Origin of the sequence: Blautia glucerasea (assembly GCF_020537505.1) — a bacterium.
Lineage (GTDB): Bacteria > Bacillota > Clostridia > Lachnospirales > Lachnospiraceae > Blautia_A.
This window is the reverse complement of record NZ_JAJBMO010000001.1, coordinates 1-57,671: the sequence shown is the minus strand read 5'-3', so window position 1 is coordinate 57,671 and position 57,671 is coordinate 1. Positions and strand designations below refer to the sequence as shown.

Sequence of the window (57,671 nt, the reverse complement as noted above, 5' to 3'; positions counted from 1 at the left end):
CTTCAGGCTGAAGATGGAGTGCTGTATTATGAAGGTACCACGTTGCAGAGCGGCATGACTGTAGGATGTGGAAGCCAGTACAAAATAGAAGGAGCCGGAGAGGTGGTAACTGTTTTTGGCTCAGATGAGGAAACCAGACATGCTGTGTTCGAAAGCAGAATGGAGGTTCCGGAAAATACTGCCATTACCTGTGAGAAATATATTGTCTATACGTCCAGTCAGGATATGGAGGCTGATAAGCTGGAAGGCTTTGCCAAAAAAGAACTGGAAGAGGCTGCTGAGGATGGCTGGCAGAAGGAATTTCAGGCTCATATGGAGAAAATCCATGAATTCTGGGATGTTTCCGATGTTCAGATTTATGATGATGAGTCACTTCAGCAGGGAATCCGTTTCAACCTGTTTCATATTATGCAGTCTGCCGGAAGAGACGGACGCACAGGAATGGGAGCAAAGGGACTTTCCGGTGAAGGTTATGAGGGGCATTATTTCTGGGATACAGAAATGTATGTGCTTCCAGTGTTTGTATACACGGCACCAGAGCTTGCAAGAAAACTTCTGGAGTACCGTTTTCGTACCTTGGATCAGGCCCGGGACCGCGCAAAGGTTCTTGGACATCCAAAAGGAGCCCTCTATCCATGGCGTACCATCAATGGAGAGGAAGCCTCCACTTATTTTCCGCTTGGTACTGCCCAGTATCACATCAATGCAGATATTGCCTATGCGTTCTGGCTGTATGTAAGTGTTACGGGAGATATGGAGTTTTTTAAGGATATGGCAGCTGAGGTTCTTGTGGAGACTGCGAGAGTCTGGGCTGATGTAGGATATTTTGCAGAGTGCAAGGGCGGAAAGTACTGTATCTGTGCGGTAACGGGACCGGATGAGTACAATGCCATCACAGACAACAACTTTTATACCAACCTTATGGGAAGGGAAAATATCCGCTGCGCGCTGAAATCCCTGGATATGTTAAAAGAGGCTGGAGCGGATGTATATGAGGCCTTTGTTTCCAGAATGGGAATCACAAAAGAGGAGACTGCATATTGGGAAAAAATCGTGGAAAATATGTATTTCCCATATGATGAAAGCCGCCAGGTGTATGCGCTGGATGACCGGTTTATGATGCTTCGCCCCTGGGATGATTCCAGGATCCCGCCGGAAAAGAGACATCTTCTGTATGAGAATTATCATCCTTTATTTGTTTACAGACAGAGAATGTGTAAGCAGGCAGATGCGATTTTCGGACTTTACCTGCACAGCAATTTCTTCAGCAAGGAAGAGCTGAAGCGGAATTATGATTTCTATCAGGAAGTGACGCTGCACCATTCCTCTCTTTCCAACTGTGTGTTTGGAATGCTGGCTTGCCAGATAGGATATTATGATGAGGCCTATGAATATTTTGCACAGTCTGCACGAATGGATCTGGATGATTATCATGATAACTTCTATGCAGGAATCCACGCCGCAAATATGGCAGGAACCTGGCAGGCAATCATCAATGGATTTGCAGGTGTGCGGGTGAACGGCGGTGAGCTGGAGCTGCATCCTTATGTTCCGAAGCTGTGGAAGGGCATGCAGTTTAACCTTCTGTACAGGGGAAGCAGACTGAACATTCAGCTTACACATGAAAAAACGAGAATTGAATTGGTGTCAGGAGAAGCGGTTTCCTTAAGGATTAATGAGAAGGAAATCCGTCTGGATACAGGAAAGGGAAGTGTTTATGGAGAAGAAATATAAGGCGGTCTTTTTCGACTGGGACGGCACAGCTGTCCTCAGCCGAAAGGCACCTGTGGAGGAGATTGTTGGGGCAATGGGACCTCTTTTGGACCAGAAGGTAAATCTGGTGATCGTAAGCGGAACTACTATGGAAAACATAGCCGGTGGAAAGCTGGAGACCTGTTTTACAAAGGAGCAGCTTGCACATCTGTACCTTGGTCTTGGACGGGGAGCCTTTAATTACAGGTATGAAAATGGACAGGAGCTGATTTTCTCGGATATGCTTCCAGATAAAAAGCTGCTGGGGGATATTCACAGGATCTGTTTTGACATTCATATGGAACTTCTGGAAAAGTACGGATTGAATACGGATATTGTATTTTCCAGACCTAATTACTGTAAGATCGATCTGATGGTGGAGAACCAGAGAGGGGATAACCTGTTCATGCAGGAAAATGAGCTGGATATGCTGAAGGACTGCCTGAAAAGGCATGGTGTGGAAGGTGGTCTTCAAGGGCTTCTGGATATTTCTGTGGCAGCTGGAGAACGCTATGGGATTACAGTGAAGCCTACCTGCGATGCCAAGTATCTGGAAGTGGGAATTTCCAGTAAGAGTGATAATGTGGATCGTATTTTGGAGCATTTGCAGAGTGCATATGGAATCTGCCCGGAGGAGTGCAGCTTCTGGGGTGATGAATATGTGGGAATTGAAGAAGGAATTTACGGAAGCGACAGCTTCATGAAGACGGAGAAAACAGAGGGTGGAGATTTCTTTGATGTGTCAGAGGTTCCGGGAAAACGACCGGAAGGAGTGACCAAACTTGGAGGCGGCGTGGAGCAGTTTCTGGGATTTTTGAGGGAGCAGGCAAAGATGGAGTAGGAAAAATAGAAATACCCGGTGGAGAAAATCATTGTTATGAGGTTCTCTTACCGGGTATTTGCGACTTTGAATTTATTTAACAGCGGCCTGTTTGCCAAACAGTGTATTCTTGTACTTGGAAAGTGCGGTGAGAAGCACCATTCCGAAGATTCCGCAGGAAATGACCTCTCCGGCGCCTACAGTAAGCATCATAAGCGGGATTGGAAGGTTGGTGCCATATCCGTAACGAAGTACGAACGGTACCAGAACTGCGTTGGCTACGATTGGTGGAACTGGTGCCAGCCATTTGCTGCTGTTACGAAGCTTGTAGGTAAATACAGCTCCGATGAGGGTTGCAATACTTCCGAATGCAATATCCAGAGGAATGGCGCCGCCAAGCAGGTTGGCCAGGATGCAGCCTACAAAAAGGCCGGGAATGGCAGCTGGTGTGAAGAATGGAAGAATGGTCAGGGCTTCGGAAATTCGAACCTGGATCTCTCCATAGCTAAACGGTGCAAACACCAGTGTCAATACAACATAGACAGCCGCGATCAGCGCTGCCTGCACCAGAAACAGGGTACTCTTGTTTTTCATATTCATTTGTCTCCTTTAGTTTTGTTTTACGAGTGGAAGGTCACGAACACTCGATTCATTTTGCGCCGGGAATCGGCGGAAAAGCCTATAAGACCTTGGTTTTGAGGGCTTTTCAACGGGAACGAGTATAACATATTGGATTCCGATTTTCAAGGGTTTGTCCGAAAAATGTCCGACTTTGGAAAATGGCAAGGTTATTTTGGTAAGGAAGCACTCAAGAACGTTGGGGGATTGGGTGTTTTTATACATATTTATAAAAAGGGAAAAATGAATTTTAGTCAAAAGGAAGCTCTTCTTGGTCATTAAAATAAAAATCTAAATCTTGCCATAGAATATCCTTTTTTTGCAAAATGCCGTTTTTCCATGTATTATAAAGTCCTTTAAAATCTTCATTGTCTTTGTTTTCTTCATAAAGATTTTTGACAGTAGCCCATTCTTTTAATGCTTTTGTTATTGTTGAGTTGTTAAAATGTATAGATACATCTTCTATAGTTACCATATATGGTTCTCTTGTATAGGGATGAGGTTCTAATTCTTCTTGAGTTTTCAGAGATAAACTCATTCCAAGATTTTTTCTTCTAATTCGAATAGATTTCGAAATAAGTCTCCAGTGGTGAATTCTTTTTTGTTGTCTCGTGAATCTGAGATACAGAGTAAATAATCTGTAGAGACACCGAAAATTTCAGACATTTTTATAAGTTCAGGGAGATTTGGAGTTAACGTTCCTTTTTCTAACTTGGAAAGGCGCAGGCACTTTGTCCGGCACATCCTGATAAAGAAGCAAGTTTGACGCTTACTGATGGTAATGATCGGACACTGATTAAATGTCATGCAGGATGTAGTACTGAAGTAGTCGTTATTGCAGCAGGATTAAAGATGGCAGATCTATTTAGTGAAAACAGGCTATCAGAGGAACGCCGGCGAATGTATATAGAGAGCCGAGAAAAAAGAAAAATTGAAGCCGTATACAATTATGTACCAACTAACGGTGAATATGCTTACACAAAAATACGCCTTGAAGGCAAGAAAATGCTTTTCGGAATGCTTAAGGATGAACGGTTTGAATATGGCTTAAAAGGAAGGAGCAAGAAGGAATTCAATGCAATATTTGGAAGTATTCCACGAATAAAAGAAGCCATCGAAAGAAATGAACCGATTTTTATATCTGAGGGTGAAAAGGACGTTAATACACTGATAAAGAAAGGCTATGCTGCCTTTTCATGTGGCGGAGCTAATGATTGGAATAAGAATGTATCAGAACTTTGTAATGGTGCTGAAGTTATTATTCTGTCTGATAATGATGATTCAGGAAAGAAACTGGCAGATACTATTGAAAAAGATTTAAAAGGAATTTCTAAGAGTGTAAAAATAATTGTTCCAATGCCCGATACACCAAAAGCAGATATCTGGCTTATTTGGAAGCGGTATAAAATTGAAGAATAATGAATAAATATGTAATATGCGCGGGAGAAAACCGAAAAGGAGGAATAATATGGAGCCACTAGACGTTGAAAAATATGTAACCGCCACAGCCCAGGTACATGATTTTGCTTACGAAGTAGCGCGTATCCTAGCAGATACCGCAGTCCCGGAATTTTCCAGCGAGCCAATCAATGTTGAGGATGCTGCTAAATTAATTGGACTAAAGCCAGCTCAGATCCGTGCCGGAATCCAATATGGATGGCTGCCTATTGGTATCGCTATAAACAGAGGAAAAATAATTAAAGGAAGAACTAACGTAAGATTAAATTTTGTTATTTTTCCAAGGAAAATCTGGGAAGTAACCGGACATGTCTGGAAAGGAAAAGAAGCATTGAAAAATAAGTAATATGTTAAAAATGACTGCCTATTCCAACAAAGAATAAGGCAGCCAGTAGATAATAAAGAGTTTAATTTCTTCCGCGTTATAAAGAAAAAATATTAAAGTCGATGTATAAATCTTCGTAAATGCCGGCCTTGATGGTATCGGCAAAGGTGTACTGTTCAGAATCGCTGGTATCAAAATTGTAGACCAGGATTAGATTTTTTGCTGGATCTACAATCCAGTATTCACGAACACCTGCAGTTCGGTATTTGAATAGCTTGGTAAAATAGTCCATGCGTCTGCTGCCTGGAGAAACAATTTCAATGATCCAGTCCGGAGCACCGGTACAGCCTTTGTCATTGAGCTTGCTAGTGTCGCAAATAACACTGATATCTGGTTCTACATAATTCCTATCGTCTTCATTCAGAAATACGGCAAATGGGGCAATATAAGGCTCACAGGTACCGCCCTTATTGTCAATGTACTGAGAAATGACTGTAAAGAGCTTACCAGCAATTTTCTGATGGTATCTGCTTGGCGGTGCCATATAGTAGATTTGACCGTCAATCAGCTCCGCACGGGTTCCTTCTGGTAAAGCATAGATATCCTCTATTGTATAGTCTTCACGCTGTGGTAATGACATAGTAACACATCCTTTCTTGGAAAACATTAATAAGTTTCAAGCAAGCATTATGATTGAGATGTTGTTGTTTGTTGGAAGTCAATGACTAAATCATAGCCCATTGCAGAGAGGACTTTTTGGGCGTCTTCAAATCCAAAGTTTTTCTTGTTTAGTAGTTTGGTAAGTCCCTGGGGCTTTATGTTTAACTGTTCGGCAATTTCTCTCTGTGATATTTGTTTTTCAAGCATGAGCTTTTTTATCTCAATAACGATCTGTTCATTATCTTTGTAATGTATGGACATATTGCACCTCCTTTTTACTAAAGTATAATAAAAATAAGGTTATAAGTCAATCTAAAAAGATGAAAAATAATACAAAATATATTACAAAACGGTTAACAAGTAACCCGAAATGGGTTATGATATAATCAGTTCAAGGGAACAGACAACAGCGAAGGGTGAAAACGAAGTAATCGTAAGATGTACCGGAGATGGAGAAAATTGCAAAGGTGTTTTAAAAGAGGGGTGAAATAACCTCTCTTTTTTGTCCGAAAAATGTCCGAGATTGCATAGCGCGTGATGGTACATGATAAAAATAAAAAAGCCTAGAAACGTTGAATTTCCGGGCCTTTTGGACATTGATAAAATATGATAAAACAATCAAAAACAAAGTTTTGTTTTACGAGTGGAAGCTCACGAACACTCGATTCATTTTCGCGTGGCTTTTGGTCAAGCGGCCATGCATGCATGGACATTTGACGAATGCCGCGGAGGCATATACCGGAAGGTATATGGCCTACGCCGGGAATCGGCGGGAAAGCCTATAAGATCTTGGTTTTGAGGGCTTTTCAACGGGCATGAATATAGCACATTTGGGGAAGGAATGCAAGGGGAAATGTAGTTATACTCCATTCTTCGCAATTGTTATATTCAGGGGAAACAAAATGCAAGGGAAAACCATGCACAGAACTGGTTTCCTCTTGCATTTGTATAGGGAGTGTTAAATATTATTGAACAATTACCTGCTTACTTTAGCCTTGGCAGAGAGTCCTTTGCTCTTTAGCAGCCTCTTGTAAGCGGAGAGCTTGCTTTTTGGAACTCTTACTTTCAATTTCTTATAGTTGCTGCGGCCGGCTTTGGTAAAGGCGCTTTTTCCAACTTTATTGGAAGATAATTTCTTGGTCTGGATGGTGACGGAAGTCAGTGCCTTACAATCGTAGAAAGACTTTGCTCCAATGGAGGTAACCTTGGAACCGATCTTTACCGTGCGCAGAGTGCTGCAGCCCTGGAAAGCGCTGGAACCGATGCTTGTAATGTTTCCTGAAATGGTTGCCTGTTTCAGCTTACGGCAGTTTTTAAATGCATTAGAAGCAATTGCAGTTACCTTGTAAGTTTTTCCATTGGCTTTTACCGTGGATGGGATTTTGGCAGCGGTAATATTGCGGGAACGCGGTTTCTTTAAAGTGACGGTGGAACCGGATTTATTAACTGTGTAAACATTATAAGCGTCGTTGAACGTTTTTACGGTTGTCTGCGGCTTATTAGTGCTATTGTTATTACTATTGCTGTTATTGGCAGACACAATCTGGAAGGTTAAGGTAATAGTTCCATAATAACCGTTTTTACCAGTAATCTTCATGGTGGCAGTTCCGGCCTTTATGTTGTTGTCATAAGACACGGAATAGTGGGTGGTTCCGTCAAGTTTCTGGTTTCCAAGCGTGATCGTCAGAGCGGGTGTGATCGGGGAACCTGTATAATTGTAAGATTTCTGTAATCCGGTCACTTTGGCTTCTGTAATATCGCAGGCATAACGGAGACCGTTTTTCTTAGCATAGGTAATCGCATAAGAATTGTATGGGGCGTGGATGGCGGCGTAATTGACATGCTCATTATCTCCCCACCAGTAGCTTCCTGTCCATACAAAGTCATCTCCAATACTGATCACGCTGGCTGGCAATGTGACAGTTCGAAGATTGTCACAGTAAGCAAAGGCTTCTTTTCCGATTCGTTGTACACCCTTTTCAATCTCAACTTCTTCCAAGGCTGGAAGGAAATCAAATGCATTATCTGAGATACTGGTAATACCGGTTTTGATCACAATTTTTTTTACTTTGTTCTGAATGGATTTCCATGAAGTTCCATTTGTAAAGAAATAGCCATACTGAGTGGAAGAAACAGGCTGGCGGTAGTTTTCGTCCTTAGAGATGGAAATGGCACCCTGACCGGAAATGGTAAGAACACCATTCTTAAAACTCCAGGAAGCGTTGTCACCAGCAATCTGATAGCTCTTTTTGGATGCTGTGCCGCTATTGGAATCAATGGAATAAAAGTTTACCGTATTTGCATTGGAAGCATAATAAACAACTTTAGAATCCTTTACAACTGGCTGGCAATCGGAGATTGGAGCTACTGTTGTAAATTCTTTGCTGATGGTGTTGCCTTTTCCGTCTACAAAAAGGTAATGCAGTGTACTGGAAGAAAGGTTGTCATCATCTGCATATTTTTCGTTTTCCGGATCCACATATTCTTCCCAGGAAATCATGAAACGGTTGTCGCTGATCTTGGTGATCTTTACACCCATAAAGCTTTTTCCATTGTTGGTAAAGTCGGTGAGCTGGCGTGTCACCGTAGCCTTCTGGGAAAAATCAGATGTAGGCGTGACAGTGAGGTAAATATTATGTGGGGTATCCTCGGTTACCTGGTCATATTTAGACTGGTCGATGGAGGTTCCAATACACAATACATGATCCGAAGAAACGGCCATACCGTCTACACTTGCATAACAGTTAAGAGCCCACACTGAAGTACGGGAACCGCCATATGGAAATAGTTCAATGGTAGTCTCCTCAAGGGTATCTCTGTCGTATCGGGAAAGCTTGGTGCAGCGTGAGCCTTCACTTTGCTCCAGCACATACATGTAGTTATCTTTGGATTTAATATACTGGGCAAAAGAGTGCCATAGGTCACAGGAAACAATCTTTCCAGTCATAGAAGACTGATCGACCTGGATCATGAGAAATCCCTGATGTCCCTGTCCGACGGATTCATCCACATATCCCTGATGACCGGTAACGATATAGAGCTTTCCGTTATTTTCACTCATTTCCACACAGCCATAATCAAATGGGTAACGGACTTCCCCACCAAAAAGATCGGGATTACTTGTAATAGAAGCTGCGCCATTTCGTTTCCAGTTTTTGTCATAGCGGATGACACGGATCACTTCTGCTGTATCGTCTTCTGTAGTGTTGCTCTGTCCTTCTACCAGATAATAGCCGTCAGAGCCAGCATAAAAACCACCCCATAATGGCAGTTCCAGGGCAATCTCTTTTCGGCTTTTGATCTGAAGGTGATTGTCGTAATACTCGATTCCCACAGCCGTTTTCTTATAGAAGACCCGCATGTATCCATCAGAAACGGGAACCAGATCTGAAGTGCGTCTCAAGCTGACATTCAGATTGTCCTGTGCAGCCGGGGCAAGTGAATCAGCTGCCTTTGCAGGCTGGAAAAACACAGTCAGACAAAGGAACAGAGAACAAAATAGAAACAACAAAGTGGTTAATTTCTTTGTCTTTTTCATAGTTTCCTCCTTATTATATTGTTGAAATTTATAGCTATAATGTTATTATAATAAATGGCAGAATGATTTACAATACGACATGAAAAAAATCAGGAGGAAAGTAATGAAATATCAAAATCCCATTATTTCCGGATATAATCCAGACCCTTCTATTTGCAGAGTGGGAGATGACTTTTATCTTGTAAACTCAACTTTCGAATTTTACCCGGGAGTGCCGGTTTATCACAGTAAGAACCTGGTGAACTGGGAACTGATCAATTATTGTCTGAAAGATAAGGAGCGGCTTTATCTGGATGGGGCGCGGTCATCTGGGGGAATTTATGCGCCAATGCTCTGTTACCACGAGGGTGAGTTTTTTATGACGACCACCAATGTGTCACATAAGGGGCATTTGATCGTACATACCAGTGATATTTATGGGGAGTGGTCTAAGCCGGTATGGATTGACCAGGGAGGAATTGATCCTACCCTGTTGTTTGACGGTGAGGATGTTTACTTTGCTTCTACGTCCAGAGACAAAGAGGGCAGAGATGGTATTTTTATGTGCAAAATTGATCCATACACGGGAGAGAAGCTGTCTGAGAGCGTGTGTATCAGCCATGGCTGCGGTGGAATCTGTCCGGAGGGACCGCATATTTATAAGCTGAATGGAAAATACTATCTGCTGCTTGCAGAGGGTGGTACAGAATATGGGCACATGGTTACCATGCAAAGAGCGGATTCTCCTTTTGGACCTTATGAGCCATGTCCGCATAACCCTATTCTCAGCCACAAGGATAATCCGGATGGTTCTATTGCCTGCACCGGGCATGCGGATCTGGAAGTGGATCAGAATGGAAACTGGTGGCTGGTCTGCCTGGGAATCCGGCCGTCCTGTACTCCGCAGCGCGGGTTGAAACTTCACCATCTGGGTAGAGAGACTTTCCTTAGTCCTGTGGTCTGGAATGAGGAAGGCTGGCCGGTTGTTGGAAATGACGGCAGAATTGCGTTGGAGATGGATGGACCACTTCCTGGTGCGGTACAGCCGGTGTGTAGAGATTTTGCAGATGATTTTTCAGAGGAAAAATTTAGTCTGCATTATAACTGGGTTCGAAATCCGCATATGGAAAATTATGTGCGGGATACAGCTGCAAGACAGTTGATCCTAAAAGGCTCGGATGTGACCTTAAATGATACAGATACACCTACCTGGATCGGAATCCGGCAGAAGGCGTTTGAGATTGAGGCAGATGCTGTGGTGAGTCTGGCAGAACTTGGCGAAAAACAGGAATTTTCGGAGCCCTGCCCTGGTAAAAATAATGACTCTGAGGCGTCAAAAAGAGTCGGTCTTGGTGCCTTTTACAATCAATTTTATCATTATGAAATCTACCTTACTAGAGAACAGGGACAGTACAAAGTCTGCCTTGCAAAGCATATTCACGACATGTTTGCACGAACAGCAGAAGCAGTAGTTGCCTCTGGGAAAAATATTCATCTTCGGATTACCAGTGATCCGCTGAACTATGATTTCTGGTACAGCAAAGACGGAGAACATTATGAGAAGCTGGGAGGCGGATCTACTGCTGGACTGGCTACGGAAGGAACCATGTATATGAGCTTTACCGGAACTTATATTGGAATGTTCGCGGAGAATGCGGAAGGGGATTTTAGGAATTTTGCAGTGAAAGTAAACAAAAGTGAGTAATACCCATTGTCCAGATGCGTCCCTCCTCGACGAACATTCAGCACACAAAATAGTAAAATTTAAAGGGGAAGAAGAGGCGTACGCAGCACAATTAAAGGGTTATTTTTCTGCGTCTGCCAGGTTCTTCTTCAGCTCGATCATTTTATCACGCAGTTCTGCCGCCTGTTCGAAGTTTAGCTCTGCGGCTGCCTGGCGCATCTGTTTCTCCAGCTGGGAAATCAGGTTCTTCAGCTCCTTTTTGCTCATGGATTCCGGATCCTTCTTTAGCTTCACTTCGGTTTCTGCCACCGCTTTGGAAACTGCGATCAGATCGCGGACGGCTTTCTTAATGGTAGTAGGAGTAATTCCATGCTCCTCGTTATAGGCTTCCTGGATTTCCCTACGACGGTTGGTCTCATCAATGGCATTTCTCATGGAATCGGTCATTACATCTGCGTACATGATAACGTGGCCTTCACTGTTGCGGGCGGCACGTCCGATGGTCTGGATCAGGGAAGTCTCAGAACGAAGGAAGCCTTCTTTGTCTGCATCCAGAATAGCCACCAGAGTGATCTCGGGGATATCAAGTCCCTCCCGCAGAAGGTTAATACCAATAAGCACATCAAATACGTCCAGACGCATGTCACGGATGATCTCCGCACGCTCCAGAGTGTCAATATCGGAATGAAGATAACGGACACGGATTCCCACATCTTTCATATACTGGGTAAGATCTTCAGCCATTCGTTTGGTGAGGGTGGTGATCAATATTTTATTTTTCTTTGCAGTCTCCTTATTTACCTCGGAAATTAGATCGTCAATCTGTCCCTCCACAGGGCGGACCTCCACCTTGGGATCCAGAAGTCCGGTAGGACGGATGATCTGTTCTGCACGAAGAAGCTCGTGGTCATATTCGTAATCCCCAGGGGTAGCAGATACGAATAAAACCTGGTCCAGCTTATTCTCAAATTCTTCGAAGCTTAAGGGACGGTTATCCTTGGCAGAGGGCAGACGGAAGCCATAGTCTACCAAGGTCTGCTTACGGTTCTGGTCACCGGCGTACATGGCGCCAACCTGGGGAACGGTCTTATGGGATTCATCAATAATAAGAAGAAAGTCATCCCCGAAGTAATCCAGAAGCGTATAAGGCGGCTGACCTGGTTCGAGCCCGGAAAGATGACGGGAATAGTTCTCAATACCGGAGCAGAAGCCGGTTTCCTTCATCATCTCAATGTCAAAGTTGGTGCGCTCAGAGATCCGCTGGGCCTCCAGAAGTTTATCCTCGCTTTTGAAATAATCTACCCGCTCTTTTAATTCTTCTTCAATGGCAATGGCAGCCTTCTGAATCTGTTCCGCAGGCACAACATAGTGGGAAGCAGGAAAGATGCCGATATGGGCAAGCTGGCACTTGATCTCTCCAGTGAGCACATCAATCTCAGAAATCCGGTCGATTTCGTCTCCAAAAAATTCCACCCTGACGGCTGTATCCGAGCTGTTTGCCGGGAAAATCTCCAGAGTATCACCACGGACACGGAAGGTACTTCGGTGAAAGTCCATTTCATTTCTGGTGTACTGGATGCTGATCAGTTCCCGGATCACTTCATCCCGATCCTTGGTCATGCCAGGACGCAGGGAAATCATCATGTCCTGGAATTCCTGGGGAGAACCAAGACCATAGATACAGGATACGGAAGAAATAATGATAACATCCTTCCGCTCTGACATAGCAGCGGTGGCGGAAAGACGAAGTTTATCAATTTCATCATTGATAGCGGAATCCTTGGCAATATAAGTATCAGAGGATGGAACATATGCCTCAGGCTGATAATAATCATAATAAGAAACAAAGTATTCCACTGCGTTCTCCGGGAAGAATTCCTTAAATTCCCCATAAAGCTGCGCCGCCAGTGTCTTATTATGTGCCAGGATCAGCGTAGGCTTATTTAGTGCCTGGATAACGTTAGCCATAGTAAAGGTCTTACCGGAACCAGTAACGCCAAGCAAAGTCTCAAATTGGTTTCCCTCCTGAAATCCCTTCACCAGCTTTGCAATGGCCTGGGGCTGGTCACCAGTTGGTTTATATTCGGAATGTAATTCAAAATGATCCATAGTATTCTCCTGATTTTTCTATGTCTTTTTCGTGTTTGCTGTTTGGTTATTTGTTTTCGTGTTCCATTTCGTTTAGTATATCATTCCCATCTCTAAAAGTACAGAGAAAGTCGAATGCTTGTTCTGCATAATAATTCGTGTTACTGTTCACAGGTAATGTCCCGCCAGGTGTTTTTTTGTGGGCAAAGCTCACAGAAAACCCGAGAATTGCGGCGCGAAATCATGCGAATGCATGATTTCTGTGCATCGCGAAGCGTGTTGCTGTGAACGGAGTGAACAGTAACTAATTCGTTTTCATAGTATACTTTATTGACAAGAAAACAGACCTAGTGTAACTTAGAATAAAAAATAAGGGGGATAACAGGTTGAATATTTGTGTATACGGTGCGTCAAGTGCCCTGCTGAAAGATATTTATTATGAAAAAACAGAAGAGCTTGGAAGAGCAATGGGGAAAAGAGGACATGGTCTGGTGTTTGGCGGCGGAGCTACTGGAATGATGGGGGCAGCAGCCAGAGGCGTGGCGGCGGAAAAGGGGTATATACTTGGAATCGCTCCCCGTTTTTTTGACCAGCCGGGAGTTTTATATGAGAAATGCACGGAATTTATTTTTACGGAGAATATGAGAGAACGCAAGAAGCTTCTGGAGGAAAAATCAGATGCTACTATTGTAACTCCTGGAGGAATCGGTACTTATGAAGAGTTTTTTGAGATTTTTACCTTAAAAAGCCTGAAGCGTATTGACCGTTCAATTGTACTGTATAACGTTGATGGATATTATAATAAGATGAAAGCCCTGCTGGAATATACAGCGGAAGAAAAATTCATGGATTCTTCTGTGCTGGATCTGGTGGTATTTTTGGATGATCCGGAAGAGGTTTTAGATTATTTGGAAAATTATAGGAAGTAATAAGCAGAAGAAAGATGTCAGAGAGAAATTTTCCATGACATCTTTTTTTTGTGAGTGATAAGGTAAAACTGACAGAGTGTGCGATATCTGTTACGGTTCCCTGGCAATATTCCGCGAAGGGTGTTTTGCGAACAGAGTGAACAATAGCCTTAACTGATTTGTATTTTAGCTGGATAGATTTAAGTTTAAGGTAAAAACTGTCAAAAAAGATGAAAAAAATTTGTAAAAAATATTGACAAACGGAATACTGAGGTGTATCTTAAGAGCATAGATGTTAGCACTCATAAATAATGAGTGCTAACAAAGGAATTCGAAGAAGCCAGACGGAAATCAGAAACATGTTTGTCCGTCAGCTTTTCAGAAGGGAGCAGATATTTCATGGATGAAGTATTAGATGAGCGCAAACGGAAAATACTGAAAGCAATCATCAAGACTTATATGGAAACAGGAGAGCCGGTTGGTTCCAGAACCATTTCCAAGTATCCGGATTTGAATGTCAGCTCCGCTACCATCCGAAATGAGATGTCCGATCTGACGGATATGGGCTACATTGTACAGCCTCACACCTCAGCCGGAAGAATTCCATCTGATAAAGGCTATCGCCTTTATGTTGATGAGCTTACCAGGGAGAAGGAAGCCGAGATCGCAGAGATCCGTGATCTGATGATTGAGAAATCAGACAAGATGGATAAGGTATTGAAGCAGGTAGCAAAGGTTCTTGCCACGAATACCAACTATGCGGCAATGGTTGCTGTTCCTCAATATAAAGGAAGCACCCTGAAGTTCATTCAGCTTTCACGAGTCAACGAACATCAGCTGATCGCTGTAGTTGTATGTGAAGGCAATGTCATCCGGAACCAGATCATTAATATTGAAGAGGAGATGGATGACCAGACGATCCTGAAGCTGAATCTTCTTCTTAATACCAACCTGAACGGTGTTCCGATTCAGGACATCAATCTTGGCATGATCGCCAGATTAAAGGAACAGGCTGGAAGCCACAGTGGTGTGGTTGCAGATGTGCTGGACGCAGTTGCAGCTACCATTCATGTGGATGAAGAAGATATGAAGGTATATACATCGGGAGCAACCAACATATTTAAGTATCCAGAGCTGGCAGATACATCCAGGGCAAGTGAGCTGATCTCCACCTTTGAGGATAAGCAGGAACTTGCGGATATGGTCCGTGAGGAAATGGGAGATTCCCAGAACACAGGAGTTCAGGTATACATCGGAGATGAAGTTCCGGTACGTACCATGAAGGACTGCAGCGTGGTCACAGCTACTTACGAGCTGGGCGATGGAATGCGGGGAACCATTGGAATCATTGGTCCCAAGCGAATGGATTACGAGAATGTAGTGGACAGCTTAAAGAAATTAAAAGTCCAGCTTGATGAAATGGTAAATAAGAAAACCTAGAAAGGCGGTTGAAAGCGTGTCAGAAGAAATGAATAAAGAAGCCGAAGTACAGGAAGAAGCAGTTGATATTCCGGTGACCGACGGAAGTGAAGAAGAGGCAGCAGATACAGCCCAGACAGCAGAAGAGGAAACTTCCGAAGAGGCAGCCCAGGCAGAAGAAACTGAGCAGCCAGCCCAGGAAGAAGAATCCCAGAAGGAACCGGAATCTAAGACAAAAACTTCTTTCTTTGGCAAGAAGAAAAAAGAGAAAGATAAATTTGAACAGCAGATTGAAGAGCTTACAGACAGACTGAAGCGCAGCATGGCTGAGTTCGATAACTACCGTAAAAGAACGGAGAAAGAGAAATCCAGCATGTACATCATCGGCGCCAGGGACATCGTTGAAAAGATGCTTCCTATCGTGGATAATTTCGAAAGAGGCCTTGCACAGGCACCTGAGGAAGATCCATTTGCAGAAGGCATGAAGATGATCTACAAGCAGATGATGACAGCCTTCGATGAGATGGGCGTGAAGCCGATCGAAGCTGTAGGCAAGGAATTTGATCCAAATCTGCACAACGCAGTCATGCATGTGGAAGACGAATCCGTTGGCGAGAACATCGTCGTAGAGGAATTCCAGAAGGGATATACTTACAAGGATTTTGTTGTAAGACACAGCATGGTAAAGGTTGCAAATTGACCGAAAGCAACTTAGTGAAGGCGGGCAGAATGTGAAGCCTGAACTTAGTGCGAGGTCGTTCGAGCTCACTTAATGAGGGCAAGCCGTAGGCGCAGACCGAATTTAGTGAATCGAACTTCACTGACATTTACTAAATTTAGAACATAGATTTTTAAACAGGAGGAAAATTATCATGGGAAAAATCATTGGTATTGACTTAGGTACAACAAACAGCTGTGTAGCTGTTATGGAAGGTGGACAGCCAACCGTTATCGCAAATACAGAAGGATCCAGAACAACACCATCTGTTGTAGCATTTACAAAGACAGGTGAGCGTCTGGTAGGTGAGCCTGCAAAACGTCAGGCTGTAACAAACGCAGAGAAAACAATCTCCTCCATCAAGAGAGAGATGGGTACAGATTACCGTGTAACAATTGATGACAAGAAATATTCCCCACAGGAAATTTCTGCTATGATCCTTCAGAAATTGAAAAAAGACGCTGAGGGATACCTTGGAGAGTCCGTTACAGAAGCAGTTATCACAGTTCCTGCATATTTCAACGATGCTCAGCGTCAGGCAACCAAGGATGCTGGTAAGATCGCAGGCCTTGATGTAAAACGTATCATCAACGAGCCTACAGCAGCAGCTCTTGCATATGGTCTTGACAATGAGAAAGAGCAGAAGATCATGGTTTATGACCTTGGTGGTGGTACATTCGATGTTTCCATTATTGAGATCGGTGATGGAGTTATCGAGGTTCTTGCAACAGCTGGTAACAACCGTCTTGGTGGTGATGACTTTGACCAGAGAATCACAGACTACATGCTTTCTGAGTTCAAGAGAACAGAGGGCGTTGACTTAAGCAACGACAAGATGGCTCTTCAGAGACTGAAAGAAGCTGCTGAGAAAGCTAAGAAAGAGCTTTCTTCTGCAACAACAACCAATATCAACCTGCCATTCATCACAGCAACTGCTGAGGGACCGAAGCATTTTGATATGAACCTTACAAGAGCTAAATTTGATGAACTTACACATGATCTTGTTGAGAAGACAGCAGAGCCGGTTCGCCGTGCACTTTCTGATGCAAGCCTTACAGCTGCTGATCTTGGCCAGGTACTTCTGGTTGGTGGATCTACACGTATTCCGGCTGTACAGGATAAAGTAAGACAGCTGACAGGCAAAGAGCCAAGCAAGGCCCTGAACCCAGATGAGTGTGTTGCACTTGGTGCTTCTATCCAGGGTGGTAAGCTTTCTGGTGAGGCTGGTGCCGGTGACATCCTTCTTCTTGATGTTACACCACTTTCCCTGTCCATTGAGACAATGGGTGGTATCGCAACTCGTCTGATCGAGAGAAATACAACAATCCCGACCAAGAAGAGCCAGATCTTCTCTACAGCAGCAGACAATCAGACAGCTGTAGATATCAACGTATTACAGGGTGAGCGTCAGTTCGCGAAAGACAACAAGTCCCTTGGACAGTTCCGTCTGGATGGAATCCCGCCAGCACGTCGTGGTGTTCCGCAGATCGAGGTTACATTCGATATCGATGCAAACGGTATTGTAAATGTATCTGCTAAGGATCTTGGAACTGGCAAAGAGCAGCACATCACAATCACAGCTGGTTCTAACATGTCTGAGTCTGAAATCGACAAGGCTGTTAAAGAAGCTGCTGAGTTCGAGGCTCAGGATAAGAAACGTAAAGAGGCAATTGATACAAAGAACAATGCAGACTCCATGGTATTCCAGGTTGAAAATGCACTGAAAGAAGCTGGAGATAAAATTGATGCAAATGACAAGGCTTCTGTAGAGGCTGACTTAAATGCATTAAAAGACATCCTTGCAAAATATGCAAACACAGATGAGATCGGCGATGCTCAGGTTGCTGAGATCAAAGCGGCTCAGGAGAAGATGATGGAAAGTGCCCAGAAGCTTTTCGCAAAGATGTATGAGGCACAGAACCCACAGGGCGGCGCTGGCCAGGCTGGCCCAGGACCGGACATGGGAGGAGCTTCCCAGGGCGGTAACGAAGCAGGCTACGGCGATGATGTTGTAGACGCTGACTACAAAGAGGTTTAATTGAATAGATAATTGGGTTCCAATATTTGGAACATGAAACTGCAGCCCGGCCATGATTCATGACCGGGCAGTGGTGGTAGAAGACATATTACTGGGAGAGCATGTTAGAGTGCTTTTCCGTAAGAGAACCAAATACAAAAAGTTAGGAAAAGAAAGAAATCATGGCTGATAAAAGAGATTACTATGAAGTCTTAGGCGTTGACAAAAACGCAGATGAGGCTACATTAAAAAAAGCATATCGTCAGCTTGCCAAGAAGTATCATCCCGACGTAAATCCGGGAGATAAGGAAGCTGAAGCGAAATTTAAAGAGGCAACAGAAGCTTACAGTATCTTAAGTGACCCGGACAAGAGAAGACAGTACGACCAGTTTGGCCATGCCGCTTTTGAAAACGGTGGCGGTGGCGGAGCAGGTGGCTTTGGCGGCTTTGATTTCTCCGGTTCAGATATGGGTGACATCTTCGGAGATATTTTCGGAGACCTGTTCGGAGGCGGCGGAAGCCGCAGACGTGCCAACAATGGTCCTATGAAGGGCGCAAACTTACGGGCACGTGTGAACATCACCTTTGAGAACGCTGTATTTGGCTGTGAAAAAGAGCTTGAGATTACTTTGAAGGATGAGTGTACCACCTGCCACGGCTCTGGAGCCAAAGCTGGTACTTCACCAGTTACCTGTCCAAAATGTAATGGGGAAGGACAGATCGTTTATACCCAGCAGTCCATGTTCGGCATGGTGCGTAATGTTCAGGTCTGCCCGGACTGTCATGGTACCGGTAAGATCATTAAGGACAAATGTCCGGATTGCCGCGGCACTGGTTATGTTTCCAACCGTAAGAAGATCAAAGTATCCATTCCGGCTGGTATTGACAATGGCCAGAGTATCCGTATCCGTGATAAAGGCGAGCCTGGCACAAACGGTGGTCCAAGAGGCGACCTGCTGGTAGAGGTAAATGTAGCACGTCATCCGATCTTCCAGAGACAGGATATGAATATTTATTCTACCGCACCGATCACTTATGCGCAGGCAGCACTTGGCGGCGAGATCAAACTGAATACAGTAGACGGTGAGACTCTCTACGAAGTGAAGCCAGGAACCCAGACAGATACCAGAATCCGCCTGAAGGGCAAAGGGGTTCCGTCTCTTCGCAATAAGAATGTCCGTGGTGACCACTATGTAACACTTGTTGTTCAGGTGCCGACCAACTTAAACGAGGAAGCCAGGGAGGCTCTTCGGAAGTTTGATGAAGCCTGCGGCAACCGGCCGGCAAGTGGTGACAATGATGGGGCTGAGAAGTCTGAAAAGAAGAAAAAGAGCTTCATGGACAAATTAAAAGAGACATTTGAAGAATAAAAATGTAGGTTTTCAATAAAAGAATAAAGAAAAGGGGAGATATCCTCTTTTCTTTTTTTGTTACTTATTGTATATTAAAGAGTAGCCCTAAGGTCACGGGGGTTGCTGCTCACTGGTAAGGTTACGCGAGGCGTTCCGTGGATAAAGAGAGCAGTAATGCTGTGACACCGCAAGAATCCGGAAAGGAGTTTTGCTTTGACAAAGAAGAAAAAAGAACTGTTAAAGGAATACATTCCCGGGTGGTTGATTCCACCTCTAATAGCGATTCTGGCAGTAAACTGTCTGATCTACTGGGGAAGCAGCGCACTTACTGCTGGCAGGTATCACTATGACTTTACAACGGCATTTGACAGGGCAGTACCCTTACTGCCTGTATTTGTGTGGTTCTATATTCTGGCATTTCCCTTTTGGGCGGCAGGCTATATGTTGGCAGCAAGACGGGGCAAGGATCTGTTTTATCGGTTCGTTGCCACGGATCTGACCATACATTTTATTTGTTTTATATGCTTTATCCTGATCCCCACTACCAATATACGGCCAGAGATTGCCGGGAATACTATTTCGGAGAAAATCCTTTTGCTGGTTTATTCCCTGGATGGAGGAAGCAGTCCTTCTAATCTTTTCCCATCCATTCACTGTTATGTAAGCTGGATGTGCTGGCGGGGCGTGGCAGGATCAGAAAAGGTACCCAAATGGTATCAGAAATTTTCCCTGGTGTTTGCAGTGCTGGTCATAATTTCTACCCAGGTGCTGAAGCAGCATTATATTGTGGATGCCATTGCGGCGCTGGTTCTGGTAGAAGGTTTCTGGAGATTTTACCAGAGCGGACAGCGGCACAATTGGGTATACCGGATTTTTGACCGGGGAAAAAAGAATCAGACATTATAGTAACTATAGGTTTCTTATAAAAGATTGGAGAAAGAGTATGAAGTGGAATCGCTTTACTATTAAAACGAAAACAGAAGCAGAAGACGTAATCATTTCTGCCCTTGCAGATGTTGGCGTTGAGGGCGTGGAGATTCAGGACAAACAGCCCCTTACAGAGACTGATAAAGAGCAGATGTTTGTGGATATTATGCCGGAGGGTCCGGCTGATGACGGAATCGCTTATCTGAATTTCTATCTGGAAGAAAATACAGAAGTGGAGCCTGTTCTTGCCCGTGTACGTGCAGTCCTTGAGGAAGTGCGCGGATACATGGACATCGGAGAGGGTACCATTACCGAATCCCAGACAGAGGATAAGGACTGGATCAACAACTGGAAAGAATATTTCCATCAGTTCTATGTAGATGATATTCTTATTGTTCCGTCCTGGGAGAAAGTAAAGGAAGAAGATAAAGATAAAATGATCCTTCACATTGATCCTGGCACTGCTTTTGGAACTGGAATGCACGAGACTACCCAGCTGGTGATCCGTCAGCTGAAGAAATTTGTAACAAAAGATACCCAGATGCTGGATGTGGGAACTGGAAGCGGTATTCTTGGAATCGTAGCACTGAAGCTGGGGGCTGCCCATGTTGTGGGAACGGACCTTGATCCATGCGCGATTCCGGCCGTGGCAGATAATAAAGAAGCAAATGATATCAAGGACGAGACCTTTGATATGCTCATCGGAAACATTATTGATGACAAAGAGGTTCAGGATACCGTTGGATATGAGAAATATGACATTGTAACAGCCAATATCCTGGCAGATGTACTGGTGCCGCTTACACCTGTCATTGTAGATCAGATGAAAAAAGGCGCTTACTACATCACCTCCGGTATCCTGGATGTGAAGGAAGAAGTGGTTGTTCAGGCTGTGAGGGATGCCGGACTTCGGCTGGTTGAGGTAACCCATCAGGGAGAATGGGTATCTGTAACAGCCAGAAAGGAATAATTATGCAGCGCTTTTTTGTGGAGCCTTACCAGGTTCAGGAAGAAGAACACAGAATTACCCTTTCCGGTTCCGATCTGAACCATATGAAAAATGTTCTGCGCATGCGTATTGGCGAGGATGTGTGGATCAGTAACGGCGGTGGGAAAGAGTATCACTGTACCATAAAAGAGTTCCAGGAGGACTGCGCAGTTCTTCACATCCTTTATGCCCAGGAGCCTCAGTATGAGCTCCCAAGCCGGATCTATCTGTTTCAGGGACTTCCAAAGGGAGACAAGATGGAACTGATCATCCAAAAGGCTGTGGAGCTTGGCGCTTACGCTGTTGTCCCGGTTGAAACCAGGCGCTGCGTGGTGAAGCTGGATGCAAAGAAAGCCCAGAAGAAGGTGACCAGATGGCAGCAGATCTCTGAGAGCGCAGCCAAACAGTCCAAGCGTATGCTGATCCCGGAAGTGAAGAATGTGATGAGCTGGAGGGAGGCACTTGCCCTTGCAAAAGAGCTGGATGTGCTTCTCATTCCCTATGAGCTTGCAAAGGGCATGAAGGAGACCAGAGAAATTCTGGGGGCAATCCAGCCAGGCCAGTCTATTGGTATTTTTATCGGCCCGGAAGGGGGCTTTGAAGAGGAAGAAGTGAGAGATGCCATGGAAGCTGGCGCAAAGCCGGTCACCCTGGGCAAAAGAATCCTGCGTACAGAGACAGCCGGCATGACCATGCTGTCTATTCTCATGTTCGCACTGGAAAAAGAGGACGAGTAAGAAATGGAAGCATACTTTGATAATTCTGCTACCACAAGATGCTATCCTGAGGTGGCAGAGATTGTAGTAAAAACAATGATAGAGGATTTTGGAAATCCTTCCGCAATGCATTTAAAAGGTGTGGAAGCAGAGAAGTATGTCCGTGAATCAGCACAGACACTTGCCAGAATCCTGAAAGTAAATGAAAAAGAGATCATTTTCACCTCCGGCGGAACAGAGTCCAATAACCTGGCATTGTTCGGCGGAGCGGATGCAAATAAAAGAAGCGGAAACCACATTATCACCACTTCTGTGGAGCATGCGGCTGTGGGACAGCCTGTGGAACGCCTGGAGCAGATGGGGTACGAGGTGACAATCGTGCCGGTAGATCACAGAGGAGTAATACGTCTGGATGCCCTTGAGAGGGCTTTACGGCCGGATACCATTCTGGTGTCTACCATGTATGTAAATAACGAAGTTGGTGCCGTGATGCCAGTGGAAGAGATTGGAAGACTGGTTCATGAGAAAGGCCCGAAGGCCCTTTACCATGTAGATGCGATCCAGGCGTTTGGCAAATACCGCATTTATCCAAAGAAAGTGGGAATTGATATGCTTTCTGTAAGCAGTCATAAGATCCACGGTCCTAAGGGCGTTGGGTTCTTATACATTAATGAGAAAGCCAAGGTTCAGCCTCAGATTTTAGGCGGCGGGCAGCAGGCAGGCATGCGTTCCGGTACAGACAATGTACCTGGAATTGCCGGACTTGGAGTTGCGGCTAAGATGGTTTATACAGATTTTGAGGAAAAGATCGAGCACATGTACCAGTTGAAAGAACGCCTGGCTACCGGTTTTCTGAAACTGTCGGATGTTCGTCTGAATGGAATGGAGCTGCGGGAAGGAGCTCCTCAGATCTTAAGCGCCAGCTTTATGGGTGTGAGAAGTGAGGTACTGCTCCATACATTGGAGGAGAAAGGGATATACGTTTCGGCCGGAAGTGCCTGCTCCAGCCATAAGAGAAAGGCTGCCGGAACTTTGAGTGCAATGGGAATGGAGGCAGCCCAGAGAGAAAGTACCCTGAGATTCAGTTTTTCGGAGGAAAATACATTTGAGGAAGTGGATTATGCATTGGAAGTGATCGGACAGGTGCTTCCCATGCTCCGGAGATATTCAAGACACTGATACAGTGCTGGATAATGGAATTAGGAAATGAACCATAAAAGTTTAATTTGAGGAGGAAAATAAATGATATTTCACGCATTTTTAATAAAATACGCAGAAATAGCCATCAAGGGCAAGAACCGGTATCTGTTTGAAGATGCCCTGGTGAAGCAGATGAACATTGCCCTTTCCAAGATCGAGGGCGATTACCGTGTTGTAAAGGAGCAGGGACGTGTTTACGTATTCTGCCCGGAGGAATACGATTTTGACGAGGCAGTAGCAGCATTAAAGACTGTATTTGGTATCGTTTACATCTGCCCGGTTGTGATCTATGAGGACAATGGTTTTGAGCAGATGCGTGCTGACGTTGTGGAGTACATGAAGAATGTACATCCGGACTATAATGGAACCTTTAAGGTATATACGAGACGTGCCAGGAAGTCTTATCCGGTAAATTCCATGGAAGTAAGTGCAAGGATCGGAGAGAGTATTCTGGATGCATTTCCGGAGGCAAAGGTGGATGTACATCAGCCAGAGCTTACTGTTTCTGTTGAGATCCGTGAGAAAATTTATGTATATTCCAGGAGCATCAAGGGACCCGGCGGAATGCCGGTTGGAACGAATGGAAAAGCCATGCTGCTTCTTTCCGGCGGAATTGACAGCCCGGTAGCAGGATATATGATAGCCAAGCGTGGCGTTAAGATCGAAGCTGTTTATTTCCATGCTCCGCCATACACCAGTGAGCGTGCGAAACAGAAGGTTGTAGACCTGGCCAGGCTGGTAGCAAAATACAGCGGACCGATCAAGCTTCACGTAGTAAATTTCACCGATATCCAGCTGTACATTTATGATCAGTGCCCACATGATGAGCTTACCATCATTATGCGCCGTTACATGATGCGGATTGCCGAGCATTTTGCAAAGAAGGATAATTGTCTTGGCCTTATCACAGGTGAGAGCATCGGTCAGGTTGCCAGCCAGACCTTACAGAGCCTTGCTGCTACCAATGAGGTGTGCACACTTCCGGTATACCGTCCTGTAATTGGTTTTGATAAGCAGGAAATCGTGGAGCGTTCCTGGGAGATTGGAACCTATGATACTTCCGTACTTCCATATGAAGACTGCTGCACGATCTTTGTTGCAAAGCATCCGGTTACGAAGCCGAATCTGAATGTGATCCGTAAATCAGAGGAAAAACTGGCTGAGAAGATTGACGAGCTGATGGAAGCAGCACTTAATACGACAGAAGTAATCGAAATCCAGTAAAAAGAGAGAATAGCAGAAGCATATTTCCCCGTCCTGTGTCAGCCAAAAGTGTTTGCTGCCTTTATGAAGGATATGAACCGTAAAGCTCCAGAAATTCAGGCTGGCTGGATGGGGAAGCTTTATAAAAAAAGAGGAACTGCGAACAGTTCCTCACACAATCGAATATTTCATTATTCAACTGTATATTTGTCGATGATCTCCATAACGCTGTCAAGAGCAGCTCCATCAGCATGGATGTTGAGGTCGATCGGTTTGGATAAATCTAAGCTGAAGATGCCCATGATAGACTTAGCGTCGATCACATATCTTCCGGAAACCAGGTCGAAGTCGCAGTCAAATTTGCTGATCTCGTTTACGAATGCTTTCACTTTATCGATAGAGTTAAGTGAGATTTTTGCTGTTTTCATTGTGATATAACCTCCCTTGAATAGTTAGTGGTTTGCTTTACAGTACCCATATTACCTGTAGCCCGAATAAAAGTCAAGGTGAAAAAAGAGAAAAATTGGCAATAGAATTAGTGAAATTGTATAAAAAGTTTACAAGTTATGGAGGAAAGAATGAAAAAAAAGGTTGCATTACACAATCTTGGATGTAAAGTGAATTCTTATGAGCTGGAAGCCATGCAGCAGCTTCTGGAGCAGGCTGGATATGAGATCGTGCCTTTTGAGCCAGGGGCTGACGTTTATGTGATAAATACCTGTACGGTCACAAATATTGCAGACCGCAAATCCCGCCAGATGCTTCATAAGGCAAAAAAGATGAATCCTGGCGCCGTAGTGGTAGCCACAGGCTGCTATGTGCAGACGGACGAGGGAAAACTGGAAAAGGATGAAGCCGTGGATCTGGTGCTTGGAAATAACCAGAAGAAGAACATTGTGGAAGTTCTGGCAGAGTATGAAAAAGAGCATCAGCGCCAGGCTCATATTATTAAGATCAACCAGACAAAGGAATATGAAGAGCTGGAGATCAGCCGCACCGCCGAGCATGTGCGCGCCTACATTAAGGTGCAGGATGGCTGCAACCAGTTTTGTACTTACTGCATTATTCCCTATGCAAGAGGCCGTGTGAGAAGCAGGGAAAAAGAGAATATTTTAAAAGAAGTGCAGAAGCTTGCAGAAGCAGGATATAAGGAAGTGGTGCTCACTGGAATCCATCTCAGCTCCTATGGGGTGGACTTTAAAGATGAGAAAAAGGAGACACTGCTTTCCCTGATCCAGGCTGTGAATGAAGTGGATGGAATAAAGCGGATCCGTCTTGGTTCCCTGGAGCCTGGAATTGTAACAGAAGAATTTGCAAAAGAGCTGTCTTCCATGCCGAAGGTCTGCCCACATTTTCATCTTTCCCTGCAGAGCGGCTGCGATACCACTCTGGAGCGGATGAACAGAAGATACAGAAGCGCAGAGTATAAAGAAAGATGTGAGCTTCTTCGTAAATATTTTGGAAATCCGGCACTGACTACAGATGTGATCGTTGGATTCCCAATGGAAACCGAAGAGGATTTTCAGGCTTCCTATGATTTTGTGAAGGATATCCATTTCTATGAGACTCATATTTTCAAGTATTCCCGCCGCCATGGAACCAAGGCTGCTGCCATGTCTGGACAGCTGACAGAGGCTGAGAAAGCTGTGCGAAGTGATAAAATGCTGGAGCTGCATCAGATCCGGGCTACCGAATATGAGGATTCTCTTCTTGGAAAGAGTCTGGAGGTGCTTCTGGAGGAGAAAGTGGACATTGAAGGAAAACCATATTATCTGGGACATTCCAGGGAATATGTAAAGGTAGCAGTACCAAAGAGCGGGGAATACAGTGTCAATGATATTCTGGCAGTGAAGGCCCAAAAGGCTTTGCAGCCACATGTTTTATTGGGAGAAGAAATACAGGTCCTGTAAGGGATAGCCAAAGTGACAGGAAGCAGTTTCCAGTCATGCCATGAACCGGAATCAGTAAGGTTTCAGCAGGCAATACAAAATTAGGATTGTAATTTGCCTGCAATTATATTAAAATAAAAAAGAAATAATCGTAAGGACGTGAGAAAAATGGCAGAAAATAATCTGGGAAGTACACAATATTTCAGAACAAAGCCAGATCAGGAGCTTGAGGTAAAAGAAATCCTGGACCTGGTTTATAACGCAATGGAAGAAAAAGGCTATAATCCGGTGAATCAGATCGTAGGCTATATTATGTCCGGTGATCCTACTTATATCACCAGCCATAAGGGCGCCAGAAGCATGATCATGAAGGTTGAGCGTGACGAACTTGTTGAGGAATTGCTGACCGAGTATATTAAGAACAGATCCTGGGAATATTGATTATGAGGTTAATGGGATTAGATTACGGTTCCAAGACGGTGGGCGTTGCCGTCAGTGATCCACTGGGATTGACCGCACAAGGTGTAGAAACGGTCTGGCGTAAGCAGGAGAATAAGCTTCGTCAGACTATGGCGCGGATCGAAGAACTGATTTCGGAATATCAGGTAGAGCGTATTGTCCTTGGATATCCGAAGAATATGAATAATACCATCGGCGAGCGGGCGGTGAAATCTCTTGAGTTTAAAGAAAAACTGGAGAAGAGAACTGGCCTGCCTGTTGTGATGTGGGATGAACGACTGACTACAGCGGAAGCAGAGCGGACTTTGATGGAGACTGGTGTCAGACGTGAGAATCGGAAGCAGTTTCTCGATCAGATGGCAGCGGTTTTGATCTTACAGGGATATCTGGACAGAATGAATATGAATAAGGATGAAAATAATGGAGAAAATTAAATTTCAATCCGAGAACGGGATTATAGAATTTTTTGTGGAAGAACAGACAACAGTTGCAGGAATTACCTACCTTTTGGTTTCAGATTCCCAGGATGATGAGGCGAATGCCTACATTATGAGGGATGTTTCCCAAGAGGGAAGCGAGGAAGCCAGCTACGAGATGGTAGAGGATGAGGAGGAACTGGTTGCAATTTCCAAGGTGTTTGAACAGATGCTGGATGACGTGGATCTTGAAGTGTAATGATCTGGCAGAAAGCTCCTTACGCAGGCCGAACAATGGCCATAACTAAAAAGACGCTTTATCCTGTACCGTGAAGAACGTTTGGGTTACCAGTAAAATGTAACCCGTCTAGAGGGTAAAGTGCGCAAAAATGGAGGATGGATTGATTGAAGACGGAAAATGAAATGAACAACAATGGGCAAAAAACTCCGGCAGCCGGAAACGGAACAAGAAAACCGAATTTCAGACATAAAAATTATAAATATAAGGCACAGCCGAAGAAAGATGGACAGAAGAGCTCGCAGGAGGGAAGACCGGCGAAGGGGAATTATAAGCCACAGTTTCGCAGTCAGGGGAAACCTGCTTTAAAGAGACCTCGTAAAAATAACAACGGCTCCAGGCTGAAGATCATTCCACTGGGTGGACTGGAACAGATTGGAATGAATATTACAGCTTTTGAGTATGAAGATAGTATAGTAGTAGTGGATTGCGGACTTGCCTTTCCAGAAGATGATATGCCGGGAATCGATCTTGTAATTCCGGATATCACCTATCTGAAAGAGAATATTTCCAAGGTAAAGGGATTTGTGATCACCCATGGACATGAGGATCATATCGGAGCACTTCCGTATGTGCTGAAGGAAGTAAATGCACCGATCTATTCCACCAAGCTGACACTTGCGCTGATCAGCAACAAGCTGAAAGAGCATAATCTGACTAAGAGCACCAGGTTAAAAGAGGTAAAGCACGGTCAGGTGATCAATCTTGGTGACTTTGCCATTGAATTTATTAAGACTAATCACAGTATTCAGGATGCATCAGCTCTGGCTATTTATTCACCAGTTGGAATTGTGGTACACACAGGCGATTTCAAAGTGGATTATACACCGGTATTTGGCGATGCCATTGACCTGCAGAGATTTGCGGAGATCGGACGCAAGGGAGTTCTGGCCCTTATGTGCGATTCCACAAATGCAGAACGTCCAGGCTTTACCATGTCTGAACGTACAGTAGGCCATGTTTTTGACAATCTTTTTAATGAATATAAGACAGCACGAATTATTATTGCAACCTTTGCTTCCAATGTGGACCGTGTGCAGCAGATCATTAACACTGCATACCGTTTTGGACGAAAAGTTGCTGTGGAAGGCCGCAGTATGGTAAATGTTATCACCACTGCTGCAGAGCTTGGATATTTGCGTGTTCCAGATCAGACACTGATCGAGATTGACCAGGTAAAGAATTATCCGGATGAACAGCTGGTGCTGATCACCACTGGAAGCCAGGGCGAATCTATGGCAGCTCTTTCCCGTATGGCAGCCAATATTCATAAGAAGATCACCATTAAGCCAAATGATGCCATTATTTTCAGCTCTCATCCGATCCCAGGCAATGAGAAGGCAGTTTCCAAGGTTATCAACGAGCTTTCCATGAAGGGTGCCAAGGTTATTTTCCAGGATGCACATGTATCCGGACATGCCTGCCAGGAAGAGATCAAGCTGATCTACTCTCTGGTGAAGCCGAAATATGCGATCCCAGTACATGGAGAATACCGTCACCTTACAGCCCAGAAGCTGGTGGCACAGGAACTTGGATATTCCAATGACAATATCTTTATCCTGAAATCCGGAAATGTTCTGGAGATTGATGAAAACAGTGCAGCTGTTACCGGCTCTGTACACACCGGCGCAATCCTGGTAGATGGTCTTGGCGTAGGTGATGTTGGAAACATCGTACTTCGCGACAGACAGCATCTTTCCGAAGATGGTATTATGATCGTTGTCATGACACTGGAGAGACACAGCAATGTGGTACTGGCCGGACCGGATATTGTATCCAGAGGTTTTGTATATGTAAGAGAGTCCGAGGATCTTATGGATCATGCAAGAGAGGTTGTGGAAATGGCTCTTGACGGCTGTCTGGATAAAGGCATTACAGACTGGAGCAAAATCAAGGCAGCTGTAAAGGATGCACTGAGCGACTACGTATGGAAACGCACCAAGAGAAGTCCGATGATCCTTCCGATCATTATGGAGGCATAGGGAAAGGCACAATGAACGAAATGAAAGAGTGTATAGACGCCCTTCTGGCGGCTGTACAAGGCAGTGAAGAATATCAGGAATTTGTGAAATACAGAGATCTTCTGAAAGAGAACCCGGAACTGATGGACCGTGTAAATGCCTTCAGAGGAAATAATTTCCGATTACAGAATGAAGCAAACAGAGATGAGCTGTTCCGGGTAACGGAGCAGCTCAACAGAGAATCCAGGGAGCTTCGCAGCGATCCCCTTGTAAATGCTTTTCTTGACGCAGAGCTTGCACTTTGCAAGCTGATGCAGAAAATCTGCAAAACACTTACAGAGGGGATTGATCTGGATATCCCTGAATTATAAGGAGGAAGCATGGGTAATACAAGAGATCAGGTGGGAAAGGCAGGGCTATTTGTAGCCGGTGGAATTTTCCGTACTGCTTTTTACGTCTGTGTTGCAGTGCTGGTCTTCTGGATCGGCAAGTCGGCGTATCAGTTCGGTTACAATGTTTTTAACCAGCAGGCTGTCAGCCCGGGAGCTGGACAGGAAGTGACAGTTGTGATTCCGGAAGGCTCATCCACCTATGAAGTAGCCAAGATCCTGAAAAGCAAGGGACTGATCGAAGACAGTACGGTGTTCTATGCACAGGAGAAACTTTCTACATACAAGGGGAAAATGAAGGCTGGAACCTATCTGTTAAGTACTGCATACACCCCTGCGCGTATTATGGGAATTCTTGCCGGGGATGAGGAACAGACCGGTGTCACACAGGATACTGGTGCCGCTGCTGATACGGCAGCTGATTCCCAGACTACAGATGCAGGAACAGATGCAGCGGATACCCAGAATGCAGATGGTACAGCTGACACGCAGGCAACTGATGGAACTGCAGTGGAAGGAGAGTCCGGACAGTGATCGTTGAGGAAAGGATGCGTACGTACATCAATTCTCTTGATATGGGGAATACTCCCTTTCTGGAAGAACTGGAGAAGGAAGCACTTGCAGGAGGAGTTCCCATTATCCGCAAGGAAATGCAGAGCTTTCTGAAAATGTTCCTGGCAGCCACCCGTCCGGAGAAAATCCTGGAGGTGGGAACTGCAGTTGGGTTTTCCACTTTACTGATGTGTGAATACGGACCTGAGAATCTGAAGATAACAACAATTGAGAATTATGAGAAAAGGATTCCCATTGCCCTGAAGAATTTCAAAAAGGCGGGGCGGGAATCCCAGATCCGGTTTCTTACCGGGGATGCAGGCGGGATCCTGAAAGAACTGGATGAAACCTATGATCTTATTTTTATGGATGCTGCCAAGGGGCAGTACATTAACTGGCTGCCGGATGTGTTAAGATTAATGCATAAGGGCAGCATTCTTGTCTCTGACAATGTTCTTCAGGAAGGAGACATTATTGAATCCCATTACCTTGTAGAGCGGCGCAACCGTACGATTTACAAGCGAATGCGTCAATATCTCTATGAACTGAAACACAATCCGCTGTTGGAGACTTCCGTACTTCCTTTGGGAGACGGGGCATCCATCAGTGTAAAGAAAGAGGAATGATATGCGTAAACCAGAATTATTAGTTCCGGCAAGCAGCCTTGAAGTTTTGAAGATTGCCACGGTGTTCGGAGCAGACGCTGTTTATATTGGAGGAGAAGCTTTTGGCCTTCGTGCCAAAGCCCATAATTTTTCAAAGGGAGAAATGGCCCAGGGAATTGCATTTGCCCATGAGCATGGTGTAAAAGTCTATGTGACAGTGAATATTCTTGCGCATAACTACGATCTGGCAGGAGTAAGGGAATACCTAAAAGAGCTTAAGGAATTAAAACCGGACGCCCTGATCATAGCAGATCCAGGTATTTTCACCTATGCCAAGGAGATCTGTCCTGAGATTGAGCGCCATATTAGTACCCAGGCCAATAATACCAATTACGAGACTTACCGTTTCTGGTACCAGCTTGGAGCGAAGCGTGTGGTAACCGCCCGTGAGCTTTCCCTGGAGGAAATCCGCCAGATCCGTGCCAATATTCCGGATGACATGGAGATTGAGACCTTCATTCACGGAGCAATGTGTATTTCCTATTCTGGCCGCTGCCTGCTCAGCAATTATCTGGTAGGAAGGGATGCAAACCAGGGCGCCTGTACACATCCATGCCGCTGGAAATATTCCATTGTAGAGGAATCAAGACCTGGAGAATTTATGCCTGTTTATGAGAATGAGCGCGGCACCTATATTTTTAATTCTAAGGATCTGTGCATGATCGAGCATATGGATGACATCCTCACCAGTGGAATCGACAGCCTGAAGATCGAGGGGCGTATGAAAACGGCCCTGTATGTGGCCACAGTTGCACGTACGTACCGCAAGGCAATTGACGATTACCTGGAAGATCCGGCCAAATACCAGGCAAATATGTCCTGGTATCAGGAGCAGATTGCTGGCTGTACGTACCGCAAATTTACAACTGGCTTCTTCTACGGCAAGCCAGGCGAGGAATCACAGATTTATGACAACAATACCTACGAGAAGGGATATACCTATCTGGGATTTGCAGAAGTAGTCGATGAGAGAGGCTATGTGCAGATCACACAGAGAAATAAGTTTACTGTGGGAGAGAGTATTGAGATCATGAAGCCGGACGGAACCAATCTTCTGGTACCGGTGAAGGCAATCTATGATGAGGAGGGCAATTCCGTAGAAAGCGCTCCCCATCCCCAGCAGAAGCTGTTTGTAGATTTGGGCGGTGGAGCAGAGGTTTACGATATTCTCCGCCGCAGTGAGGCATAAGGTTAAGGGAAAAGCGTCCGCAGTTTTTGCAGGGCGTTTTTTTCAATTCTGGAAACGTAGGAACGGCTGATGTGAAGATGCCGGGCTATTTCCCGCTGTGTCTGTTCCCTGCAGCCGAAAAGTCCGAAACGGCAGCAGATTACTTCATATTCTTTGGAAGACAACACCGCTTTCATGGAATCCAGTACATGACAGATATCTTCCCGGGTAGAATATTCCTCCACAACATCTACAGTTGGTCCTTCCATCACATCCAGAAGACGGATCTCATTTCCCTCCTTATCGGTGCCGATAGGCTCATACAGCGATATTTCCCGGGAATGCTTTTTTTGTGAACGGAATAACATAAGCAATTCGTTGTTTATACACTTCCCGGCATAGGTGGACAGCCGTGCTGTCTTGGTGGAATCGAAGGTGGAGATTGCTTTCATAAGTCCGATGGTGCCAATGGAGATCAGATCATCCAGTTCCATATCGGTTCCCTGATATTTTTTTACCACATGGGCAACAAGCCGCAGATTGCGTTCTATGAGAATATTTTTAGCTTCCATATCGCCCCTTTGGTACTGCTGAAGATAATACTGCTCCTCGGCCATTGTCAAAGGTTTCAAAAATGTCTTCAAATCGCTACCTCAAAGGGGATTTCTATATAGTCTATGAAAAATACAGGCTCTAAGTGCCTGGCAATATTCTTTTTCACAATTTACATTGAAATAAATGGGGAAAATCATTATAATAAACACAGAGTCGAAAGAATGTTGCTGTATCCGTACAGCAGAAGAAAACGAAAGACGTAAGGTGAATGATTTTGAAAAAAAAGATCGAACAGCTTTTAAACGGAAAGTTTGAATATGAACAGCCACAGCTTCTTTTTTCCAAGGAGACGATCGCCCTGACCCTGAAGGCAGGGGAGACGAAGAGGGGAGAAGTTTATGTGGGAACAGAGGATAACCAGAAGATCCGCGGTTATGTAACCTCTTCCAGCCGCCGTCTGGTGCCGGGCATGGACCATATTTCCGGGACTACAGTGCGCCTCCCTTTTGGCATAGATACTGTGGGGCTTGCTCCTGGGGACAGTCTGAAGGGATGGCTGTGTTTTACAACAAATGTAGGAGAAGCACGTCTTCCATTTGAAATAGAAATTGAGAAAGAAGAGATCCGCAGCTTTTCCGGTGTTGTGGAAGAACTGGACAGGTTTGTAAGCATCGCGAAGGATGATTTTAAGGAGGCTTTCCGCATTTTTAAGAGAGCAAGCTTCGCAAGAATCCTGGAAAAAGAGGACAAGAAGATCCAGACCCTTTATCAGGGCTTGTCCAGACAGCCAGTGACTTACCAGCATCTGGAAGAGTTTCTCATCGCTGCCGGCAAGAAAGAGAAAGTGACCATCAGTGCCAGAGAGGTAGGCAAGGAATACTATGAACTAAGCGATTCTGTAAAGGAGTCTTTTTATATCCAGAGAAGTGGATGGGGACATCTGCGTCTTGATGTGGAAGCTGTAGGGGACTTCCTTGAAGTTCCCCGAAAGGTTGTTACAGACGAGGACTTTATCGGCAGCCACTATGAAGTGGAATACCTGGTTCACAAAGAAAAGCTTGGAAAGGGGAACCAGTTCGGCAAGATCGTGATCAAAAGCCCTTATCAGGAGCTTGCTTATACCATTGTAGCCTCCACAAGCGGCAAGCTGGATGTGGACATCCATATTGCACAGGAGAAGAGCAAGCTGGAGCTTTTACGGGATTGCCTGGCTTATTTTTGCTATGAGACTGCTGTGGCAAGCTGCCTTCCAGGAAGAGATAACCCGGCGGCAAATGGCTGGATGGATTTTTCCACATGGTGTGCAAGCAGCCACTATACCCTGAACCAGCTGCACCAGACAGGCTGCGATTATCCGGAACATCAGATGTACGAGGCCTTTCTTCTATATATGGAGAATCATCACGAGGATGCCAGGAAGCTTCTGGAGAGCTATCAGGATAAATCCTACACAAGAGACGACCTGGAGTTCGCAGGAATTTACCTGTATCTGTGTACGCTGACCGGTTTATATAAGGATAAGGTTCATGCGTTATCCAGAATCCGCAATTTTTATATGCAAAAAAGTGACAGCTTTGTCCTGCTGTGGATCCTTCTGAAACTGGATCCTGCATACAAGGAGACGCCTTCTAAGGCCTTGTTTGTGCTGGAAGAGCAGTTTGACAAAGGCTGCCGCAGTCCGTTCCTTTATCTGGAAGCGTGGAAGATCATCTGCAAGGATATGACACTTCTTCACAGGCTGAACAGCTTCTGGGGACAGGTGTTCCGTTTCGCTGCAAGAAGAAATCTTCTTACCGGGGAGCTGGTGATGCGCCTTGCATATCTTTCCGGATACGAGAAGGACTATAACGAGAGTATTTATTATGCCATGACAAAGGGGTATGACCAGTATGCTTCTGATGATACCTTAGAGGCGATCTGCAAATATGTGATGAAGGGAAACCCAAGAAAACCGGAATATTTCCCCTGGTTTTCCCTGGCAGTGGAGCATGGACTTCGTCTTACCAGACTTTATGAGTACTATGTGGAGACCATGGATACCTCCAGAAGAATTGAACTTCCCAAGGCGCTTTTGATGTACTTTACGTATAACAGCGATTCCCTGGGAGATTCCAAGCGGGCCTTTATCTACTCCTGTATTATTGCAAATAAGGAGAAGGAGCCGGCGGCATATGAGCGCTATGTTCAGAGCATGCGGGAGTTTGCGAAGAAAAAGCTGGCTGAGGGCAAGATGAACGAGAGCTATGCTGTTTTGTACCAGGAGTTCCTTATGGAACCACGCACAAAGGAAGCGGCTGATTCCATTGCCCAGAAGATGTTTACCCACAGACTTTACTTTGATGACAAAAAGGTCCGTTACGTGATCGTGCGCCATAGCCAGATGGAGCAGGAGGAACTGTATACCTGTGTTCAGGGCGTGGCCTATCCCAGGATTTATACAGAAGATGCTGCCATTCTTTTCCAGGATGAGAAGCAGCGCAGATACAGCGCTACAGTAGATTACAGTCTGAAAAAGACCATGGATGAGGAAAAAGCTGTACGGAAGGTACTGTCCCTTGGTGCGGCAGAGCCGGGGATTCTTCTTCGCTATTGCGAAAGCCACGAATTGGATAAAGACAATCTGGACATTTTCCAGAGGCTGGTAAAATCTGTTGCTTTTTGCCCAGAATACAAGCAGAAGGTGCGCCGCAGGATCCTGGATTATTACGCTGCCCATGTGTATGGGGAAGATCTGGACCAGTACTTAAAACAGATGGATTACCGGGAATATGCCCGGGTGGACAGAGAGAAGCTTCTGGTGGTCCTGATCAGCCGCGGTCTCTTTTCCCAGGCCCAGTCCATTGTGGAAGAGTTCGGATACGAAGGCGTGGATATGCGAAGCCTGTTAAAGCTGGTCAGCCGAATGATCGTGCGCTGCGATATGCTGGAGGATGAGGAGCTTCTGGCCCTGGCTTCCGACGTGTACAGAAATGGATTTTATGATGAAGTGATCCTTACGTATCTGATGAAGTACCGTTTCGGACCTGTGGATGAGATGTTTGCCATCTGGAGGAGTGCAGTGGGCTTTGAACTGGATACCTATGACCTGGAGGAAAAGATCCTTCAGTTACTGATGTTTACTGCGGATTACCGCAAGGAAGGGGAGCATGTGCTGGAATCTTATATCCGCCATTCCGGAAGGGAGTGGATCGTAAGCGGATATCTGACACATGTATCTTATGGTATTTTTGTAAAAGAATATACCATGAGTCCTTTTGTGAAAAACTGTCTGATAAATGCTTATATGCAGAAATGGCCAGTGGATCAGGTGTGCCACCTGGCTTTGTTCAAGGAGCTTTCCAGGGAGAAGAGCAGAAAAGAGGCATTTCTTTCTATAGAGAAGGATCTTCTGAAGCTGTGTATGGAAAAAGGAATGGTATTTTCTTTCTTCCACAGGCTTCCGCCGGAAATCTTAAGCCTGTATCAGATGGATGACAAAACATGTGTGGAATACCATACCAGTCCGGATTCGAAGGTGACGCTTGTATATGCCCTGGATACGGGACTTGGAAGGGCACTGGAGTATAAGACAGAACCACTTAAGAACGTGTATGAGGGGATTTTTACCAGACCATTTACTATGTTTTATGGGGAAACCCTGCATTATTACTTCCTGGAGGAATGTGACGGCCAGAGCAAAAAAACACCAGAGCGTGTACTGAGCATGAGCAAGGCAGAGGGTACACCGTTCAGCAAATACCAGATGCTGAACCAGATCCTGTCTGCAAGAAAGCTGGATAAGCATGGCGAGGTGAAAAAGGGACTGAAGCAGTATCTTCGCCAGGAGCAGTATGTGAAAGAAATGTTTGTCATTACAGAAGAGGACTGAATATATGAACGAAATTCGTGATTTGATCATAGGAATTGATTTTGGAAAGGATTATTCCCAGATCTGCTATTATGACCGGAAGGGGGAGGAACCCTGCTCTGTGTCTATGAAGGTTGGTTCCGAAGAATATGAGGCACCTACCTGCATCTGCAGACGTGGAGAGCACAAAGAATATACCATCGGTCTTGAGGCGGTCTATTTTGCCAGGGAAAAGGGCGGCCAGATGGTGGACGACCTGTACGGGATCTGCAAGAAGGAAGACTGTGTGCAGATCTTAGGGGAGCAGGTGAAGCCATGGGAGCTGCTTCAGGTTTATCTGGAAGGAATGTTGAAATTTCTTGGAGTGGCAGACATTGTAAAAAATACAAAGTGCCTGGTGATCACAAGCCCGGAGTTTGAGGATACCCAGGTAAAAAATATGGAAAAAGCCTGTGAAGCCATTGGTTTCCGCAAGGAGCAGTACATGCTGATGGACCATGGGGAGAGCTTTTATTACTATTCCCTTACCCAGAAAAGAGAGACCTGGAACCGCAGCATTGGCTGGTACTCTTTTGATCAGGATGCGGTAAGCTTTCAGCAGCTTACAATGGACGGAAGCACAAGACCGGTTCTGGTTCGTTTGGAAGAGCCGAAAACTACAGTTCTGCCGTCTCTTACTGCTCCTGAGAAAGAGGGAGAGAAGGCGTTGGAAGCAAGAGATGAGGCTTTTCGTGATTTTGTGAAGGAAACTCTTGGAACCGGACTTTTTTCCAGTATCCAGATCACAGGATATGGATTCAGCCCGGAGTGGGCCAGACTGTCTGCTGGAAGCCTTTGTATGCAGAGAAGAAAGGTTTATTATGGCAATAACCTTTTTGCAAAAGGAGCCTGTGCAGCTGGAAAAGAAAGGCTGGAGGATAAGATCCTGAAAGGTTACCGCTATATGAGTCCTGCACTTGTTCTGAAGGATGTGGGAATGGAGATGCGGGTGATGGGAGCTCCGGCTTATTATCCGCTGATCGAGGCTGGAAAGAACTGGTACGAATGTAAGGCTGGATGCGAGCTGATCCTGGATGATACCACAGAGCTTGTTTTTGTTGTGGGAACCTTTGGAGAGAAGCAGAAAAAGAAGGTGATTATGGGACTGCCAGGATTACCGGAGCGTCCCAATAAGACCACAAGGCTGTCACTGTCTCTTGCCTATGTGTCACAGAAGAAATGCCGGGTTGTAGTAAAAGATCTTGGCTTTGGGGAAATGTTCCCTTCAAGCGGCAAGGTCTGGGACGAACTGGTAGAGTGGTAAAGGAGGCAGAAGATGAGCGGTTATATTTTATGTCAGACAAAGAAGGCAGATAAGCCATTTTTTGTGGAGAGCATCAATACCAATATTTATTCACTGGAGGAGCTTTGCTACTTTTTGTACCACAATCTTTATCTGGTGGATGCCTCTATTATAAATGAAACTCTTTGTACCTGGATCAGCGAAGAGCTGGATCTGCCCAGGCTGGCGGCCAAGCTGCGCCCTCACCTTGGCAAGTTTGCAAGCGCAGAGGATGTGCTGTATCCGGTGTTTAAGGAGATCAATTATCTGACTTATGAGGAATTAAAGAGCTTAAACGTGAAGCTTTCAAAGCTGGACCAGGAGCCAAAGGTTCTTAGGAAAAAGCAAAAGGGAGATGCCCTGGTGAAGAATAAGATGTACGTAAGCGCCATCAAGGTATATCAGCAGCTTCTGAAAAAAGAAGGACTGGATCAGGTGAAGCCAGGGCTGACTATGAGTATCTGGCACAATCTTGGATGTGCGTACAGCTATCTTTTCCAGATGGAGAAGGCTATGGAGTGCTTCTGGGAGGCGTTTCTCACAGAGAGTGATGAGAAAGAGCTGATTTGTTACCTGCTTGCTTACCGCAGTGTGAAGAAGCCGCAGGAGTATGAGGATAGATGGAAGGAACTGAAGGTGTCAGAAGAGGTAAAAAATACGGTGCAAAAGGCACTGGATGAGTTTACACAGAAAAAGGAGGTCAGTATAAAGCCAGGGAAGACCGATGAAATGCTGGAGAAGCTGACTGGAGAGTATCATAGGAGCACAGGTTCATGAAGAACCTGTGCTTTTTTTCAGAAAAATCATGTTGACAGATTCACTTTCATATGCTACCATACAACCATGCTTTAACATGGTAGCGTAAAAACGTACTAAAATGATGAGAATCATAGTTCAGGAGGATATATATTATGAAAAAAAGAATGCTGGCAATTATGATGAGTGTGCTGATGGCAGCAGGTATCTGCTCTGGTGTGACCGTTTATGCAGATGCAGACAGCAAGACACTGACCGTTGGATTTGATGCAGAGTACCCGCCGTTTGGATATATGGACGAAAATGGAGAATATGTTGGTTTTGACCTGGACGTTGCCCAGAAGGTTTGTGATAACCTTGGCTGGGAACTGGTGAAGAAACCGATCAACTGGGATTCCAAGGATATGGAACTGAATTCCGGAAATATTGACTGTATCTGGAATGGATTTACCATCAATGGACGTGAGGATGATTACACCTGGTCAGATCCTTATCTGAACAATGAGCAGGTAATGGTAGTTGCTTCTGATTCCGGAATCGAGACATTGGCGGACCTGGCTGGAAAGAATGTGGTTGTACAGGCTGCTTCCGCAGCACTGGATGCCTTAAACAGCGACGACAATAAAGAGCTGACAGACAGCTTCGGTTCCCTTACTGAGAACCCGGATTACAACACTGCATTTATGAACATTGACTCCGGTGCAGCAGACGCAGTTGCAGTAGATATCGGAGTTGCCAAATACCAGCTGTCTCAGAGAGAAGAGGGCAAATACAAGATCCTGGACGAGCCAATCCAGAGCGAGCAGTATGGCATTGGCTTTGCCAAAGGAAATGAGGAGCTTCGCGATACTGTATGGGCTGAGGTTATGAAGCTGTATGACGAGGGAGAGATTGACAAACTGGCTGAGCAGTACGGTGTGGCTGATATGCTTTGCCTGGGAGATGCAGACAGCGCTGACGCAGCAGAGGAAAATGCAGATGCTGGGGAGACTGCTGATGCAGAAGAAACAGATGCAGCTGAGGACGAGGCTGAATAAATATTAAGAAAATATTTTTGTAAATGGAAGTCAGTTGCTTGGCTTATAAGTGACTGAATTCGATTTAGAACTAACTACTTAGTACATAGAAAAAGCAGAGAAGAGGGTACCTGGCGCACCCTCTTTTCTTAGCGAGAAGGGTGTCTGTTTCCAAAGAAGGAGTTTGTTCCCCGGAATGCAAATTCTGGAATGAAATGCGAAATGTGATCCCTTAGCAATAAGTATCGACAGGAGGAACACAGTAACTATGAGTTTTAGTGTAATGTTAAGCCAGCTTGCAAAGGGAATGACGGTTACCACCGAAATTTTCTTTGTTACCCTTATCTTTTCCCTGCCTCTTGGACTTCTGGTCTGTTGGGGGAAAATGTCCAGGATACCAGTAATCCGGTGGATCGTATCCGCCTATATTTCCGTTATGCGCGGAACTCCTCTGATGCTCCAGCTGATGGTAGTATACTTCGGTCCCTACTTTATCTTCGGAATCCGGATTTCCATGGGTTACAGCCTGATTGCTGTATTTATTGCCTTTACCATCAACTATGCAGCCTATTTTGCAGAAATCTACCGTGGCGGAATCGAGTCTATGCCTGTAGGCCAGTACGAAGCAGCCAGAATCCTCGGCTATTCCAAAGCACAGACCTTCTTCCGCATTATCCTTCCACAGGTATTTAAGAGGATTCTGCCGTCTATTACAAACGAGGTGATCACCCTGGTGAAGGATACGTCATTGGCCTTCGTTGTAGCAGTAGCCGAGATGTTCACCCTGGCCAAACAGATCGCCAGTTCCCAGACTACTATGGTGCCATTCGTAGTAGCGGCTGTATTCTACTATGTATTTAACCTGCTGGTAGCCGTGATCATGGATAAAGTTGAGAAAAAACTGAATTATTATCGTTAAAAGAATGGAGTCATAGACCATGAAATTATTCGAAATGAAACACATAAAGAAAAGCTTCGGAGCCTTAGATGTGCTCCGCGATATTTCTCTGGAAGTAGACCAGGGCGAAGTCCTCAGCATCATCGGCCCCTCCGGTTCCGGTAAGTCTACCCTGCTTCGCTGTGCCACCGGCCTGGAAACTCCAGATAATGGTGAAATCATCAAAAACGGAAAAATCGGTCTGGTTTTTCAGAACTTTAATCTTTTTCCACATTTTTCCGTAATCAAGAATATTGTTGACGCTCCCATCAAAGTCCAGAAACGGGACAAAAAAGAAGTCTATGCCCAGGCAAGAGAACTCCTGAAAAAAATGGGACTCTCCGACAAGGAGAGCTACTATCCCTACCAGCTCTCCGGCGGACAGCAGCAGCGAGTCTCCATCGCCAGAGCCCTGTGCATGAACCCGGATATCCTTTTTTTCGACGAGCCTACTTCGGCTCTGGACCCGGAGCTCACCGGTGAAATTCTGAAAGTCATCAAAGACCTGGCAGCCGAGCACATCACCATGGTGATCGTCACTCACGAAATGAGTTTTGCCCGTGATATCTCTGACCGGATCATCTTCATGGATGACGGCCTGATCGCTGTAGAAGGTACTCCGGAAGAAGTATTTTCCTCTGATCACATAAGAATGAAGGAATTCCTGGGGAAATTCCATCAGGGGCTTGCTTAAAATCCTTGGATGTTATATAATCCCCTTGTATGTGGAAAAAAGGCTGAGGCATCATTCTGTCCTTGGATAGGAATATAAATCCGATTTCAAGGCAGCATTGAACAGATCTCTTCTCCACATTATATTTGTAATCGTTAATTCTGCGGTTACATATAAGTTGCAAAGTGAATTATAAATATTTACTTAGAAACAGGAGAGAAAGAATGAGTACAGACAGATACACAAGCCCTTTGTCTGAGCGCTATGCCAGCAAGGAAATGCAGTACATTTTTTCACAGGATATGAAATTCCGCACCTGGAGAAGACTCTGGATCGCTCTGGCAGAGACTGAGAAGGAGCTCGGACTGAATATCACCCAGGAACAGATCGATGAACTGAAGGCTCACGCAGATGACATTAACTATGATGTTGCCAAGGCCCGTGAGAAGGAAGTACGTCACGATGTTATGTCCCATGTATATGCTTACGGCGTACAGTGTCCGAAAGCAAAGGGAATCATCCACCTGGGGGCGACATCCTGTTATGTAGGAGATAATACAGACATCATTGTTATGACAGAAGCCCTGAAGCTGGTTCAGAAGAAGCTGGTAAATGTAATTGCAGAGCTTTCCAGGTTCGCTGACAAATACAAAAATCAGCCTACCCTTGCATTTACCCATTTCCAGCCTGCACAGCCTACTACAGTTGGCAAGCGTGCTACACTGTGGACACAGGAATTCATGATGGATCTTGAGGATCTGGAATATGTCCTTAGTACCATCAGGCTTCTTGGCTCCAAAGGAACCACAGGTACCCAGGCAAGCTTCCTGGAACTGTTTGAAGGAGACCAGGAGACCATCGATAAGATTGATCCGATGATCGCTGCCAAAATGGGCTTTAAGGAATGCTATCCGGTATCCGGACAGACCTATTCCCGTAAGGTTGATACCCGTGTTGTAAATGTGCTTGCAGGAATCGCAGCAAGTGCACATAAGATGTCAAACGATATCCGCCTTCTTCAGCACCTGAAGGAAGTGGAAGAGCCATTTGAAAAATCCCAGATCGGATCCTCCGCTATGGCGTATAAGAGAAATCCAATGAGAAGTGAGCGTATCGCTTCCCTTTCCAGATATGTAATGGTAGATGCCCTGAATCCGGCAATCACCTCCGCAACCCAGTGGTTTGAGAGAACTCTTGATGATTCCGCCAACAAGCGTCTTTCCGTACCGGAAGGTTTCCTTGCAATCGACGGAATCCTGGATCTGTGCCTGAATGTTGTAGATGGCCTTGTGGTTTATCCGAAGGTTATCGAGAAACACATGATGGCTGAACTTCCATTTATGGCAACTGAGAACATTATGATGGACGCAGTAAAAGCTGGCGGAGACCGTCAGGAGCTTCATGAGCGAATCCGTGAGCTTTCCATGGAAGCAGGCAGGAATGTAAAGGTAGAAGGTAAGGATAACAACCTTCTTGAGCTGATCGCAGCAGATCCTGCATTTAACCTGACCCTGGAAGAGCTTCAGAAGACCATGGATCCGAAGAAATATGTGGGACGTGCCAAAGAGCAGACCGAAGCCTTTATTGCCAAAGTTGTAAATCCGGTTCTGGATTCCCACAAAGAAATGCTTGGAATGACAGCTGAAATTAATGTATGATAAAAGGTTGTTGTTTTCTTTTTTAATGAAATTCAGATCAGACACAGGAGGAATTTGAGTTATGATCAAAGCAGTAGTTGGAGCAAACTGGGGAGATGAAGGTAAGGGTAAAATTACCGACATGCTTGCTGAGAAAGCTGATATTATCGTTAGATTCCAGGGTGGTGCAAATGCAGGACATACCATTGTAAACGACTATGGTAAATTCGCACTTCACACTCTGCCGTCAGGTGTATTTTACGGACACACCACAAGTGTGATCGGCAACGGTGTTGCACTGAATATCCCTGTATTTTTCAAAGAATACAATGAGGTTGTAAGCAAAGGTGTTCCGGCACCGAAGATTCTGATCTCTGACAGAGCACAGATGGTTATGCCGTATCACATTCTGTTTGACCAGTATGAGGAAGAGCGTCTGGGAGGCAAATCCTTCGGTTCTACCAAATCCGGTATCGCACCTTTCTATTCTGACAAATATGCAAAGATCGGTTTTCAGGTAAATGAGCTTTTTGACGAGGATCGCCTGAAGGAGAAACTGGCAAGCGTTTGTGAAACTAAGAACGTTCTTCTTGAGCACTTATACCACAAACCGCTTCTGAACGTTGATGAGCTTTTTGCAGAGCTGATGGAATACAAGAAAATGGTTGCACCATATGTATGCGACGTTTCCCTGTACCTGAATAATGCTTTGAAAGAGGGCAAGGAGATCCTTCTTGAGGGACAGCTTGGAACTTTAAAAGACCCTGACCATGGTATTTACCCAATGGTTACCTCTTCTTCCACACTGGCTGCTTACGGCGCGATCGGAGCTGGTGTACCTCCATATGAAATCCAGAAGATCGTTGTAGTAAGCAAGGCTTATTCCAGTGCTGTAGGTGCTGGCGCATTTGTTTCCGAGATTTTCGGAGAAGAGGCTGACGAGCTTAGAAGACGCGGCGGTGACGGCGGAGAGTACGGCGCTACCACAGGACGTCCGAGACGTATGGGATGGTATGACTGTGTTGCTTCCAAATATGGCTGCCGTCTTCAGGGCGCTACAGATGTAGCATTTACTGTACTTGATGTTCTTGGATATCTGGATGAGATCCCGGTTTGTGTTGCTTACGACATCGACGGAGAGATCACCACAGACTTCCCGACCACAGCCAAACTTGAGAAAGCAAAACCGGTTATCGAGAAGCTTCCAGGATGGAAATGCGATATCCGCGGAATCAAGAACTATGAGGATCTTCCAGAGAACTGCAGAAAATACATCGAGTTCATCGAGGAGAAGATCGGATATCCGATCACCATGGTTTCTAACGGACCAGGAAGAAACGATATTATTTACAGAAATAAATAATTTGGAAAGTGGCGGCTGCATATCAGCTGCTTGTAAGTAAGAATACATTACTGGATACAGAGTGACTGGTAATTGAAATGTGACTGCGCCGGAGGTTCTCTCCGGCGCATGTTGTATCTGGATAATAAAAAGAAAACGAATTTTATAAAGGAATAAAGAATGAAAAATTTGAAACGTGCAGCTGCCATTCTTGGAGTGGTAGTTTTGCTGGCAGTCTGCAGCCTGCCTATGATCTTTGCATTTGGCAGCGGCGACAATGCCCAGGGAAATTTTAAGGCAGCAGTAGGCAGTGTGATCCTGGTGCCTGTGTTGGCCTACGTATTTTTTATGGTCTACAAACTTCTGAAGAAAGAGAATAAGGAGGCAGAGGGTGAAGTGAAAAATATTATTTTTGACGTGGGACAGGTGCTGGTTTCTTATGATTGGGAAAGCTATCTGAAAGAGTTCCATTTCCCGGAAGAGGAGGAGAAGCTGATTGCAGAGAAGGTCTTTAAGAGCCAGATCTGGAATGAGCGCGACCGCGGACTTCTTCCGGAAGAAGAATATCTGAATCAGTTTATCGCAGCACTTCCAGCGGAATATGAGGAAGATGTAAAGCGTGTGATTGACGGATCTGAGAAAACAATTGGAATCAAGGATTATGCAGAGACCTGGACCAGTTACCTGAAAAGTCAGGGCTACCATCTGTATATTCTGTCAAACTACAGCCAATTCATGCTGGATCATACAAGACCAGGTAAAATGCCTTTCCTGAAAAATATGGACGGCGTGATCTTCTCCTGTGAAGTTCAGCAGATCAAGCCGGAGCCTGCTATTTATAAGACACTTCTTTCCAGATTTGGATTAAAGCCAGAGGAGAGCGTCTTCCTGGATGACCGCCCGGAGAACTGCGAGGCAGCAAGGAAGCTTGGCATTTATGCCATTGAATTCCATGATCTGAAGCAGGCAGCTGGCGAGCTTGAGAAACTTGGGGTGAAATAGAAAAATAGGATACTGTTTACAAAAGATACCCTGTTGAATACCTGCTGTGAACAGTAACCAGAATACCTTCTTGCGCATGACGATAGCGGGAGTCTGGTGTAGAAGATTTTCTTTGAAAATGCTTATCGGTTTGTTATGGAAAATGTGAGGTAGAGAGCGAAATCATGTATTGCATGATTTCTGTACATTGAAAAACTTGTAATTGTGAAGGTAAAGGACAATTTCTGTAAAGTGGTATTGGTTATAAAGTAAATAATAACGAAAAAGTCAACGCCCCGGATTCTGCGAGTAATTCAGAATCCGGGGCGTTTCGGGGAGGATATAAGTTAATCTCTCTTATCTTTTGTGCTGTGTTATCATTGAAGGGGGTTCAATGAATTTGTTAGTTCATTTTACTGAACAGTCATAGTATGAACCTGTTCCTGCTTTTTTATACATATGTCACAGAAAAATAGTATGAATTTTATGAAAAATCTGCAAGAAAATTTTGGAGAAAAAATAGGATTTGTGTTTTCCGGCAAAAGATGGTATAATAAATTTCAGCTGTAAAACGGCATAATTACGAAATTTTGTTGAAAAGAGGAATAAGAAATGAGCGATAAGACCATTTTAGAGCAGTGGCGTGCCATTGCCTATGACCAGCAGGCAGACCGTAATAAACTTCAGCAGTTCTGGGCAAGATATTTTAACATTGAAAAGAACATTTATGCACAGCTTCTTGAGAATCCGGACGAAGTAGTTACCGGTACTGTAAAAGAACTGGCAGAGAAATATAATCAGGAAGTACTTACCATGGTTGGTTTCCTTGATGGAATCAATGACAGCCTTAAGATCCAGAACCCGATCGAGACCATGGATGAGAACACTACCGTAAGCCTTTGCTTTGACAAAGAGCTTCTTTACAAGAATATGGTAGATGCTAAGGCTGACTGGCTGTACAATCTTCCACAGTGGGACAAAATCTTCACTCCAGAGAAACGGAAAGAGCTTTATCTTGAGCAGAAGAAATCCGGTACTGTTGTAAAGGCACACAAGATCGGACGTAACGATCCGTGTCCATGCGGAAGCGGAAAGAAATACAAATTCTGCTGTGGTAGAAATAAATAATCGAATGTGAATATAGACCGGGATCTGTTGGATTCCGGCTGAGGGGACGGATTGCAATGGTGGATAACTGCCAGGCAATCCGTTTTGTGTATATTTATAGAAAAAATAGTTGATTTATGAGTTTTATAAGTACGAATCAACTTGCTTTGTATGTAGAATAAGTCAAACACGCAGAGTGGGATTGATTTTAGAAAGAGAGAAGAGAATTTGAGTTTATTTTGTTTTTGTGCCGGGATTTTAAGTCTGGCATATTATGTACTGATCGTGGTATATGCCGGGATCACAGCTGATTTTGCATGGTTCTGGATACTGGTTACTGCAGTTCTGGAGGGGACGGCAGTGCTGATCCGCTATGGCAGAAGTCATCCGGGATTTTTTCCAGGGTGGCTGGGAACTGTAGCTTTTGGGGTGGTACTGGCTGGAATTATTTGTTTTGGATTTCTCTGCAGCCGCATCATTTCCGGAATGAAGACGTCTGCTAAGAAAGATCTGGATTATGTGGTAGTACTTGGTGCCCATGTAAAAGGCGACGTACCATCCAAGGCCCTGGAGCTTCGCCTGAAAGCTGCGCTGAAATATGCCAGGGAGAATGAAAATACTACTTTGATCCTTTCCGGCGGACAGGGCTTCGGGGAGGATATCACGGAAGCTAAATGTATGGAAAATTATCTAACGGCACATGGCATTTCCAGGGAGCGGCTGGTATTGGAAGAGAAGTCCACAAGCACGAAGGAAAATCTGAAATTTTCCGATGGGCTTACCGGATGCAGTAAGAAAAATACGGGAATATTGTCTAATAATTTTCATGTGTACCGGGCAGTAAAAATAGCAGAAAAGGCAGGCTATGAATATCCATATGGAATTGCCGCCGCATCAGATCCCATTATGCAGGTGCATTATGTGGTAAGGGAAGTGGCAGCACTTATAAAGGCGAAGCTCTGCGGGAATATCTGAAGGATAACCGAAATTTTTTATCATCTTTATTTTGCAGATTATTGACAAACCCAGAACCCGAGGCTATAATGGGACACAGTGATAAGAAAACACGTTGACGAGAAGAGTAAACTGTGGAATGTTTCAGAGAGAGGCAGATAGCTGGAAATGCCTTATCAGGAAGCAGTCGAAAACTACCTCTGAGTGGCCCTAATCCGGTCCGGTGATTCCGTTACCATCAAATAAGTGGCCTGGTTTACAGATACGTATGCTATGGCAAGCAGGGTGGAACCGCGAGTATATTCGTCCCTTACAGTGTGAGAGCATTGTAAGGGGCTTTTTTGTATAATATTTCCTCGTCCCTGTGTAGGCAAACGTTATCATACGTTAGTTTCAGAAAAAGAAAAGGAGACACGAATCATGATTATCACATTAAAAGACGGTTCTAAAAAAGAATACGCAGAAGCAAAATCCGTTATCGACATTGCGTCTGATATCAGCGAGGGACTTGCAAGAGTTGCATGTGCAGGAGAGGTTGACGGAGAAGTGGTTGACCTTAGACATGTAGTTGACAAGGACTGTGAGTTAAGCATCCTCACATTCGAGGATGAAGGTGGAAAGGGCGCTTTCCGTCACACCACATCCCACATCATGGCACAGGCCATCAAGAGACTGTACCCGGACGTAAAGCTTGCGATCGGACCATCTATTGCAGACGGATTTTATTATGATATTGACAGCGAGAATCCGATCACCACAGAGGATCTTGCTAAGATCGAAGCAGAGATGAAGAAAGTGGTAAAAGAAGCGCTTCCGATCACCCGGTTCACCAAATCCAGAGAAGAAGCAATCGCATTTTTCAAAGAGAAAAATGAGCCGTACAAAGTAGAGCTTATTGAAGACCTTCCGGAAGATTCCGAGATCAGCTTCTATCAGCAGGGAGAGTTTGTGGATCTTTGTGCAGGACCTCATCTGATGACAACCAAACCGGTAAAAGCATTCAAGCTTACCAGCATTGCTGGCGCTTACTGGAGAGGAAGCGAGAAGAATAAAATGCTCACCAGAATCTACGGAACTTCTTTCACAAAGAAAGCAGATCTGGACGAATATATTACCCGTATGGAAGAGGCTAAGAAACGTGACCACAGAAAACTTGGTAAAGAGCTTGGTCTGTTCATGATGAGTGATGAAGGCCCAGGATTCCCATTCTTCCTTCCTAAGGGAATGGTTCTGAAGAATACTCTTCTTGATTACTGGAGAGAAATCCATCAGAAAGCAGGATATGTTGAGATTTCCACACCGATCATGCTGGCACGTCATCTTTGGGAGACATCCGGACACTGGGATCATTACAAAGAAAATATGTATACAACTGTAATTGACGATCAGGATTTTGCAATCAAGCCAATGAACTGTCCGGGAGGTATTCTTGTATACCAGTCAGAACCACGTTCTTACCGTGATCTGCCCCTTCGTATGGGTGAGCTTGGTCTGGTACATCGTCATGAAAAATCCGGACAGCTTCACGGACTTATGCGTGTACGCTGCTTCACACAGGATGATGCCCATATCTTTATGATGCCGGAGCAGATCCGTGAGGAGATCAAAGGGGTTGCAAAACTGATTGACGAGGTATATCAGCTGTTTGGTTTCAAATATCATGTAGAGCTTTCTACTCGTCCAGAGGATTCCATGGGAAGTGATGAGGACTGGGAGATGGCTACAGACGCTCTTCGCGGAGCTCTTGACGACCTCGGCCTTAACTATGTGGTAAACGAAGGAGACGGAGCATTCTACGGACCGAAGATCGACTTCCATCTTGAGGACTCCATCGGAAGGACCTGGCAGTGCGGTACTATTCAGCTTGACTTCCAGCTTCCGCTTCGTTTTAACTGTGAGTACATCGGAGCTGACGGCGAGAAACATCGTCCGATCATGATCCACCGTGTTGCATTCGGTTCCATTGAGCGTTTCATCGGTATCCTGATCGAGCATTTTGCAGGTGCTTTCCCAACATGGCTTTCTCCTGTGCAGGTTAAAGTCCTTCCGATTTCTGATAAATATATGGACTATGCAAATAAGGTCCTGGATGAGCTGAAAGAGGCTGGCATCCGTGTAGAAATCGATACCCGTGCAGAGAAGATCGGTTACAAGATCCGAGAGGCAAGACTTCAGAAGATTCCTTATATGCTGGTTGTTGGTGCGAAGGAAGAGGAAGAGGGCAAGGTTTCTGTAAGAAGCCGTTTCCTTGGAGACGAAGGTGCAAAGAATCTTGGGGAGTTCATTGCTTCTATCAAGGCTGAGATCAAGAGTAGAGAGAACCGTAAAGTAGAGGTTCAGGAAGAGAAAAAATAATCGGGACGTGTTGGCAATTGCCAGAACGTTTTGAAATGAAAAAATGGGAAAGTGATTTCCATAAAAGAGGCGCTGCTGTGAGATGCGGCGCCTTTCTTGAAAAAATTTATAAAATATTAATGAAAATCCATGTAAAAACAACAAAATGTTAATATTGTTATAATGTATAACGAAAGAATTGCATACTCCCAATATATGAAAACGTCAGCCGCACAAAACAAGAAACCTGCTGAGTTAAATGGCTGGGTCTGCAGGGAGGAGATACAGTATGCTTTTTCTATGACGCAGAGAAATATTTTGCCTTAATCTCTTCCAATGGCATCTCTTTTCCCGTCCACAGACGGAATGCTTCAGCTCCCTGATAGAGTAGCATATACATACCGTTGAAGGTGCGGCATCCAGCTTCCCTTGCTTCTCTCAGGAAGCGTGTCTCCCGGGGATTGTAGATCACATCTGACACGATCAGATCCGGACGATAGAGGCTGGTATCTTCAATAATAGTACCTTCCGTAGTAGGCGCCATTCCAACAGAAGTGGCATTAAGAAGAAGGGTGCTTTCAGAAATAGCCTGTGCCAGAGCTTTTTTATTCTTGTTTTCATGAAGAACAGCCTGGCAGGGAAGGGTGGCGTTGATATTTTCCACCAGTTTCTGTGTGCGCTCCCAGAAACGGCTGGTTTCCCGGGCAAAAATGTGGATCTTTTTTACCCCGTCCAGTGCAGCCTGTGCACAGATGGCAGTAGCAGCGCCGCCGGCACCCATGACGGTGATGGTCTTACCTGTGATATTGTATCCGGCATCTTTTACAGCCTGCATATAGCCCACACCGTCTGTATTGTATCCGGTCAGGTGCCCGCTATCATTGACAACGGTGTTCACAGCACCGATCAGCCTGGCAGCTGGGGAAAGCTCATCCAGAAGCTCTACGATTTTATTTTTGTTTGGCATAGTAAGGTTGAAACCGCGGATGCCACAGGTTTTCAGTCCTGTGACAGCTGCCTCCAGATTTTCCTCATTTACATCAAAGCAAAGATACGTGTAATCAAGATCAAGAAGATGGAAAGCTTCATTGTGCATAAGGGGGGAAATGCTGTGTGCCACCGGACTTCCAAGAAGTGCGGTAAGCTGTGTGTGACCGGTAATTGGAATCATAAGGTACCTCCTGAGGTTTCTATTATTGTGAAAGTTCAGGACAATTACCATAACTGAGCTAGGTTGGCATGAACAGCCATAAGGTATTGGAACGTGAACTTTCATTTAGTTTAAAACTGGAAATCATTAAAGCGTTATTATGTATATATTATTCTATGCGAAAGGAGATGTCAAGAAATGACAAAACCCATTCAGATAAAGAATTTAACAATTGGCTCCGGAATCCCGAAAATTTGTGTTCCTTTGACCGGAACCACCAGGGAAAAAATTTGCCAGGAAGCGGAGGCGGCTAAAAAAGCGGCAGCAGATCTGGTGGAATGGCGTGCAGATTTTTTTCAGGGACTGCTTGACTTAGATGCCTGCCAGAATGTGCTTGAAGCACTGGCTGAAATTCTTGGAGAAACGCCATTGCTTTTTACCATAAGGACTAGTGAAGAAGGCGGAAATATTTCCATTTCCCTGGAGAATTACGCTACGTGCTACATAAATGCAGCAAAGAGCAAAAAGGCGGATCTGGTAGATGTGGAAGTAATGGGAAATACAGAGGAGAAGAAAAAACTGGTTGCAGAGCTTCAAAAAGAAGGGGTCAAAGTAATCGCTTCTTCCCACGATTTTGACAAAACAGACAGCAAGGAGGTGCTTCTGAACCGGTTCCGGGAGATGGAAAAATCCGGTGCTGATATTTTGAAAATGGCAGTTATGCCAAAAGGTTTTGAAGATGTGGCAGCCATCATGGAAGCTACCAACGCCATGCGTCAGGAGTGTGAAAAACCGCTGGTATCCATGGCCATGGGAAGCATTGGTTCCATTACCCGTATTTCCGGAGAAAACTTTGGTTCCAGCATTACCTTCGGAACGGTAGGCACTGCTTCCGCACCGGGACAGTTTCCAATTGGAGAGCTGAGAAGCCTTCTGGATGCTTTGCATAAGAAGAATGAGGAAGACTGATCAATGTACAGAAATATACTCTTTAATTTTGCATAATGTATTATAAAAATGAAAATGCTGTGCAGTATGAGGAAGTATTAAGAAATCTATATTTCATAGATGATTTCTTACTGGTTGTAAGAAATAGCAATCATAATATATTGTAATAGAAGAAAATAACGAAAAATGACAGATCATGCTGTCGATTAGGGACGAGAAATTCTGAAGGTTTCCCGTCCCTTTTTGACAAAATCTGCGCCCCCTGTGACCGTATAATGGGTTCACTTACCAAAGTGAAGGATTGCCGTTGCTGTAAAAGGCAACGGATGACAGGCCACAGGGGGCTTTTTATGTATTATGACGTATACATAGACATCGTCTTTCTGACGAATCTCTTAATGGATTACCTTCTTCTTCGCATTGTGGGAAAGCTTTTCCTGCGAAAAAGAAACCGTGGAAGGATTTTGCTGGCGGCAGCCATTGGCGCTCTGTTTTCCTGCCTCATCTTATATGTACTGCCGGATGGGATTTTTCCTGTGAAGGTGCTTTTGCATGGAGGGTGCGCCTGGATCATGCTGGTGCTTGGACTGGATCTTAAGAAAAACGGACTGGTGATGAAAGCATTGGTGTCCGTTTATCTGATGGCTTTTTTTATGGGAGGACTTATGGAAGCAGCTCCTATAAAAAATATGACGCTGATCCGGTTCCTGGTGATGGCACTTGGAGCCTATATGGGGCTTGATGTACTGATCTATCTCAGCGATTCTTTTCGAGCCAGATGGAAAAATATTTATCCGGTCACCTTGTCCTACCAGGGCAATGTACAACAGTTTTTCGGGCTTTTGGACACAGGAAATCTGCTTGTAGACCCGATGAACCAGAAAGAGGTTTTTGTCATAAAACCTGAGGTTTTGGAAGCGGTGATGCCAGAAGAAAAGGCAGACAGACTAAGGCACCTTAAGGAGAACCCAGGGGAGCTGGAAGGTACAGAGCTTACTGACCTGCACCCGCACTTTTTACCCTATCAGACCATTGGGGAGGAGGGCGTGATGCTGGCAGTGGTGTTAGAGGACCTTTGTATTCACACTCCCAGGGAGGTGATTCATGTCGCAAATCCGGTGCTGGCGCTGGCTGTGGAACCCTCTGCTTTGGGAAAAGAGTACCAGGTACTGTTAAATTCCAGAATATTGCATTAGGAGGGGACGCATCTATGAACAGATCAGCAAGTGCAGCTTATTATCCATTTCAGGTAATGCCAAGATTTCTGCTTGGCAGACAGGGGGATGTTTATTATATTGGCGGAAGCGACATTTTACCGCCGCCGTTGGAATCCCAGAGAGAAGCGGGGATTCTTGAGAAGCTTGGAACTTCTGAGGAAAAAGAGGCAAAATCCATTCTGATCGAACACAATCTCAGACTGGTAGTTTATATTGCCAAGAAGTTTGATAATACAGGCGTGAGTGTGGAGGATCTGATTTCCATTGGCACCATCGGGCTGATCAAGGCCATCAATACCTTTAATCCGGTGAAAAATATTAAGCTGGCAACTTATGCGTCCCGGTGTATTGAAAATGAGATCCTGATGTATCTCAGACGAAACAGCAAGACGAAGATGGAGGTTTCCATAGACGAACCGCTGAATGTGGACTGGGATGGAAATGAGCTTCTTCTTTCAGACATTCTGGGAACAGATGATGACGTGATCTCCAGGCGGCTGGAGGATGAAGTAGAGATCAAGCTTCTGGGAAAAGCAATTTCCAAACTTTCTCCAAGGGAGCAGACCATCATCAAGCTGCGCTTCGGGCTTGGAAGACAGGAGGGACGGGAGAAAACACAGAAGGAAGTAGCGGACCTTCTGGGAATTTCCCAGTCCTATATTTCCAGGCTGGAAAAGCGGATCATGAAGAGGCTGAAAAAAGAGATTGTGAAGTATGAATGATGGATGACTTAGGAAAAAAGATGGCTGTAAGTTCTGCTTAAATGGGGCATATAGCCAGGAATGCAAAATTTAAGTGCATCCTGGAATAATAATGGCAAAATTGGAAATTCTACAATAGCATAGAGAAGCACAGATAAAGAAAAAGGTTTTTCAGCAAAGGAGAATTGCTAATGAATGCCAATGTAGAATTTTTAAACTATGTATATCAGAATTCCCAGATGGGCGTGGATACCCTGGAGCAGCTGCTGGAGATCACGGAGGATGAGAAGCTTCAGTCTTATCTTGAAAAACAGCTTACAGGATACCGTAAATTTCACAATGAAGCCCGGGACATCCTGAACCGAAATGGATATGATGAGAAAGGCCTTGGCACCTTTGAAAAAATCCGCACTTACCTGATGGTGAATCTCCAGACTATGGCTGACGCCTCCACCTCCCACATTGCCAAAATGCTGATCCAAGGCAGCAGCATGGGAATCACCGAAGCCGTGAAAAAACTGCATCAGTACGAAAATGATGTGGAAAAAGACATCAAAAAGCTGATGGAGCGGCTGCAGGAATTTGAAGAGGAAAATGTGGAGAAACTGAAGGAGTTTCTGTAAGAAATAAGATGGCGGGGATAAAGGTCCTTCCAGACGAGGGAAGAATTTATCCCCGCCGCTTTTGTACAAGAATATTACACAACTATAATTAGTCAAGAGTTGGTGGCTGAAAAATTTCTTTAAGATAATCTTCTGCCTGACCTTTGGAAGGGGTAACATTTTGGGGTAAAGCTTGCATAGGTTAAGAGTCTTTATTTGGAGACGGGGCTGTCTCGGATGCGCCATATTTGTCAAGATATTCCTGGGCCTGGCTTTCAGAAAGCTGAAATTTAGTCATTAGCCTTTGTAAAATGTCATCTGAAGGGAGGTTAAAGTCCAAACACATTTCAATGGTCGCTTGGATTTTACCTTCCTCAAACGCTTCTTCACGAAACATCCGCATTGTTTTTTCTTCGTCATATTCATAAATACTCATAGCTTTCGCCTCCGCTCGGTTCTTTAGTAGAAAATCCCGTAAGATATTTTCCTGAATGCATTCGGTGATTGCTTTCTCAACAGCGTCAGAAAGTGGCAGTTCAGCAGAATAGATGCGAATGCGTGCAACATATTCAGAGTAATCTCTGAGAGTATGGCAGGCATCCATTAATTTCTGGTTGTGTCCTTTATTAATATTCAACATAATGGCCTTAAGCTCCAGTGCTGGTTCATCGGTGGCAGGACAGAAGAGACTTGACAGAAGATATTCTGTCCGGTCAGGCTGCGCTGCGGATCCATTATAAAAAATAACAAAGGAAGGCTGCGGAATCTGTACTTTAGCAGAACTATACAGGTTCATGTCTCTCGTGTAGGATGAATAAATATCTGTTATGTACATGAGAAAACGTAAAGGCAGATTGGGATTCACCGTGGATTGCTGCTCATAAAGGGCCAGGCGCATATCAATGATAAAGGAGAGGTCGTTCTTTATTGTCATGTAGATTGCGTTATCCAGTGTGGTGATGGTGAGCATTTCGGGATTTTCGTAGCTGGTTCCATTGATTGCATTGTAAAGTTTCAGTAACTCTGACTTGTCATTGAAGATCATCTTGTAAAGCCTGTCCTTATAGATTCGGTTCACAGGTAAAGGAATGTTGTTCATAAAAGACCTCCTTATAAAGATGGTGGAAGGCCTCTTATAAGATCTCCTGTGTTCTGATCAGAAACCTTCCTGCTGTTATATGGGAAAAGCATGAGATTTCTGAAGTGGCAGAGCGCCGAGGATACCAGAGATGATATCAAATAGACTTACTGAAATGAAATGCTTTGTTATAGTATAGTACAGCCTGGGCTATTTTGCAAGAAAAAGAGTTCGACAGGATTCGACAAATAACCTGTATAAAATAACAAATCCGTAACGGACATCCTAAAAAGGAAAACAGTTACGGATTTGTTATTTTCTTCGGGAAGTGTCAGAGGGCAGGGGGATTTTCCTGTTGGTAAATCCGAGGATATAGTCCGCAGAAACCTGATAGTACTTGCACAGAGCAACCAGATAACGGATCGGCATCTCATTGGCACCGCGCTCGTAACGGGCGTACATGGTCTGAGAAGTACCAAGGTATTCTGCAATCTGAGTCTGCGTCTTATCTGCATCCTCCCGCCACTGGCTCCCTGCCAGTCCAGGTGAAAAAGTCTGTTTCCGCAAAATCCCTGATCGCAGGCATGAAGTTCGGTGACAGCATTTCTTCCTTAAAAACAAGCAACGCCAAAGTGGCAGCAGTCAATAATAAGACTTTCAAGATCACAGCAAAGAAGGCAGGTAAAGCAACTATTACCGTAACTATGAAGAGCGGTGCTTCTGCAAAAGTGACAGTGACGGTAAAGAACAGCAAGATTGCCACCACTAAGATCACAGGAGTCCAGAAAACAGTAACTCTGAAAAAAGGAAAAAAACTTACTTTAAAACCGGTCTTGAATCCGATTACCAGCAGTGATAAACTAACTTATACCAGTTCCAATAAGAAGATTGCAACGGTAACTTCAAAAGGCGTGGTCAAAGCTATGAAAAAAGGAAAAGCCACCATTAAAGTAAAAGCCGGAAAGAAAACGGTGACTTGCAAGGTGGTGGTCAAATAAGGAGGAAAGAGAAAATGAAAAGAACCTGGATTTTGATCGCAGCGTTATTGGCTGTGCTTTTGCTGCCGGTTCATGTGCGTGCAGAAGAGACTCAACGGAAAACGTATACGGTACAAAATGGTCGTCTATGTGATGAGACTGGAAAGACTTTTTATGGCTGGAGAGTAGAGAATGGGAAAAAATTCTATTATGCCGGTGGGAAAAAGTGTACTGGATGGAAGAAAATAGGAAAGCTATATTATTATTTTGATAGGAAGAACGGGCTTGCGAAAAACAAAATTGTGGGTTCTAAGAAAAAAGGCTATTACTATGTAGACAAGAATGGGATCAGGGTAACCAACAAAGAAGTAAAACAGGCTGTGAATTTTGTGGTAAAGAATTCCGATCCAAAAGCCAGCAGCCGCCAACGTTTAAAACAATGCTTTAAGGCCTTATGCAAATATCCATATTTTGGCAGATATTATAAGGTAAGTGCATCTAAAATGCCTTCGTTTGCAAAAAGTATGTTCTCGTCCAAGCGAGGGGATTGTTATTATTATGGAGCGGCAATGGCGTATATTGCAAGAGTCCTTGGCTATGAAAGCCGTGTGGCCGGAGGGGGAGTTACTGCTCGCGGAGCCGGCTATCCGTTGTCAGAGCATGGATGGTGTGAAGTACGGATTGGTTCTTCATGGCGGATGATTGATTGCAGTATGCAGAGAGCACATACTAATAAGAACCTGTTTCTGGTAAAAAGATCCAGCTATCCATTCCGGCTTCGCTACGATCAGGTATATACAATGCAGATAAAAAATGGAAAACTGACCTGGAAATAGGACTTTTTTATCTGAAAAAATGTTGGATAGTAAGTTACACAAAAAAATATCAACTTTTTTGTAAAAAGTGCTTGACGATTCCTTGCGGCAGTGGTATTATAAATAAGCTGTCGCAAGGAATTGCTTCTGAAATGCTGAAAAATAAATTAGTTTTCAGAAAATTCAAATTAACTGTTGACAATCGACTGAACTTATGGTAAAGTAATCAAGTCGCTTGAACAGAACGACAGAAACAAACAACTTTAGATACGGTCTGAAAGATCTCAAAAACTTTTGAAAAAAGTGCTTGACAAGATCAGGAAGATATGATAAAGTAAATAAGCTGTCGCAAAGAGCTGACAGCGAACAACCTTGATAACTAAACAGTGAAACACATACGATTCTCGAAAATTTCTTTATACAATTCATTTTCGAATGAAACTTTTAAAAACAGTAATGACGAGAGATAACTAAGCTAGTTAGTTGTCTTGAGTACATCAAACACTTTATCAGAGAGTTTGATCCTGGCTCAGGATGAACGCTGGCGGCGTGCTTA

General features: G+C 44.7%; 54 protein-coding genes (1 of these 54 running past the window's edge). 42 read left to right on the top strand and 12 right to left on the bottom strand.

Annotated elements, in window-relative coordinates; genetic code table 11:
• Both LIQ05_RS00270 and LIQ05_RS00265 read left to right on the top strand, forming a co-directional pair.
• Positions 1–1,734, top strand: partial view of a glycoside hydrolase family 65 protein gene (locus LIQ05_RS00270; RefSeq protein WP_226817859.1) — the 3' portion only. The gene continues 618 nt to the left of window position 1, outside the view; 1,734 of the gene's 2,352 nt are visible here — the last part of the coding sequence; the start codon falls outside the window, past its left edge; its stop codon occupies positions 1,732–1,734.
• Positions 1,718–2,593 (top strand): HAD family hydrolase, encoded by an 876-nt coding sequence (locus tag LIQ05_RS00265; RefSeq protein WP_226817858.1) that lies wholly within the window; start codon positions 1,718–1,720, stop codon positions 2,591–2,593. Before LIQ05_RS00270 ends, LIQ05_RS00265 begins: the two co-directional genes overlap by 17 nt.
• Positions 2,594–2,665: 72 nt before the next feature.
• On the opposite strand, the gene LIQ05_RS00260 is transcribed toward LIQ05_RS00265, so the two are convergent.
• The 3 genes from LIQ05_RS00260 to LIQ05_RS20530 all read right to left on the bottom strand — a co-directional run bounded on the left by LIQ05_RS00260 (position 2,666) and on the right by LIQ05_RS20530 (position 3,934).
• The gene (locus LIQ05_RS00260; protein ID WP_226817857.1) at positions 2,666–3,166 is read right to left on the bottom strand and encodes a QueT transporter family protein; all 501 of its coding nucleotides are present in this window, start codon (positions 3,164–3,166) and stop codon (positions 2,666–2,668) included.
• A 274-nt stretch (positions 3,167–3,440) separates the two neighbouring features.
• The gene (locus LIQ05_RS00255; RefSeq protein ID WP_226817856.1) at positions 3,441–3,728 is read right to left on the bottom strand and encodes a hypothetical protein; all 288 of its coding nucleotides are present in this window, start codon (positions 3,726–3,728) and stop codon (positions 3,441–3,443) included.
• Positions 3,725–3,934: a helix-turn-helix domain-containing protein gene (locus LIQ05_RS20530; protein WP_226818048.1), complete on the bottom strand. Its 210-nt coding sequence runs from the start codon at positions 3,932–3,934 to the stop codon at positions 3,725–3,727. Before LIQ05_RS20530 ends, LIQ05_RS00255 begins: the two co-directional genes overlap by 4 nt.
• 108 nt (positions 3,935–4,042) lie before the next feature.
• Here LIQ05_RS20530 and LIQ05_RS00245 point away from each other — a divergent pair, with 108 nt between their 5' ends.
• Both LIQ05_RS00245 and LIQ05_RS00240 read left to right on the top strand, forming a co-directional pair.
• Positions 4,043–4,609 carry a toprim domain-containing protein gene (locus LIQ05_RS00245; protein WP_226817855.1) on the top strand — a complete coding sequence of 189 codons (567 nt, stop codon included), beginning with the start codon at positions 4,043–4,045 and terminating at the stop codon, positions 4,607–4,609.
• A 49-nt stretch (positions 4,610–4,658) separates the two neighbouring features.
• Positions 4,659–4,994 carry a hypothetical protein gene (locus LIQ05_RS00240; RefSeq protein ID WP_226817854.1) on the top strand — a complete coding sequence of 112 codons (336 nt, stop codon included), beginning with the start codon at positions 4,659–4,661 and terminating at the stop codon, positions 4,992–4,994.
• A gap of 76 nt (positions 4,995–5,070) precedes the next feature.
• Here the strand turns inward: LIQ05_RS00240 and LIQ05_RS00235 are convergent, their stop codons facing one another.
• The 3 genes from LIQ05_RS00235 to LIQ05_RS00225 all read right to left on the bottom strand — a co-directional run bounded on the left by LIQ05_RS00235 (position 5,071) and on the right by LIQ05_RS00225 (position 9,171).
• Positions 5,071–5,613: a Uma2 family endonuclease gene (locus LIQ05_RS00235; RefSeq protein WP_226817853.1), complete on the bottom strand. Its 543-nt coding sequence runs from the start codon at positions 5,611–5,613 to the stop codon at positions 5,071–5,073.
• Positions 5,614–5,660: 47 nt separating this feature from the next.
• Positions 5,661–5,894: a helix-turn-helix domain-containing protein gene (locus LIQ05_RS00230; RefSeq protein WP_226817852.1), complete on the bottom strand. Its 234-nt coding sequence runs from the start codon at positions 5,892–5,894 to the stop codon at positions 5,661–5,663.
• 715 nt (positions 5,895–6,609) lie between these two features.
• Positions 6,610–9,171 carry a leucine-rich repeat domain-containing protein gene (locus LIQ05_RS00225; protein WP_226817851.1) on the bottom strand — a complete coding sequence of 854 codons (2,562 nt, stop codon included), beginning with the start codon at positions 9,169–9,171 and terminating at the stop codon, positions 6,610–6,612.
• A 103-nt stretch (positions 9,172–9,274) separates the two neighbouring features.
• On the opposite strand from LIQ05_RS00225, the gene LIQ05_RS00220 reads away from it, so the two are divergent.
• Positions 9,275–10,855, top strand: a complete 1,581-nt coding sequence (locus tag LIQ05_RS00220; RefSeq protein WP_226817850.1) for a glycoside hydrolase family 43 protein — start codon at positions 9,275–9,277, stop codon at positions 10,853–10,855.
• A 99-nt stretch (positions 10,856–10,954) separates the two neighbouring features.
• Here the strand turns inward: LIQ05_RS00220 and uvrB are convergent, their stop codons facing one another.
• Complete coding sequence (gene uvrB, locus LIQ05_RS00215) at positions 10,955–12,943, bottom strand: excinuclease ABC subunit UvrB (RefSeq protein ID WP_226817849.1); 1,989 nt, start codon at positions 12,941–12,943, stop codon at positions 10,955–10,957.
• A 365-nt stretch (positions 12,944–13,308) separates the two neighbouring features.
• Here uvrB and LIQ05_RS00210 point away from each other — a divergent pair, with 365 nt between their 5' ends.
• The 10 genes from LIQ05_RS00210 to thiI all read left to right on the top strand — a co-directional run bounded on the left by LIQ05_RS00210 (position 13,309) and on the right by thiI (position 24,391).
• Positions 13,309–13,851 (top strand): TIGR00730 family Rossman fold protein, encoded by a 543-nt coding sequence (locus tag LIQ05_RS00210; protein WP_226817848.1) that lies wholly within the window; start codon positions 13,309–13,311, stop codon positions 13,849–13,851.
• 378 nt (positions 13,852–14,229) lie between these two features.
• The gene (hrcA, locus tag LIQ05_RS00205) at positions 14,230–15,270 is read left to right on the top strand and encodes a heat-inducible transcriptional repressor HrcA (RefSeq protein WP_226817847.1); all 1,041 of its coding nucleotides are present in this window, start codon (positions 14,230–14,232) and stop codon (positions 15,268–15,270) included.
• A gap of 28 nt (positions 15,271–15,298) precedes the next feature.
• Positions 15,299–15,949: a nucleotide exchange factor GrpE gene (gene grpE / locus LIQ05_RS00200; RefSeq protein WP_264292693.1), complete on the top strand. Its 651-nt coding sequence runs from the start codon at positions 15,299–15,301 to the stop codon at positions 15,947–15,949.
• A gap of 172 nt (positions 15,950–16,121) precedes the next feature.
• Positions 16,122–18,005, top strand: a complete 1,884-nt coding sequence (gene dnaK / locus LIQ05_RS00195; RefSeq protein ID WP_226817845.1) for a molecular chaperone DnaK — start codon at positions 16,122–16,124, stop codon at positions 18,003–18,005.
• Between the two features lie 161 nt (positions 18,006–18,166).
• Positions 18,167–19,354, top strand: coding sequence for a molecular chaperone DnaJ (gene dnaJ / locus LIQ05_RS00190; protein WP_226817844.1), 1,188 nt, complete (start codon positions 18,167–18,169; stop codon positions 19,352–19,354).
• A 195-nt stretch (positions 19,355–19,549) separates the two neighbouring features.
• Positions 19,550–20,242, top strand: a complete 693-nt coding sequence (locus LIQ05_RS00185; protein ID WP_226817843.1) for a phosphatase PAP2 family protein — start codon at positions 19,550–19,552, stop codon at positions 20,240–20,242.
• A gap of 37 nt (positions 20,243–20,279) precedes the next feature.
• A complete protein-coding gene (prmA, locus tag LIQ05_RS00180) occupies positions 20,280–21,233 on the top strand; it encodes a 50S ribosomal protein L11 methyltransferase (RefSeq protein ID WP_226817842.1) in 954 nt (317 codons plus the stop codon).
• Between the two features lie 2 nt (positions 21,234–21,235).
• Positions 21,236–21,988 (top strand): 16S rRNA (uracil(1498)-N(3))-methyltransferase, encoded by a 753-nt coding sequence (locus tag LIQ05_RS00175; RefSeq protein ID WP_226817841.1) that lies wholly within the window; start codon positions 21,236–21,238, stop codon positions 21,986–21,988.
• Between the two features lie 3 nt (positions 21,989–21,991).
• A complete protein-coding gene (locus LIQ05_RS00170) occupies positions 21,992–23,146 on the top strand; it encodes a cysteine desulfurase family protein (RefSeq protein ID WP_226817840.1) in 1,155 nt (384 codons plus the stop codon).
• Positions 23,147–23,209: 63 nt separating this feature from the next.
• Positions 23,210–24,391 (top strand): tRNA uracil 4-sulfurtransferase ThiI, encoded by a 1,182-nt coding sequence (thiI, locus tag LIQ05_RS00165; RefSeq protein WP_226817839.1) that lies wholly within the window; start codon positions 23,210–23,212, stop codon positions 24,389–24,391.
• A gap of 170 nt (positions 24,392–24,561) precedes the next feature.
• On the opposite strand, the gene LIQ05_RS00160 is transcribed toward thiI, so the two are convergent.
• Entirely contained in the window at positions 24,562–24,798 is a 237-nt protein-coding gene (locus LIQ05_RS00160; protein ID WP_021925019.1) for an HPr family phosphocarrier protein, read from the bottom strand.
• Between the two features lie 150 nt (positions 24,799–24,948).
• Between LIQ05_RS00160 and mtaB the strand changes: the two genes are divergently transcribed.
• The 9 genes from mtaB (at position 24,949) to LIQ05_RS00115 (ending at position 32,188) form a co-directional block, all read left to right on the top strand.
• Positions 24,949–26,280, top strand: coding sequence for a tRNA (N(6)-L-threonylcarbamoyladenosine(37)-C(2))-methylthiotransferase MtaB (gene mtaB / locus LIQ05_RS00155; RefSeq protein WP_226817838.1), 1,332 nt, complete (start codon positions 24,949–24,951; stop codon positions 26,278–26,280).
• Between the two features lie 147 nt (positions 26,281–26,427).
• Entirely contained in the window at positions 26,428–26,700 is a 273-nt protein-coding gene (locus tag LIQ05_RS00150) for an IreB family regulatory phosphoprotein (RefSeq protein ID WP_021925017.1), read from the top strand.
• Positions 26,701–26,702: 2 nt separating this feature from the next.
• Positions 26,703–27,152, top strand: a complete 450-nt coding sequence (ruvX, locus tag LIQ05_RS00145; RefSeq protein WP_226817837.1) for a Holliday junction resolvase RuvX — start codon at positions 26,703–26,705, stop codon at positions 27,150–27,152.
• Positions 27,139–27,393: a DUF1292 domain-containing protein gene (locus tag LIQ05_RS00140; RefSeq protein WP_226817836.1), complete on the top strand. Its 255-nt coding sequence runs from the start codon at positions 27,139–27,141 to the stop codon at positions 27,391–27,393. Before ruvX ends, LIQ05_RS00140 begins: the two co-directional genes overlap by 14 nt.
• Before the next feature lie 164 nt (positions 27,394–27,557).
• Positions 27,558–29,414 carry a ribonuclease J gene (locus LIQ05_RS00135; RefSeq protein WP_226818047.1) on the top strand — a complete coding sequence of 619 codons (1,857 nt, stop codon included), beginning with the start codon at positions 27,558–27,560 and terminating at the stop codon, positions 29,412–29,414.
• Between the two features lie 11 nt (positions 29,415–29,425).
• Positions 29,426–29,764 (top strand): YlbF family regulator, encoded by a 339-nt coding sequence (locus LIQ05_RS00130; protein WP_226817835.1) that lies wholly within the window; start codon positions 29,426–29,428, stop codon positions 29,762–29,764.
• A gap of 9 nt (positions 29,765–29,773) precedes the next feature.
• Positions 29,774–30,316, top strand: coding sequence for an endolytic transglycosylase MltG (locus tag LIQ05_RS00125; RefSeq protein WP_226817834.1), 543 nt, complete (start codon positions 29,774–29,776; stop codon positions 30,314–30,316).
• Positions 30,313–30,960, top strand: a complete 648-nt coding sequence (locus LIQ05_RS00120) for an O-methyltransferase (RefSeq protein WP_226817833.1) — start codon at positions 30,313–30,315, stop codon at positions 30,958–30,960. Before LIQ05_RS00125 ends, LIQ05_RS00120 begins: the two co-directional genes overlap by 4 nt.
• 1 nt (position 30,961) lies before the next feature.
• Positions 30,962–32,188: a peptidase U32 family protein gene (locus LIQ05_RS00115; RefSeq protein WP_226817832.1), complete on the top strand. Its 1,227-nt coding sequence runs from the start codon at positions 30,962–30,964 to the stop codon at positions 32,186–32,188.
• Between the two features lie 2 nt (positions 32,189–32,190).
• On the opposite strand, the gene sigK is transcribed toward LIQ05_RS00115, so the two are convergent.
• On the bottom strand, positions 32,191–32,811 hold the full coding sequence (gene sigK / locus LIQ05_RS00110) for an RNA polymerase sporulation sigma factor SigK (protein WP_226817831.1): 621 nt from the start codon (positions 32,809–32,811) through the stop codon (positions 32,191–32,193).
• Between the two features lie 185 nt (positions 32,812–32,996).
• Here sigK and LIQ05_RS00105 point away from each other — a divergent pair, with 185 nt between their 5' ends.
• The 12 genes from LIQ05_RS00105 (at position 32,997) to thrS (ending at position 49,648) form a co-directional block, all read left to right on the top strand.
• Positions 32,997–36,590 carry a DUF5717 family protein gene (locus LIQ05_RS00105; RefSeq protein WP_226817830.1) on the top strand — a complete coding sequence of 1,198 codons (3,594 nt, stop codon included), beginning with the start codon at positions 32,997–32,999 and terminating at the stop codon, positions 36,588–36,590.
• A 4-nt stretch (positions 36,591–36,594) separates the two neighbouring features.
• Entirely contained in the window at positions 36,595–37,872 is a 1,278-nt protein-coding gene (locus LIQ05_RS00100; protein ID WP_226817829.1) for a DUF5716 family protein, read from the top strand.
• Between the two features lie 12 nt (positions 37,873–37,884).
• Positions 37,885–38,667, top strand: coding sequence for a hypothetical protein (locus LIQ05_RS00095; protein ID WP_226817828.1), 783 nt, complete (start codon positions 37,885–37,887; stop codon positions 38,665–38,667).
• A 134-nt stretch (positions 38,668–38,801) separates the two neighbouring features.
• The gene (locus LIQ05_RS00090; protein ID WP_226817827.1) at positions 38,802–39,683 is read left to right on the top strand and encodes an amino acid ABC transporter substrate-binding protein; all 882 of its coding nucleotides are present in this window, start codon (positions 38,802–38,804) and stop codon (positions 39,681–39,683) included.
• A 247-nt stretch (positions 39,684–39,930) separates the two neighbouring features.
• On the top strand, positions 39,931–40,581 hold the full coding sequence (locus LIQ05_RS00085) for an amino acid ABC transporter permease (protein WP_226817826.1): 651 nt from the start codon (positions 39,931–39,933) through the stop codon (positions 40,579–40,581).
• A gap of 19 nt (positions 40,582–40,600) precedes the next feature.
• A complete protein-coding gene (locus tag LIQ05_RS00080; protein WP_226817825.1) occupies positions 40,601–41,293 on the top strand; it encodes an amino acid ABC transporter ATP-binding protein in 693 nt (230 codons plus the stop codon).
• Positions 41,294–41,496: 203 nt separating this feature from the next.
• A complete protein-coding gene (gene purB, locus LIQ05_RS00075) occupies positions 41,497–42,930 on the top strand; it encodes an adenylosuccinate lyase (protein WP_226817824.1) in 1,434 nt (477 codons plus the stop codon).
• Positions 42,931–42,991: 61 nt separating this feature from the next.
• Entirely contained in the window at positions 42,992–44,272 is a 1,281-nt protein-coding gene (locus tag LIQ05_RS00070) for an adenylosuccinate synthase (protein ID WP_226817823.1), read from the top strand.
• A gap of 159 nt (positions 44,273–44,431) precedes the next feature.
• A complete protein-coding gene (locus LIQ05_RS00065; protein WP_226817822.1) occupies positions 44,432–45,253 on the top strand; it encodes an HAD family hydrolase in 822 nt (273 codons plus the stop codon).
• Between the two features lie 591 nt (positions 45,254–45,844).
• On the top strand, positions 45,845–46,360 hold the full coding sequence (locus LIQ05_RS00060) for an SEC-C metal-binding domain-containing protein (RefSeq protein ID WP_226817821.1): 516 nt from the start codon (positions 45,845–45,847) through the stop codon (positions 46,358–46,360).
• A 207-nt stretch (positions 46,361–46,567) separates the two neighbouring features.
• Positions 46,568–47,314, top strand: a complete 747-nt coding sequence (locus LIQ05_RS00055) for a YdcF family protein (RefSeq protein WP_226817820.1) — start codon at positions 46,568–46,570, stop codon at positions 47,312–47,314.
• A 399-nt stretch (positions 47,315–47,713) separates the two neighbouring features.
• Entirely contained in the window at positions 47,714–49,648 is a 1,935-nt protein-coding gene (gene thrS / locus LIQ05_RS00050) for a threonine--tRNA ligase (protein WP_226817819.1), read from the top strand.
• Positions 49,649–49,925: 277 nt separating this feature from the next.
• On the opposite strand, the gene LIQ05_RS00045 is transcribed toward thrS, so the two are convergent.
• Positions 49,926–50,798 carry a shikimate dehydrogenase gene (locus LIQ05_RS00045; RefSeq protein WP_226817818.1) on the bottom strand — a complete coding sequence of 291 codons (873 nt, stop codon included), beginning with the start codon at positions 50,796–50,798 and terminating at the stop codon, positions 49,926–49,928.
• 177 nt (positions 50,799–50,975) lie between these two features.
• Here LIQ05_RS00045 and aroD point away from each other — a divergent pair, with 177 nt between their 5' ends.
• The 4 genes from aroD (at position 50,976) to LIQ05_RS00025 (ending at position 54,266) form a co-directional block, all read left to right on the top strand.
• Entirely contained in the window at positions 50,976–51,746 is a 771-nt protein-coding gene (gene aroD / locus LIQ05_RS00040) for a type I 3-dehydroquinate dehydratase (RefSeq protein ID WP_226817817.1), read from the top strand.
• Positions 51,747–52,075: 329 nt separating this feature from the next.
• Positions 52,076–52,921, top strand: a complete 846-nt coding sequence (locus tag LIQ05_RS00035; protein WP_226817816.1) for a sigma-E processing peptidase SpoIIGA — start codon at positions 52,076–52,078, stop codon at positions 52,919–52,921.
• Between the two features lie 14 nt (positions 52,922–52,935).
• On the top strand, positions 52,936–53,664 hold the full coding sequence (gene sigE, locus LIQ05_RS00030; protein WP_226817815.1) for an RNA polymerase sporulation sigma factor SigE: 729 nt from the start codon (positions 52,936–52,938) through the stop codon (positions 53,662–53,664).
• A 170-nt stretch (positions 53,665–53,834) separates the two neighbouring features.
• The gene (locus LIQ05_RS00025) at positions 53,835–54,266 is read left to right on the top strand and encodes a hypothetical protein (protein WP_226817814.1); all 432 of its coding nucleotides are present in this window, start codon (positions 53,835–53,837) and stop codon (positions 54,264–54,266) included.
• Positions 54,267–54,447: 181 nt separating this feature from the next.
• Here LIQ05_RS00025 and LIQ05_RS00020 read toward each other — a convergent pair whose 3' ends face one another.
• Positions 54,448–55,344 (bottom strand): hypothetical protein, encoded by an 897-nt coding sequence (locus LIQ05_RS00020; protein ID WP_226817813.1) that lies wholly within the window; start codon positions 55,342–55,344, stop codon positions 54,448–54,450.
• Between the two features lie 291 nt (positions 55,345–55,635).
• Positions 55,636–55,890: a helix-turn-helix domain-containing protein gene (locus LIQ05_RS00015; protein WP_226817812.1), complete on the bottom strand. Its 255-nt coding sequence runs from the start codon at positions 55,888–55,890 to the stop codon at positions 55,636–55,638.
• Here LIQ05_RS00015 and LIQ05_RS19795 point away from each other — a divergent pair.
• Together LIQ05_RS19795 and LIQ05_RS00005 are read left to right on the top strand one after the other, a co-directional pair.
• Positions 55,869–56,321, top strand: a complete 453-nt coding sequence (locus tag LIQ05_RS19795) for an Ig-like domain-containing protein (protein WP_226817811.1) — start codon at positions 55,869–55,871, stop codon at positions 56,319–56,321. The genes LIQ05_RS00015 and LIQ05_RS19795 overlap by 22 nt on opposite strands.
• A gap of 14 nt (positions 56,322–56,335) precedes the next feature.
• Positions 56,336–57,136: a transglutaminase domain-containing protein gene (locus LIQ05_RS00005; protein WP_226817810.1), complete on the top strand. Its 801-nt coding sequence runs from the start codon at positions 56,336–56,338 to the stop codon at positions 57,134–57,136.
• Positions 57,137–57,671 lie beyond the last annotated feature (535 nt).

Bases quoted from the DNA above. Each gene is read 5' to 3' on its own strand.
- LIQ05_RS00125 (WP_226817834.1), top strand. From the start codon at position 29,774: ATGGGTAATACAAGAGATCAGGTGGGAAAGGCAGGGCTATTTGTAGCC.
- LIQ05_RS00025 (WP_226817814.1), top strand. From the start codon at position 53,835: ATGAATGCCAATGTAGAATTTTTAAACTATGTATATCAGAATTCCCAG.
- LIQ05_RS00240 (WP_226817854.1), top strand. From the start codon at position 4,659: ATGGAGCCACTAGACGTTGAAAAATATGTAACCGCCACAGCCCAGGTA.
- LIQ05_RS00080 (WP_226817825.1), top strand. From the start codon at position 40,601: ATGAAATTATTCGAAATGAAACACATAAAGAAAAGCTTCGGAGCCTTA.
- LIQ05_RS00150 (WP_021925017.1), top strand. From the start codon at position 26,428: ATGGCAGAAAATAATCTGGGAAGTACACAATATTTCAGAACAAAGCCA.
- purB (WP_226817824.1), top strand. From the start codon at position 41,497: ATGAGTACAGACAGATACACAAGCCCTTTGTCTGAGCGCTATGCCAGC.
- thiI (WP_226817839.1), top strand. From the start codon at position 23,210: ATGATATTTCACGCATTTTTAATAAAATACGCAGAAATAGCCATCAAG.
- LIQ05_RS00005 (WP_226817810.1), top strand. From the start codon at position 56,336: ATGAAAAGAACCTGGATTTTGATCGCAGCGTTATTGGCTGTGCTTTTG.
- LIQ05_RS00160 (WP_021925019.1), bottom strand. From the start codon at position 24,798: ATGAAAACAGCAAAAATCTCACTTAACTCTATCGATAAAGTGAAAGCA.
- LIQ05_RS00225 (WP_226817851.1), bottom strand. From the start codon at position 9,171: ATGAAAAAGACAAAGAAATTAACCACTTTGTTGTTTCTATTTTGTTCT.
- LIQ05_RS00175 (WP_226817841.1), top strand. From the start codon at position 21,236: ATGCAGCGCTTTTTTGTGGAGCCTTACCAGGTTCAGGAAGAAGAACAC.
- hrcA (WP_226817847.1), top strand. From the start codon at position 14,230: ATGGATGAAGTATTAGATGAGCGCAAACGGAAAATACTGAAAGCAATC.
- dnaK (WP_226817845.1), top strand. From the start codon at position 16,122: ATGGGAAAAATCATTGGTATTGACTTAGGTACAACAAACAGCTGTGTA.
- mtaB (WP_226817838.1), top strand. From the start codon at position 24,949: ATGAAAAAAAAGGTTGCATTACACAATCTTGGATGTAAAGTGAATTCT.
- LIQ05_RS00115 (WP_226817832.1), top strand. From the start codon at position 30,962: ATGCGTAAACCAGAATTATTAGTTCCGGCAAGCAGCCTTGAAGTTTTG.
- LIQ05_RS20530 (WP_226818048.1), bottom strand. From the start codon at position 3,934: ATGTGCCGGACAAAGTGCCTGCGCCTTTCCAAGTTAGAAAAAGGAACG.
- LIQ05_RS00265 (WP_226817858.1), top strand. From the start codon at position 1,718: ATGGAGAAGAAATATAAGGCGGTCTTTTTCGACTGGGACGGCACAGCT.
- LIQ05_RS00235 (WP_226817853.1), bottom strand. From the start codon at position 5,613: ATGTCATTACCACAGCGTGAAGACTATACAATAGAGGATATCTATGCT.
- LIQ05_RS00090 (WP_226817827.1), top strand. From the start codon at position 38,802: ATGAAAAAAAGAATGCTGGCAATTATGATGAGTGTGCTGATGGCAGCA.
- LIQ05_RS00060 (WP_226817821.1), top strand. From the start codon at position 45,845: ATGAGCGATAAGACCATTTTAGAGCAGTGGCGTGCCATTGCCTATGAC.
- sigE (WP_226817815.1), top strand. From the start codon at position 52,936: ATGAACAGATCAGCAAGTGCAGCTTATTATCCATTTCAGGTAATGCCA.
- LIQ05_RS00220 (WP_226817850.1), top strand. From the start codon at position 9,275: ATGAAATATCAAAATCCCATTATTTCCGGATATAATCCAGACCCTTCT.
- LIQ05_RS00100 (WP_226817829.1), top strand. From the start codon at position 36,595: ATGAACGAAATTCGTGATTTGATCATAGGAATTGATTTTGGAAAGGAT.
- LIQ05_RS00065 (WP_226817822.1), top strand. From the start codon at position 44,432: ATGAAAAATTTGAAACGTGCAGCTGCCATTCTTGGAGTGGTAGTTTTG.
- ruvX (WP_226817837.1), top strand. From the start codon at position 26,703: ATGAGGTTAATGGGATTAGATTACGGTTCCAAGACGGTGGGCGTTGCC.
- LIQ05_RS00095 (WP_226817828.1), top strand. From the start codon at position 37,885: ATGAGCGGTTATATTTTATGTCAGACAAAGAAGGCAGATAAGCCATTT.
- LIQ05_RS00035 (WP_226817816.1), top strand. From the start codon at position 52,076: ATGTATTATGACGTATACATAGACATCGTCTTTCTGACGAATCTCTTA.
- LIQ05_RS00085 (WP_226817826.1), top strand. From the start codon at position 39,931: ATGAGTTTTAGTGTAATGTTAAGCCAGCTTGCAAAGGGAATGACGGTT.
- LIQ05_RS00020 (WP_226817813.1), bottom strand. From the start codon at position 55,344: ATGAACAACATTCCTTTACCTGTGAACCGAATCTATAAGGACAGGCTT.
- LIQ05_RS00045 (WP_226817818.1), bottom strand. From the start codon at position 50,798: ATGATTCCAATTACCGGTCACACACAGCTTACCGCACTTCTTGGAAGT.
- LIQ05_RS00140 (WP_226817836.1), top strand. From the start codon at position 27,139: ATGGAGAAAATTAAATTTCAATCCGAGAACGGGATTATAGAATTTTTT.
- prmA (WP_226817842.1), top strand. From the start codon at position 20,280: ATGAAGTGGAATCGCTTTACTATTAAAACGAAAACAGAAGCAGAAGAC.
- LIQ05_RS00230 (WP_226817852.1), bottom strand. From the start codon at position 5,894: ATGTCCATACATTACAAAGATAATGAACAGATCGTTATTGAGATAAAA.
- LIQ05_RS00130 (WP_226817835.1), top strand. From the start codon at position 29,426: ATGAACGAAATGAAAGAGTGTATAGACGCCCTTCTGGCGGCTGTACAA.
- LIQ05_RS00070 (WP_226817823.1), top strand. From the start codon at position 42,992: ATGATCAAAGCAGTAGTTGGAGCAAACTGGGGAGATGAAGGTAAGGGT.
- LIQ05_RS00135 (WP_226818047.1), top strand. From the start codon at position 27,558: ATGAACAACAATGGGCAAAAAACTCCGGCAGCCGGAAACGGAACAAGA.
- uvrB (WP_226817849.1), bottom strand. From the start codon at position 12,943: ATGGATCATTTTGAATTACATTCCGAATATAAACCAACTGGTGACCAG.
- thrS (WP_226817819.1), top strand. From the start codon at position 47,714: ATGATTATCACATTAAAAGACGGTTCTAAAAAAGAATACGCAGAAGCA.
- LIQ05_RS00255 (WP_226817856.1), bottom strand. From the start codon at position 3,728: ATGAGTTTATCTCTGAAAACTCAAGAAGAATTAGAACCTCATCCCTAT.
- LIQ05_RS00260 (WP_226817857.1), bottom strand. From the start codon at position 3,166: ATGAAAAACAAGAGTACCCTGTTTCTGGTGCAGGCAGCGCTGATCGCG.
- LIQ05_RS00170 (WP_226817840.1), top strand. From the start codon at position 21,992: ATGGAAGCATACTTTGATAATTCTGCTACCACAAGATGCTATCCTGAG.
- dnaJ (WP_226817844.1), top strand. From the start codon at position 18,167: ATGGCTGATAAAAGAGATTACTATGAAGTCTTAGGCGTTGACAAAAAC.
- grpE (WP_264292693.1), top strand. From the start codon at position 15,299: ATGAATAAAGAAGCCGAAGTACAGGAAGAAGCAGTTGATATTCCGGTG.
- aroD (WP_226817817.1), top strand. From the start codon at position 50,976: ATGACAAAACCCATTCAGATAAAGAATTTAACAATTGGCTCCGGAATC.
- LIQ05_RS00245 (WP_226817855.1), top strand. From the start codon at position 4,043: ATGGCAGATCTATTTAGTGAAAACAGGCTATCAGAGGAACGCCGGCGA.